Origin of the sequence: Hassallia byssoidea VB512170 (genome assembly GCF_000817785.2) — a bacterium.
Classification (GTDB): domain Bacteria; phylum Cyanobacteriota; class Cyanobacteriia; order Cyanobacteriales; family Nostocaceae; genus Hassallia; species Hassallia carrinoi.
On sequence record NZ_JTCM02000008.1, the window covers coordinates 57672 to 113743 of the forward strand.

Genomic DNA, 56072 nt, shown 5'->3' on the forward strand with positions numbered 1-56072 from the left:
CTATGAAACGTGAAACCCTAGCAGAATTAGTTGCTCGTACTGTAATTGAGTTTGAGAAACGCGAGGCACTGCTACAAAAACAACAAGAGTCGGTACAACAGCAACAACAGGACAAACCTAAACCCCGCAAGTCCAAAGCTGCCTAGCCTAATATAAATGCAGCAATTTGACCGCAGTAACTTTGTTGCCATCTACCGTTATTTTTTTTATGCACCCTTTAAGTAAAGCTTGTTTATCTTGCGGTTCTAAACTTTGCCAATACCTCTGATTTGAAAATGCGACAACAATCCGTTCTTTGGCAATTAGGTATTGTTTAGAAGTGTCGCTTGTGGTAGCGATCGCATCTGCAATCTGCTTTAAAATATCTTCCTTCGCTTTTTCAATCGCTGGATTTGATGGTAAAGCATCGAGGGTATTCAAAGATGCCCGCAGAATCTTAACTTCTGCGGGTTCTTCTGTCACTTGAACTTCTTGCTCTACTAGTGCTGCTAACCTTTCAGCTTCTCGTACCAGCCATTCGATAACTTGCTTTTCTAGTTCATCATTAGAAATCATCCGCTTGTTCTGGCAAGCTCCAGTCCGGTAAAAACTGCATTGGTAATGATGGCGAATTAGTCCGGTACGTTTTACCAACTTTTTTGATTGGCGACTGTAAGCAGCTCCACAATGAGCGCATTTAACTAGGTTAGCAAATACGTTGGTGTATTTTTGTTCGTTTGCCCAGCGATTATTGCGATTTTCTCGAATCATCGTTTTTACCCGCTCGTGTTCCTCACGGGTAATAATAATTTCATCGTGAGTTTCCCAGGCAACCTCCCACTCATCAAAGGGCTTGCGATGCCCTCCGCTGTACTGGACTGTATCATATGCCGTTCCCCCTGCATAGATGGGATTCACCAACTGCGATCGCAAACCAGAAACTGACCATTTCAATCCGGTGTGCGGATAACGCAGATTTAGTCCAGAACCACGAGTTTTATTAATATTTTCAATCGCTATTTCTTCTACTCCAAGTACATTATTTCTGTTATATTTTGATTTTGAAACTGCCTGAGCCTGAATTCCAAAAATATCATGCAATTGTCTGACTGTCTCTGACACTGTACCCACACTAAAAAAAATATCAAACACAAATCGCGCCAATTGCGAAACATTCATTTCTGACTTATTCGCAATTAAGCAAACGCACGGACGGTTATCTTTGACGTACTTCTGTCCATCTGTTATATACCCCAATGGTGCGTTCCAGTGCGGCTTTTTATTCACCTTGCGAGTTTCGCGTTCCTTTTTTACCCGCATCGCTAACATTTTCACCTCATACTTCGCTGCTGCTAACCGCACATCAATTGTTAGTTCTCCACCAATACTCGACATCTCAAACGGCTCATCAATTGCTGTCGGTTGAATACCCTTTTTCTTTAAAGCATCCATCAACCGATAAAACATTATTGATGACGACGTTAAACGGTCGATGCGGATAAATAACAACTTTGAGACTTTACCAAATGCGTTAGCGTCCACATCCGAAATCAACTGCAAAAGACCTTTGCGCTTATCACTAGTACGACTCTCGACATCGTAATATATTTTCGTGGCTCCAGCACTCCGCAAACGGCGCATCTGTTTAATTAACGCCCCTTCATCCTCCGCTTGTTCTTCAGTCGATACCCTCGCATAAGCCCAAACTTCCATATACCGCACCTCACAGCAATATATAGATTTTACCTGATAGTGAGCGCATTGGTTCTTTGCTGTTCACCGAACCCGTAGACTTGCTCATCGGTAACTCCTACGGTAAGTACCTGTGGCGCGATTGCAAAGTTCCCCTGGTTCGTATCGGCTATCCAATTATGGATCGTCACCACATGCACCGTTACGCCACCGTTGGTTATCAAGGCATCATCAACTTGCTCAACTGGGTTGTTAACACCGTGTTCGAGGACATCGATCACAACACCAACATTCCTTCCAAGACCGATATTTCTTACGACTTAATTCGTTAGAAATTTCATCTTCGCGTGCCACAAAAGGAAAAGGAGTAAGGTGACTGGGTAGTGGGTAGTGGGTAGTGGTTAGTAGTTAGTAGTTAGTGGTTATTAGTACTGTTTTCCAACTAACAACGCTCCAACTAACAACTCCCATTACCCAATCCCTAGTACCGATTTTTCCTTTTTCCTTTTAGCTGTTTCTTGAGGTTTCTATTATGAAATCTATAACTCCCGCTCACGAACACAATCACACTCACGCTCATCCCCACCCTAATTTACGTCCACCCAAATATAAGAAACCCGGCTCATTTGATATTCTATCTCCTTTGCGCCGGATGGTGGATAACGCTCAAATTAAAAATGCTCGCATCGCTCATCTAATCTGCACAATCATTCCTTGCTGTTGCCCATTTGAGCGAAGCATAAACTTATTTGGACGGACTTTACACATCCCCCCAATGTGCAAACTTAATCCTTTATACGATGAGTTTGTCGGATTGCGTTTCCGTGCCTTAGCTTATCTTACTGATGTATGTGGCGAAGATGTCACAAAATATATTTGTTAATAGTTAGTGGATAGTGGGAATTTGAAGAGGGGAAAGGGGAAAGGGGAAAGGCGAAGAATTATTACCAATGCCCAATGCCCAGTGCCCAATGCCCAGTGCCCAATGCCCACTAACAAACAACAACGCTCCACCCAACAATTAACTACTTACAACTTCCATCCAGCGCGAGGAATGAAATGAAAATTACCCAAGGCAAAATTAACGAGCTGCTCAGTGAAACCGGATGCGAACATAATAGCCAGAAACATGGAGAAAAGAAAAATAAATCTTGCACGCAACAAGCACAACCAGGAGCAGCTCAAGGGGGATGCGCTTTTGATGGTGCAATGATTGCCCTAGTGCCAATTACTGATGCTGCTCATTTAGTCCACGGTCCTATAGCCTGCGCTGGTAATTCTTGGGGAAGTCGTGGTAGTCTCTCTAGTGGTCCTCAGCTTTACAAAATGGGTTTCACCACCGATTTAAGCGAAAATGATGTTATCTTCGGTGGCGAAAAGAAGCTCTACAAAGCCATTTTGGAATTGCAACAACGCTACAACCCGACGGCGATATTTGTCTATACTACTTGTGTCCCCGCTTTAACCGGCGATGATATCGATGCAGTTTGCAAAGCTGCGGCTGAAAAAACAGGAAAGCCTGTTGTCCCCGTAGTTTCCCCAGGATTCATTGGTAGCAAAAATCTCGGTAATCGCTTTGGCGGAGAAGCTTTATTAGAATACGTTGTTGGTACTCGCGAACCTGAGTATACAACGCCACTAGACATTAATCTCATCGGTGAGTACAACATCGCTGGGGAAATGTGGCCTGTTCTGAAATTATTTGAAAAACTCGGCATCCGCGTTTTGTCGAAAATCACTGGTGATGCTCGTTACGAAGAAGTTTGTCACGCTCACCGCGCCAAGCTGAATGTGATGATTTGCTCGAAAGCGTTGCTCAACATGGCGAGAAAGATGGAGGAGCGCTACGGCATTCCTTACATTGAAGAGTCTTTCTACGGTGTAGATGACATGAACCGCTGTTTGCGGAATGTTGCCGAAAAGCTGGGAGATGAAGATTTAAAACAACGCACCGAAAAGCTGATCGCTGAAGAAACTGCCGCTCTAGATTTGGCACTAGCTCCTTACCGCGCTCGACTCAAAGGCAAGCGAGTTGTCCTTTATACCGGAGGCGTAAAGAGTTGGTCGATTATCTCCGCAGCGAAAGACTTGGGTATAGAAGTTGTTGCTACCAGTACTAGAAAGAGTACGGAAGAAGACAAAGCCCGAATCAGAAAGTTGATCGGTAACGATGGCATCATGATGGAAAAGGGCAACGCCAAAGAACTGCTGAAATTAGTTAAAGATACGAAAGCTGATATGTTGATTGCGGGTGGTCGCAATCAATACACCGCTCTGAAAGCGCGGATTCCTTTCTTAGATATTAACCAAGAACGCCATCATCCTTACGCAGCTTATGTGGGGATGGTAGAGATGGCAAGAGAACTGTATGAAGCTCTCTACAGCCCTGTGTGGGAGCAAATCCGCAAACCTGCACCGTGGGAAGTACAGGAGCAGGGGGCAGGGAGCAGGGGGCAGGGAGCAGGGGGACAAGGGGGACAAGGAGGACAAGGGGGAATTTCTTCTGCTTCCCCAGCTTGCCCAGCTTCCCCAGCTCCCCCATCCCCCCCCTCTTGTACAGACGCGATTAATCGCGTCTCTACTCCCCTCTCCCCCTCGGCTTCATTGGAGGATAGCTAATGGCGATCGTTACTGTTCCTAACAAATCACTGACAGTTAATCCTTTGAAGCAAAGCCAAGCTTTGGGTGCGTCTTTAGCCTTTTTGGGCTTAAAGGGGACGATACCTTTATTCCACGGTTCCCAAGGCTGTACTGCTTTCGCGAAAGTTGTTTTGGTGCGACATTTCCGGGAAGCGATTCCCCTTGCGACGACAGCGATGACGGAAGTTACCACTATTTTGGGTGGTGAGGAAAATGTCGAACAGGCAATTCTGACGCTGGTGGAGAAGTCAAAGCCAGAAATTATCGGTTTATGTACTACTGGTTTGACGGAAACTAGAGGTGATGACATGGAGGGTTTCTTGAAGGAAATCCGCAAACGTCATCCAGAATTGGATCGTTTGGCGATAATTTTTGCCCCGACTCCAGATTTTAAAGGTGCGCTACAAGACGGTTTTGCTGCCGCAGTTGAAAGTATAGTTAGAGAAGTTCCCCAAGAAGGTAAGACCAAACCAGACCAAATTACGATTTTGGCGGGTTCTGCTTTCACACCAGGAGATATACAGGAAGTAAAAGAGATCGTCACTGCCTTTGGACTAAAGCCTATCTTTGTACCCGATCTTTCCGCTTCATTAGATGGTCACTTAGATGATTCTTATAGTGCGATAACAGGTGGTGGTACGACTCTGGCAGAATTGCGAGAAATAGGTAGTTCGGCGTTTACTTTAGCGCTGGGTGAGAGTATGAGGGGTGCAGCAGAGATTTTACAACAACGGTTTGCTATACCCTACGAGTTGTTTAGTGAACTGACTGGTTTGGAAGCGATGGACGAGTTTCTGCAAGCTTTGTCAGACCTTAGTGGTGTTAGTGTACCAGAAAAATATCGCCGCCAACGCCGTCAGTTACAAGATGCAATGTTGGATACGCACTTTTATTTTGGTGCGAAGCGTGTTTCTTTGGCGTTGGAACCGGATTTACTTTGGTCTATAGTGCGTTTTCTGCAATCGATGGGGACGCAAGTACATGCTGCGGTGACGACAACGCGATCGCCTTTATTAGAAAAACTCCCGGTCAAAAATGTAACTATCGGTGATTTGGAGGATTTTGAGGAATTAGCGGTAGGTTCTGATTTGCTAATGGGTAACTCTAATGTAAAGGCGATCGCTAAACGTCTCGATATTCCTCTTTATCGTCTGGGTATTCCCATTTATGACCGCTTGGGTAATGGTCAGTTTACCAAAGTTGGTTATCGAGGCACTATGCAGCTTTTGTTTGATATTGGCAATTTGTTTTTGGAGCTGGAAGAATCAAGGGTTATTGGTCATTAGACAAGGTGCATAAATCTTATTTTCTCACGCAGAGGCGCAGAGGCGCAAAGAAGACAAAATGAAAATTGCTTTCACGACTAATGATAGGGTTCATATTAATGCTCACTTTGGTTCGACAAAAGAAATTGATGTTTATGAAATCTCTGATGAGGGATATCAATTTGTCGAAACTCTCACGTTTGCTGGTGAGTTGAAAGAGGATGGAAATGAGGATAAGTTAACACCAAAGCTTGAGGCTTTAGCTGATTGTACGATTGTTTATGTGACGGCGATTGGTGGGAGTGCGGCAGCTCGATTGATCAAAAAACATGTGACACCAATTAAAGCGCGATCGGAAGAAGAAGAGATTGCTGAGGTGTTAAATAAGTTGGTAACAACTCTCAAAGGAAATCCTCCACCTTGGCTGCGTAAAGCCTTACAACAAAAAACCTCTAATTTTGAAGATGGGTTGGAAGAGGAAGCAACTGTATGACCGTAGATAATAGTGTTAATGGAACCGCTCAAAGCGATATTTTAAACGCACCTTTCCTGAAGACATTAATCAGCCAAATCCGGGGTCAAGATAGCTATGGATTTTACCGTAGTTGGTCGGATGAGTTGATTCTGAAACCTTTTGTTGTCACTAAACAAAAGAAGCGTGAAATCTCTCTTGAGGGTGAAGTAGATCCGGCAACTCAAGCCCGGATTATGGTATTTTTTCGAGCTATAGCTGCCAGTATTGAAAAAGAAACAAATCTCATTTCTCAAGTTGTGGTTGATTTGAACCATGAAGGATTTGGCTGGGTGCTAGTATTTTCTGGTCGTCTTTTGTTAGTGAAAAGAACTTTGCGAGATGCTCACCGCTTTGGTTTTGACTCTTTAGAAAAGTTAGCAGAAGAAGGAGAAAATCTAGTAGCAAAAGGTCTGGAATTAGCGAAAACTTTTCCGGAAGCTAGCAAGCTGTAAGAAGTTAGGTAGAGACGTTCCGCCGGAACGTCTGTACAGGAGCAGATCATCATTCATAACTTTTGTATAAAGGGAGATGCTTATGGCGCAAGTGGAAGAAACAAGTGTTGAGGAGCTAAAAACTCAAATTAAACGCCTCAATAGTAAAGCAGGTCAAATGAAGATGGATCTGCACGATTTAGCTGAGGGTTTACCCACAGATTACAAAACACTTATGGATGTTGCTGCAAGTACTTATGAAATATATCGTCAGTTAGATGAACTGAAACAACAAGTAAAGAAATTGGAGCAGCAAAAATGAATACCAATCTTGAACAATTCAATAAAATTGTCGATGCAGAGGAGTATTTTGAATTTTTCCAACTCCCCTACGACCAAAAATTTGTAAATGTGAATCGTTTGCATATTTTAAAAAAGTTCTCTCAATACATGAAGGAAATTGATAGCAATTCTCCTGATTTAAGTGTAGAAGATAGACTCAAGCAATATTGTGAAGCTTTGCAAAAAGCTTATCAGGTATTTGAGGAATCAACACCCCAAGAACAAAAGTTGTTCAAGGTGTTTAACGATAAGCCGAAAAATGTAGTCACGCTGACAGAAATCACGTCTGATTAGGAGGTAAAAATTGGTTAACCTGACGCCTACCGAGTTAGAACGTTACAGCCGCCAAATGATGCTCCCTAATTTTGGCGAACTGGCTCAGAAGCGCCTTAAGTCAGCGACGGTTCTGGTTACAGGTGTGGGGGGATTGGGCGGTACGGCAGCGCTTTATTTAGCAGTAGCGGGTGTCGGACGGCTAATCCTAGTCCGGGGTGGCGATCTGCGACTTGATGATATGAATCGTCAAGTTCTCATGACGGATGATTGGGTAGGTAAGCCAAGGGTATTCAAAGCACAGGAGACTTTGCAAGCCATTAATCCTGATGTCCAGATAGAAGCAGTTCATGATTATATCACCCCAGAAAATGTGGATTCGCTGGTGCAATCGGCAGATATGGCTCTCGATTGCGCTCACAATTTTACGGAGCGCAATTTGCTAAATGAAGCTTGCGTGCGCTGGCGCAAACCGATGGTGGAAGCGGCTATGGACGGTATGGAGGCTTATCTGACAACGATTATTCCTGGTGTGACTCCTTGTTTGTCTTGTCTGTTTCCGGAAAAACCTGATTGGGATCGCCGTGGTTTTTCTGTTATCGGTGCTGTTTCTGGGACATTGGCTTGTCTGACAGCACTGGAAGCTGTCAAGTTGATCACTGGGTTTAGTCAGCCTTTGTTGTCGCAATTGCTGACTATAGATTTTACCAGGATGGAGTTTGCCAAGCGCCGTTCTCAGCGCGATCGCTCTTGTGCGGTGTGTGGTAACAACGCACCCTGGCGATATGTGCAGTCTCAAGATATGGAAACTACCAGTATGGGGACTAGGGATTAGGTAATGGGTAATGGGTAATGGGGATTTGAAGAGGGGAAAGGGACTCATGGGAAAAGCCGAATTACCAATGCCCAATGCCCAATTCCCAATTCCCAATTCCCAATTCCCAATTCCCAATTCCCAATCCTTCCGCACCAAAGACATTTTATCAGAACAATTAATCGCAACTTATCAGGAGATTTGATGACTGTTACTTTGACAGAAAAAGCAGAATTTCGCCTGCGGTCATTTCTGGTCGGTTCTACACCCAGTAATAATGCAGTGGCGACTAAAGGTGTCCGTCTTTCTGTTAAAGATGGCGGTTGCAGTGGCTATGAGTATGCAATTGAAATCACCAGCAAACCACAACCAGATGATTTAGTGATTCAGCAAGGGGAGGTGCTGCTTTACGTTGATGCGAAAAGTGCGCCTTTATTAGAAGGTATAGTAATCGATTTCATCGACGGTGTGATGGAAAGCGGCTTTAAGTTTACCAATCCCAATGCAACTGGTAACTGCAATTGTGGCAAGTCATTTAAAGCTGGTGACTGTACGCCTAATGGTGTACCTTGCAGCTAAAACAATTCAAAATTCATTCATGATAAAACCCACATCTGATAATAATTTTAGATTGGGTAGTTTGGATTTTGAATCTTAAACAACTACACAAGTAGAGAGTTTTTACATTCCACTTTTGTGGAGTCATCAAACCTAATTGTATTAAAGTCTGAGGAGAATCACGAAATGGCTAGCTACCAAGTTAGATTAATCAACAAAAAGCAAGACCTTGATACAACAATTGAAATTGACGAAGAGACTACCATTTTAGACGCCGCAGAAGAAAATGGTATTGAGTTACCTTTCTCTTGTCACGCAGGTGCTTGCTCTAGTTGTGTTGGCAAAGTTGTTGAAGGTGAAATAGATCAATCTGACCAATCTTTCTTGGATGATGAGCAGATGGAGAAAGGATTCGCTCTACTTTGTGTTACCTATCCACGTTCTGATTGCACGATTCGCACTCATCAAGAACCATATCTCGTCTAAAGTGTTGATTAATTTTTAATTTCGCCTAATGTTGAAGTCGTAGCTTTATTAAAGCTATGACTTCTTAATTATATATATTTTTATTTTTAAATAGTTCGACTTAATTTGTAGTGAGCGCTTCAGCGCTCATAATTACGAGCGCTGAAGCGCTCACTACGTAATGTAAATGTTTATATTGTTGCGGGAGGGAGAGCAAGGAATTGTCACTTTCTGTAATAATCAGGACGAAATTATTTTAAAAAAACTGATATCAATGGAAGTGGTGCCAGGAACTATCATCACTTTAGAAGAGAAACTCCCCTCTTTTGCCATCAAGGTAGGAAACAGGCGCTGGCAAATAGATAAGGAAGTCGCTTGTGCTATTTATGTGCGTGTTGCTAATAGTGGCTGATTATGATGTTGCCTTTTATTCGCCCTGACTCTGAAAGCCGCTGGTATGAACGCTCGTCCGCAGAACATCGCGGACTGAAGAAGTGCAAGAGGGGAGTTTTAGCTATTAGGAAATAGCGGATATTTTCCACAATTGAGGAATTCGTGAACTTATGAATGGGACGACGGCGCAACGCCACTATCAAAATGTTTTACAAGTTTTTCAAGATTACTATCAGCTAACAAAGCCCCGGATTATTCCGCTGCTGTTGATTACTACGGCTGCTAGTATGGCGATCGCCTCTGCTGGAAAACTAGACCCGTTATTGCTGCTACTAACCATGATTGGTGGTACTTGTGCGACTGCTAGCGCTCAGACAATCAATTGTATCTACGATAGTGATATTGATTATCAAATGGAACGCACGCGCCATAGACCGGTGCCTTCTGGTCGCGTACAGCCATTACATGCTCTCATATTTGCGATCGCTCTGGCTTGTATTTCTTTCGCGGTGCTTGCAGTATTTGTCAATCTGCTAAGTGCTTTGTTAGCGATGTCTGGCATCGCCTTCTACGTGGGCGTTTACACGCATTTGCTCAAACGCCATACTCCCTACAATATCGTCATTGGCGGCGCAGCGGGTGCAATTCCGGCGTTGGTGGGTTGGGCAGCGGTGACAAATACCTTAAGCTGGACAGCATGGTTGATTTTTGCGATTGTGTTCTTATGGACACCTCCTCATTTTTGGGCATTGGCTTTAATGATCCGCGATGAATATGCCAAGGTGGGTGTGCCTATGTTGCCGGTGGTTACTGATAATATTGCCACGGCGCGTCAGATTTGGCGATACACTTTGGTAGTTATCCCCAGTACGTTTTTATTAATTTATCCTCTTCACGCTTCGGGGGTAATTTATGGTGCGATCGCCTTTATTTTAGGGGCGATATTTCTCAAAAAAGCTTGGGTGCTGTTGCAGAATCCAAATGATAAACAACTAGCGCGATCGCTTTTTCTCTACTCGATTCTCTACATGATGTTGCTGTGCGCTGCAATGGTAGTTGATAGTCTACCCCTCACCCATCATTTGATAGAAACAATTTTAGCCCTAGCGAATATAATTCGCGGCTAAACGAACTCCACCTACGTGGACTAATAGAAAATTGTGGCTTTGAAACCCGCGTAGGCGGGTTTTGTCTGTGTAGATGCGAATTTTATTCGCCCTTTTCATAACCCAAGAAAGGAGTAATTATGACTCAACAAAACAGCTTTAATTTGAGTGCAACTACAAGTCAATGGATGATAGCTAACAACTACGATCCAAAGAATTTAAATCAACAAGGTGAAAATGGCGATACGGCTTTGATGAAAGCGACCAGAGAAGGCGTTTACGCAGTAGTTGAAGAACTAATTAACGCCGGGGCTGATATTAATGCCACAAATAATGATAATAACAATGCTTTGTGGTTTGCTTGTTTTGGCAATCACTACGACTTAATTCGTTTATTGCTTGCTGCCAAAATTAACATCAACAACCAAAATGATAATGGTGCAACTGTTTTGATGTACGCAGCATCAGCCGGAAAAACAGAAGTTGTGAAGCTGCTTTTGCAATATCACCCCAATCTAGAGTTGAAAAACTTAGACGACTATAAAGCTGTAGATTTCGCTAGCAACGTAGACGTTTTAAGGATTCTGAAAAATGCAAGTAAATAAGATAACCGGGAAAGCATATCATGATGCTACCAAGCATTCTTACCTATCGGTGCAAATCGATCCAAATTATGTAGATTCGTCAACTCAACCGTCTTCCTTTAAATTTTATCCAAAGTTTTATCGCCGAATAAGTCTAGACTTTCTCAACAATTCTATCCATTCTTTTCTCTGGTTAACGAGTGCGATTACTCTGGAAAAGACGTATAAAAATACTGTCGATAAATTGCGAGTGAATCCATCAGCAGGTGCTTTATATCCTACTGAGATTTACGTGCAGATTCGCGGAATACAAGGAATAGTCGATGGAATCTATCATATAGAAGTTGAGAATAATTGTCTAGTACTTATCTATGAATTAATTGATGATGGATTAGAGGGTTATATTTTACCGAATAATCGTATCATCGGATTCATTTTTTTAATTAGTTGTGTTTATTATAGGTCTAGTTGGAAATATAAAGACAGGAGCATCAGGTATTGCTGGCTAGATAGCGGACACCATTTGGGTGCGATCGCTGCTTCAGCTTTTCTTCACGATAGAGATATACAACTAGTTTTCGATTTTGATAAACTCGCTCTCAATGCAGATTTAGGATTTGAGAATAAAGAGTTTATTACTGCTTGCGCGATTTCCGGAAATGTTCAAGATAAGAAAGTTCGACGCTTAAGGCTGAAAGTCCCTTTTGTTTGTGGAACTGATTATTTTGAACAGAATCAATTCATTGAGGAAGCTTATAAAGAAACAGCTTTGCAAAAAAGTTGTCAGCAAGAAATCAAGCATCCTCAATTAAGCTTTGACAAGGACAGATTTTCTCAAGCTGTTTGGAACAGACGCTCAATTAGGCGTTTTGAAAAACAGTTTATTTCCCAGGAACTTTATTTTAGTATTTTCCAGGAAATTAGGCAAGCAATACCGACAGAAAGTTTTGAATCAATCGAAATTTACGCGGTTGTCCATCGAGTCGAAGGAATCAAAGCAGGGTTATACAAAGGAACGCATTTAGTCAAGGAAGGTAACTTCAGTGAGAAGACAGGTTACTTGTGCGTTAATCAAGCGATCGCTTCATATGGTGCTGTAACTTGGTTTTTTGTTTCCAACTATACAAATTATCAAACTGCTATGCAAATTGCCGGATTTTTAGGACAAAGGCTGTATCTAGCAAGTAATTATTGGGGAATTCATTGTAGTGGAATTGGTGCTTATTATGACGATGAAACTCAGGAATTTCTTGAGACAGATAAAGATGTCCTTTACGCAATGGCAATTGGCATATAACTGGAAAAAATAAAGAGGCACAACTATGACAAACTATTTCTGGCAGAATGAAGATTCACGTCCAATCCAACCGACATCGGCAGATATTATACTGCGCCAGCAACTAGAGTATTCTATTAGCAAGTACTTTTATGAAGATTGCGATCGCTGTATTCAAAAATTATTATCTAGTTGTCGCTGGTATGTCACAACCCACGCTAATGCTTTGACTTTAGTAATTGAATGTCCAGACCAAGTTACTAACTGGCGTGTTTTACAAAAAATTGTGCCAATGGCGACATTGCTACATAAAATTGTCAGCAGTGCTAAAATTCGCGTTTGTCCTCCAGAAAGCGAGGGAATGCCTTTTGAAATGAGGGTAGATGAATTATCAGTTTACAAAGATTGGGCTTAACTGGATTTTGGATTTTGGATTTTGGATTTTGGATTAGTAGTTTTTTACCATTACCTATTACCCATTACCCATTACCCAATCCTCGATAATTGTGGTTAGTTCTGACAAAACAAAATCAGCAGAATCTTTGACAGTAGGACTTAATTCTAGTCCGAAGCCAAGATTTTCCGCTTCAATTAGGTAAACTGTCACCAATAAAGGAAAGTCATCTTTAAAGATTTTCCTACCAGCAGCTAAAGCATTATCCCAACGAAAATCGTGCAAGTTATAACTGGGTTCCGGTAAAGTTTCCAATTCTTTTCCAGGAACTTTAAACACTGCACCGGGTTCGGAATTCGTTGAACTTGCATCAATAATTATTAATTGTTTGCTACCTCGTGCTTGAAACATCACTTCCATCCCAGCGGTGCCACAGTCTAAAGATCGCACATCAGGATGAGGATGTTTGGTAAGATATTGCTGTAGGCGTTGAGCAATTATTACACCTACAGCATCGTCACTGCGGTTGAGATTACCGCAACCAATGATTGTGAGCATGGGGTGAGATCGAAATCTATTTTTATTGTTCGTGATACAATCCTGTAAGCAAGCTTTTTTTAAAAAAATGTTAGAAAATTGGCAGGTAATTGGAAGTACAACCACTTATGAAGATGCTTGGTTGAAAGTTCAAAGCGATCGCTGCTTAACGAGAAGTGGTAAGCTTATCGAACCTTATCATGTACTTCAATATCCTAGCTGGGTAAATGTAGTTGCACTAACTTCTAATGCAGAAATCTTGCTGATACGTCAGTACCGTCATGGAGTTGCAAAAATTCTCATGGAGTTACCATCTGGGGCAGTGGAGCGAAGCGATCAAAATCCTGAAGCTGCAATACGGCGGGAAGTTATGGAGGAAACAGGATTCAGCGGAGGTGAATTTTTTCAACTCGGCTGCACCTACGCCAACCCAGCTAATCAGAATAATTTAGTTTGGTCATTCCTTGCTGTCGGCGTACAGCCAACTCATGAATTGAAATTAGATTTTAATGAAGAAATTGAAGTTGTACGGGAAGATTTCAAGGAATTTCTAAAGCTAGTTTGGCAAGGTAATATACAACTACAAGGGTTGCATGTCGCTGCGCTTCATTTTGCCGTTTCCTTCATTCTCCAAAATCAGATGCCAATTCTGGGAAAATTACGTCAGGGATTAACAGATCAGCTATTCAGTTCCTCATAATAATGGCGATCGCTTTTATGCAGGCTTTCCCGATCAACAAAAGTTTTCATAAAGTAATCCTTCGCAATGGTGGCAATACTAACACAAACGCTCCGCCTCGTCTAGCAGGAGGCGGAGCCTCTGGATCTGCGTTCCCAGGCTGAGACTGGGAACGAGGGATGAGGGATAATGAAGCGGTTTATTTTGACAATTCTACATCATATTTTTTGGCAATTTGAGATAGTTTCTCAAACTGCTGTTGTGATGCTTGAGTTAAAATTGCTTCCGCTTTTTCTTGTTCGCTACCTTCTTTAGGAATTAAATACCTAATATAAAGTGAAACAAAATCGACTATAGCCGCTGTACCTGACAAAGCATGTTTATCAGCTTGCTTTCCGGCGATCGCTCCTGCTAAACCAGTTCTAATTGGGTCTGGTTTAACTTTCATAAATTGATCCACAAGTTGATAAATATAGTCTCCTGTGGGTAATTTATCTAACTTACTTCTATCTGGAGTAAGCTTATATCCCGCTTCTTTTGCTTGCTCTAGGACACACCATTCTGTAAACTCTTGCAGTGCTTCTTCCGGAAGATGAGAGAGATGGTTGTGTAATGCTAATTCAGTCACAAAAATACCCGTGTAAATTTCAATGTTTTCTCGTTTTTTTGTTCTCAGTCAGAGACTGAGAACGATCGCCTAAGCAGTACGGAAACGCGCCAATTCTTCGCCTGTTTTCGCATCGTGAGCGTGAACGGTGCAAACTAAGCAAGAATCAAACGATCGCGCAACATGTCCCACTTCCACCGGATCGGTAGGATCGAAAATCGGTGTTCCTACCAAAGCTTCTTCAATCGGTCCCTTGATTCCTTCGCCGTCGCGGGGTCCAATATTCCAGGTGCTGGGAGCCATGATTTGATAATTCTTAATCTTGCCTCCTTCAATATCCACCCAGTGACACAGCGCTCCCCGCGAGGCTTCGGTTGCACCCCAGCCACGTCCGTCTTTTTCTTGGGGTTTGATATACCAAGGATCGTTTAACTTAAATTCGCGCAAACAGTGTTCGGCTTGGCGATATAACTTGACAATTTCGTGAACTCGTGCTAGCTGACGTAGATGGATGCTCGCACCGCCCATGTACTTGAATGCATCTAAAATGAATCCGTCATGGTGTTGCCAAGATTCGCCATGTTTGCCACCGGCGACTAACTGACGCGCTAGGGGTCCTGCTTCCAAACGTCCAAATTGTGCGTGGCTGACAGCACTAGACCAAGAATAAGCGTTGTCAAAGTCTTTGGTATTTTTTTGGCTTGGTTTGGTCGTGCGATCGAAGGGGTGAACGTCTGCCGTCCCTTCATCATACCAGGAACGAATTGTATTTTCGCGGGTAAAGCTTTGATCCATCAAAACATGAGTATCGGTGAAGCTGTTATACACACCACTCTTCATAATTGTGGCAGCATTTCGCCCTTCAATTGTCGGTTTTTGGTATCTATCTTCGTGAGGTAAATATCCCCAAGTAACATATTTACCAACACCAACACCATACTTATCCAAACCGATTTCTAAACCCATTCGCCAATAAAAACCTAAGTCAGAATTTGCATGATTTGGGTTTTCATCTAGCCACGCCATGAAGTCATCATAAGTCTTAATTTGTTCATAACGTTCTAAAGAACAACCTAACCAAACTGGTTCTAACCAATTAGTGCGGAAATATTCCAAAATTGACCAGGCGCGGGTAACATCTGTTAAGGTCGGGGCGCACATCACCCCACCAGGAACCATATAACTAGAATGGGGCCATTGTCCCCCAAATAAAGCATAAATTTCTACAGGTTTGCTAGAAATTGTGATGCCTATTTCATACGATTTACCTGTGAAAGCGGCAAAGCGTCTGCAAGCTTCTTCATAAAAGCGGCTGTTCTGATACTTTTTGTTAGTCAAATCGATAGCAAATAGACCATAAAAGTAACGCGGGATACTTTGAATTGTTTCGACAATTTGACCTAAATTTCTCGCTAAAATAGCATTGCGCGGAACTTCTGTTCCCCAAGCTGTATCTAATGCCCAAGCTGCGGAGGTAAGGTGAGAAGCACCGCAAATTCCACAAACGCGAGGTGTGACAATTAATCCGGCTTGGGGGTCTTTGCCGCGTAAAATAACTTCAAATCCTCGAAATAGTTCGGCATGAGTCCAGGCGTTTACTACCTGTCCATCATCGATTTCGACGCGCACATCTAAATCGCCTTCAACTCTCCCAATTGGGGAAATATCTAATGTTTTGATTGGCATTTTTTTCTCCTTTGTAGTAAGCACTTCAGTGCTTTTAAATGCTTATAAGCGCTGAAGCGCTGACTACGAACTAAACTGTAAAAAAGTCATCTTCTGCCCAAGCTGGGATTGAATCTTTTGCCACCATTGTTAATAAGGCGTAGTCTTTTTTATTGACTCCTGTAGGCAATTCTTTGGGAACTCCCATGACGGTTTGGGTTTTAAATACGGTTCCGGGTTTGAGGTCGTGGAAGGGAAATTCTGGTTCCGTACAACCTATACAAGGCATTCCAGCGCGGGTTTTGGATGAGACGCGATTCCATAAGATGCGGTTGCAGGAAGAATGTGTCATCGGACCGCGACAGCCTAAGTCGTAAAATAGGCATCCTTTGCGTTGACCAAATTCGGCGGTTGATGCTTTGTAAGCAAAATGAACGTTGCGAGTACAGCCTGTTTGGGTAAAACTCTTAAAGAAGGTTTCCGGACGATGCAGTTCATCTAAGCTGATGTCAGCGATTCTGCCTGTGGCGATCGCTACTAATATCTGCGTTATCCAGTCAGGGTGTGCGGGACATCCAGGTATGTTGATGACGGGTAATCCAGATAATGAATGAAAGTCTTTGCCTAAAAAGCCGCCTTTTTCACGTTTGAGAAATTGCAATCCTTGAGATTCGGTGGGGTTGGGTGACATTGCGGGTATTCCTCCCCAGGTGGCGCAGTCTCCCACGGCGACGACGAAGTTGGCGACTTTGGATAAATCGTTTAACCAGTCTTTCATCGGGCGATCGGCAAAACGATTCCATTCGCCGCTGCCGTTGGGGGCGTTGATTACTGTGCCTTCAAATACGAGAATATCTAGAGGAATTTTGCCGGAAATGCAATCCCACAGCATGTTCTGCAAGTTTGTGCCTAGTTCCAGCCCCAAGGATGGATGCCAAAGTATGTTGATGCCAAAGTCGGCAATTAAATCGCAAGCTGTGGGTTCCTCAGCGTTGAGAAATGACATGGTGTTGCCTGAACAAGCACCACCTTGCAGCCATAGTAAGTTAGTCATCAGTTATGTTGTCTATGTTGTTTACCATGCCTAATTCAGGCAACTAAAAAAGGAGAAAACATAAAAGATAAAGTATAAAAATTTTCCTGATTCATACTTCATGCTTTCGAGCAACTAAATTTGTCAGTCACCGCCTATTTGTAAACGTCTATTTTTCAATATTAGGTAGTTTTTGCCTCAGTTGTATGTGATTAAATAAGATTTTATTTTTTGTAATAGCCAAATACAATTCGATATTTTGAAAAAGTTCTCATTCAAACATATTTTTGAATTAAATAGTAATAAAATATAAAACGCATTCATCGCCTTAGTGACCATTTAAATACACCAAAATAGGGATGTAACCCATGCTATATAAGGTTAAGACTGAATAAAAATTAATTTGATGCCAATAAGAAATGTAATGCAGATATACCAAATTACTTTAAATTTATTAACTAATTTGCCAAAGCATATATAATCTTTGAGAAATACATAAATTAATATTTAATTTCTTTGACAATGAATAAAATAGAAAAATATTAAGATATACGGAAAATGTTTGAAAAGAACGTAAAAAATTGCAATTTTCCTCTATGCTTCTAACAATAGAGTGTTTTGTAGCTCCATAAAATTATCTAATTCAATGAAGGAGAATTGATTTTTTCTAAGTGTGAAAACAGTTGATAATTGAAATTGCGGCTTTTCCTCAGCCCAGAGAGAAAGTAACAGCCGTGGAAAAGGTGTAGATAAAGAGTGGTGAGGAGAGATCGGGAACAGCTTTGAATATCGGGGGAAAACACAAGGGTGCAATTTGTATAACCCTTGATTAGACGCGCAAGAACAAATGCGTCTCCATGTCTTGTGGGCGTTGAAAGATTCAATTCCCAAACCGAAGATAAAAGAGTGGTGATGACCCCTAATATTACAGATTCAGCTGTTAAAGCGGCGATTGCGGCGATCGCATCAGAATCAGCAACGACAGAAGAAAAAATCGAGATGCTGATTGAGATGGCGCAATCTTTTCAGAAACAGCCTAAAACAGCCCAAGATTTGCGGAATGCGGTTGGGTTGTATTATCGGGCGTATGAATTGTGCGCTGATGATTATCCTCTCCTCAAAGCCCGCGCTAAAGCGGGAATGGCACTTGGCTTACAGACAATTCCGGATGTAGGGTCACAATTGCTACTCCAAGCGAAAGCAGGTTATGAAGAAGCGCTGCCAATTTTGCAACAATTTGCCTCACCTGAGGAAGTAGCAGAAGTGCAGATGAATTTGGGGTTGGTGTTGCAGTCGTTGGTGCCATTTAATTTGGCGCGGACGACAGATAGCATCCAAGCTTATCACGAGGCTTTGCGGGTATTTACCTGGCAGGATTACCCACAAGAATATGCGATTTTATACAACAATATAGCGATCGCTTACCTTTCTATGCCCTTAGCATCAGAAAGAGAATACTTGCGTCAAGGCTTGGCTGTGCAGTCATTTGAGGTTGCATTGAAGCACATCAAGCTGATTGACCACCCCAGAGAATATGCGATGTTGCAGAATAACTTAGGCAACGCATTGCAATATTTAGCGAGTTCGCATCCACTAGAGAATATTTTACGAGCGATCGCTGCTTATGACGAGGCGTTAAAAGTGCGATCTGCTAAAGATACACCCTTAGAATACGCCAACACAATTTCTAACAAAGCTAATGCCCTATTCAACTTACCAGATGACCCAGAAAAAGCAGAAGCCGGGAATTATAAAAATCTGTTGCGAGTTCGTGATTACTATCAAGAAGCTAGGAAAATATTTCATCAGCACGAACAAATAGAACAAGCAGAAATTGTCACCCAAGCTTTGCAAGAAGTGGAAAGAGAAATAAATAGTTATGAGTCATGAGTTAGAAGTTATAAATTAATTTTTACTCATCACTTTATGAATGAGGAAGAAACAGAATGATAGATTTGTTGTCCAGCTTGGTGTCTGGTGATATTAACCTAATTACATCATTAATATGGCTAATAATAGCAGCCGGCTTATCTATAGTTGGGGGTGCGATCGGCGGCGTACTTTTAGCTGGCAAAGATTTAGGTTATGAATTAGCCGCGATGACTGGTGGACTATTAGGACCCGCTGGTGTGATTCCAGCCATATTTTTCGGATTAGTTGTACTGAATTTATTGAAAAATTAATCGGAGGCATAATGTTTGTACTAGGGTGGTATTCTATTAAGTTATTTTTTAAAGGAAAGCTAATACGCGATACAGCATATTTCATCAAGCAAACTTCAATAGGTTTAATTATCGGTTTGCTGTTATTGCTATCAACTGCACAATTGGAATTTCCTTTATGGCTATCAATAGTTACCTCTAGCTTATTTACTGGCGCAATCATGCCATTTTTACTGAAAGATTTTAAGATGAAGTGAGTTGTTAATTGTTGGTTGTTAGTTGTTAGTTGTTGGTTGTTGGTTGTTGGTTGTTGGTTATTGGTTATTGGTTGACGGTTAACAGCCAACAGTTATCGACTATCGACTAACCACTATCCACTAACCACTAACCACTAACCACTATCCACTATCTACTAACAACTATCCACCATCCACTATCCACTATCCACTATCCACTAAATAATGACCAAGCTTGAGGAATTAATTCAAGAAATTAACCGCTTTGAGGCAATTGTCGCTGAGTGGGATGAAAGCCAGCGCTGTGTAGTGGTGGGGCTGAAAAGGGCAATTGAAGCTTTACATAAAGTAGCTTTAATGCGGTTGATTAAAAGTTTAAAAAAAGAAGAATCAATTTCCGCTTTACGTGAGGCAGTAGATGATGAAGTGGTATACGGAGTGCTGCTGTATCACGAACTCGTAAAACCGCCAAAACCGCCTTTATCACAACGCATTCAAACAGCCATTGATGAAGTTCGTCCTAGCTTAAAAAGTCATAACGGTGATGTGGAATTAGTAGCAATTAAATTACCAGATACAGTTGAAGTCAGGTTCATCGGAACTTGCAGTCATTGTCCGTCTTCAACTTTGACTTTATCTCACGGAATTGAACAAGCTATTAAAAAATATTGTCCAGAAATTACCAAAGTTATCGCCGTCGAAAATAAACCTATTATTAATAGTGGTAATTCAGGTTTAACCAGTCCATTTTATCAAAATAGAAATCCTCCTTGGGTTAAGCTAACAACTGTTGATAAAGTTCCTGAATCTGGTGTATTGGCAGTTAATTTTGCAGGTAATTCGCTGATTTTACATCGTCAAGGTGTTAAGATAAGTTGTTACAAAAATGCTTGCGCTCACTTAGCTTTTCCTTTAGATAAGGGTACAATTGAAAATAATATTCTCACCTGTCCTTCTCACGGATTTCAGTACAGGTTAGATACAGGAGAATGTTTAACAGCACCCGATGTTTCTCTACAGTCGTATCCTGTAAAGATTAAAGGTGATAAAGTTTTTGTGCAACTACTATTGAAAATCTAAAATTGATGCATAGCCCAATTAAAATTACTCCCACATCAAAATTTAAGCGAGAAGCAACAGAAATTGCCCAAAGATTACCTCTCTGTTTTCATGGTGCAAAAGTAATTTTAGGTAATAGTATTGAATCAGAAACATTAGTGATACCTTTAGTACCTAGTGCTAAAGAAATGTTTGCGCCGCGTGGTGCATGTTTGCTATCTGAGACTGGTTCTTTGTGGGTGTCAGATACGGGACATCATCGCTTATTAGGATGGCGGAATTTACCCACCACAGATAATCAACCTGCTGATTGGGTAATTGGACAACCTGACTTTAATCATGAGGGACAAAATGCAAAAACTACACCAGGAAGGGCAACTTTAAGTGTCCCAACTGGGATTTGTGCTTGTGGGGAAGGTTTAGCAGTAGCGGATGCTTGGAATCACCGCGTTTTAATTTGGAAAAAGTTACCGGAAGATAATAATGTTCCGGCAGATTTGGTGTTAGGTCAAGCTAATTTTAACGACAACAAACCGAATCGGGGAAAGCAAGAAGCCGCCGCAAATACTTTAAACTGGTGTTATGGTGTTTGCTATTATCAAGGGAGATTGTTTGTTGCTGATACGGGAAATCGTCGGGTTTTAATTTGGAATGAATTACCGTCAGAAAATGGTCAACCAGCGGATTTAGTGTTGGGACAACCAGACATGCGATCGCGTAATGAAAATGGTGGCGCTAGTCCCTCAGCATCGAGTATGCGTTGGTGTCATGATATCACCATTTGGGGAGATAATTTAGTTATCACTGATGCGGGTAATAACCGGGTGATGATTTGGCAAGGAATTCCAACAGAAAATAATACTCCTTGTGCAGTTGTTTTGGGACAAAAAAGCTTTGATTTAGTCGAAATAAATCAGGGTGTTTATTTTCCTAATGCTAGTAGTTTAAGTATGCCTTATGGTGTGGCAGCTTGTGGTGATTGGTTGTTAGTTGCGGATACTGCTAATTCTCGGTTGTTGGGATGGAAAATGCCAGAATCAATTATATCTTTGCAAGGTGCTGTTGCTGATGCGATAGCTGGACAAATAGATTTTCAAAGTAAAGGTGAAAATCGCGATTTTGCATTGCCAAAACGAGATAGTTTAAATTGGTGTTATGGAATAAAAGTATGTGGCAATACTGCGGTAATAGCTGATTCGGGAAATAATAGAATTTTAATTTGGGAAATGGAAGTATAGATATTATCTCACGCAAAGGCGCAGAGGAGCCAGGGCGTTGCGCGGGTTCCCCGCGTTGTAGCAACTGGCGTCACGCAAAGAAGAAAAAGATTTATGTCTATTGAGGAAATCAGGGTTTATGGCACTGTTCAAGGGGTAGGATTTCGACCTACTGTGTATCGTTTGGCAAAAGCTTGCGGGTTACGCGGGGAAGTTTTTAATGATGGTCAAGGTGTGTTAATTCGGGTATCTGGTAGTGATGAATCTCTAACAGAATTTGTTCAAAGATTGCAGCAAGAATGTCCTCCTTTAGCAATAATTAATCAACTGACACGAACTCGTTATCAGGGTGAATTTAGCTTTAATGATTTTGTTATTTCTACGAGTGTTAGTAATGCGATAAAAACAGAAATTGCCGCTGATGCTGCTACTTGTCCGCAATGTCAAGAAGACATTTTTAATCCCCTTAGCCGTTGGTATCGTTACCCCTTTACTAACTGTACTCATTGCGGTCCGCGCCTAAGTATTATTCGCGCCATTCCTTACGACCGAAATAATACCAGCATGGCTGCTTTTGCCATGTGTTCAGAATGTGCGAAGGAATACAACGATGTCGAAAACCGTCGATTTCACGCTCAACCTATTGCTTGCCATATCTGCGGACCTCAAGTGACTTTAGAACGTGCAGATAATAAGCCGATTACCGCTTTCATGTTCTCGATGCTGGATGATATTGATGCTGTCTGTACCTTGTTGCAAAAAGGCGAGATTGTAGCAATTAAGGGGTTAGGTGGTATTCATCTTGCTTGCGATGCAACACAGGAAACAGCGGTGCAAAAATTGCGCGATCGCAAAAAACGTTACCATAAACCCTTTGCTTTAATGGCGCGAGATATAACGGTAATTGAAGAATATTGCACCCCCAGCGCCAAGGAAAAAGAATTATTAAAAAGTCCCGCAGCACCAATTGTTTTAATGCGAAAGAAGGGACTAGAAGACAGGGTGACAAGAGAAAAACTCTTAACTCCTAACTCCTCATTCCTAACTCCTAACTCTCTAGCACATTCCGTAGCACCTGGGCAAAATACTCTGGGTTTTATGCTACCTTATACGCCCTTGCATCATCTAATTCTCAAACGGATGAATCGCCCGATTGTTTTAACAAGTGGCAATATTTCTGATGAACCGCAATGTATTGATAATGAAGAAGCGCGGCAAAAGTTAGGAAAAATAGCCGATTATTTTTTACTACATAACCGTAAGATTGTTAACCGATTAGACGATTCTATAGTGCGGGTTGTCGGTGATAAAGTGCAAACAATTCGCCGCGCTAGAGGATACGCGCCAACACCTATCAATTTACCACCAGGATTTAACAACGTTCCTCATATATTAGCAATGGGTAGTGAGTTAAAAAATACCTTTTGTCTATTGCGAGATGGACAAGCAATTCTTTCTCAGCATTTAGGAGATTTAGAAAACGCTGCTGCTTTTAATGCTTATCAAAATACGCTAAATTTATACTTAAATCTATTTGAACATAAACCAGAAATTATATCTGTAGATTTACATCCTGAATATCTTTCAACAAAACTAGGTAAAGAACTAGCAAACGCTAATCAAATAAAAGTTTATAACATCCAGCATCATCACGCCCATATTGCCGCTTGCATGGCAGAAAATAATATTCCTCTAGATAGCAACCCTGTTTTAGGAATCGCTTTAGATGGACTAGGTTATGGCGAAGATGGCACACTCTGGGGCGGAGAATTTATGTTAGCAGATTATCACCAATTTAAGCGACTGGCAACATTTAAACCAGTAGCAATGATTGGAGGTAAACAAGCAATTTCTCAGCCTTGGCGTAACACTTATGTCCAATTGCTATCAGCGTTTACTTGGCAATATTTAAAACAAGAGTACGGTGAGTTAGAAATCTTACAATTTATCGAAAAAAAGCCGTTAAACCTTCTCAATCAGCTTATAGAAAAAGAGATTAACTCTCCTTTAACTTCATCAATCGGGCGTTTATTTGATGCAGTTGCTGCTGCTATCGGTATTTGTCGCGAAGAATGTAGCTATGAAGGACAAGCAGCGATCGCAATGGAAGCCTTAGTCGATGTCCATAGCTTAAATAATCATGAAGAAACTCAAATTTATCCTTTTAAACTTGACATTTCAGATAGTATTTATTGTATAGACCCGCGCCCAATGTGGCAAGCTTTACTCCACGACTTGCAACAGCAGATTTCTCAACCTGTCATAGCTGCTAAATTTCACAAAAGTTTAGCTAACGTCATTGTAGAAATGGTTAAACATCTGCGTACAGAAAATGTAATAAATAAAGTCATTCTTACCGGAGGAGTTTTTCAAAATAGTATTTTATTACAGCAAGTAAGTAACCGCTTACAAGCATTAGAAATAAAAGTACTAACTCATAGTTTAGTACCCTCAAACGATGGCGGCTTATCACTAGGGCAAGCTGTTATTGCTGCCGCTAAATTAATAAATCCATAAATTGCAAGATTTTAAATACTCTTTCTTTTCTTTCTCTGTGTTCTCTGTGCCTAGTAAGGTTCGTTTATCTTCAACAAGGATAACAAAACATGTGTTTGGGAATACCCGGTCAAATAACAGAAATAACTGACATAAATCAAAAACTAGCCCTTGTTAGCGTAGGTGGTGTAAAGCGTCAAGTTAATATTGCTTGCATCGTTAACGAACAGCATCCCGCCGAATCTTGTGTTGGAGATTGGGTATTGGTTCATGTAGGCTTTGCCATGAATCGAATTAACGAAAAAGAAGCGGCGGAAACATTAAAGTTATTGGAAGAGTTAGCAGAAGCGATAAGTTAAGAATAAGCGCTCTCTGCGCTTACTACGAGTAAATTCATCTAAAATACAAAGTTAATATGAAATACGTTGATGAATTCCGCGAACCACAAAAAGCTGAAGCATTACTTCACGAAATTGAAAGATTATGTCTAATATTAGGAAAGCCCATCAAATTAATGGAAGTATGCGGCGGTCATACCCATTCTATTTTTAAATATGGCATTGAAGAAGTTTTGCCCAACACAATAGAATTAATTCACGGTCCAGGTTGTCCGGTGTGCGTGATGCCAAAGGGGAGATTAGATGATGCGATCGCTATCTCCCAAAATCCCAACGTCATTTTCACCACCTTTGGCGATGCCATGCGGGTTCCCGGTTCCACAACCAGCTTACTGCAAGCCAAGGCACAAGGCGCAGATATTCGCATGGTTTACTCTCCCCTAGATAGCCTGCAAATTGCTAGAGAAAACCCCGACAAAGAAATCGTCTTTTTTGCCCTTGGGTTTGAAACAACTGCCCCCAGCACTGCTTTTACCATCCTACAAGCAGCATCCGCAAAAATTCACAACTTCAGCATGTTTTCCAATCACGTCCTCGTGATTCCTGCCTTGGAAGCACTGCTAGATAATCCCGATTTACAACTTGATGGATTTATCGGTCCGGGTCATGTCAGCATGGTAATTGGCACAGACCCTTATCAATTTATTTCTCAACAGTATCATAAGCCAATTGTTATCTCCGGATTTGAACCTTTAGATATTTTTCAATCAATTTGGATGCTATTACAGCAGCTAGTTGAAAATCGTTGTGAAGTTGAAAATCAATATAACCGAATCGTTGAAACACAGGGAAATATTGTTGCGATAGAAGCTATAAACGAAGTTTTTACAGTACGCGAAAACTTTGATTGGCGAGGTTTAGGTGACATTCCCAACTCTGGCTTAAAAATTCGGACAAAGTATGCCCAATTTGATGCCGAACTTAAATTTACCATTCCTAACCTCAAAGTTGCCGACCATAAAGCTTGTAAATGTGGGGAAATTCTCAAAGGAGTATTGAAGCCTTGGGAATGCAAAGTATTTGGTACAGCTTGCACCCCAGAAACACCGATTGGAACTTGCATGGTTTCTTCTGAAGGTGCTTGTGCAGCTTATTACAAATATGGTCGCCTTTCTAAAGTTGCTAAGAAAAATACACCGGAAAAATCACAGGTAACAATATCTCAAGAACCTCTCCCCGCTTGCGGTAAGTCTCGATAAAAAGGAGATTATATGCCATTTATCACAGTTCAAATTGCGAAAGGTCATTCTATTGAAAAAAAACGCGAATTAGTTAAAGCCCTCACTGATACACTCGTTGCTACTTTGGGTTCTAAGCCTGAGTGGATTACAATTCATATTGATGAATTTGAAAGGGAAAATTGGGCGGTAGGGGGTCAATTACATTCTGATAAGCATAGCGGTAGACATAAAGAGAAAGGTGTATAAAGCTATGATTGTAAAGTGCTGCCTTCTACAATTTATACGCCATTAATGTCAAGTATAAAAATACCAAGGACATACCGAATCAATAGTAATCGCTGTATTCTTAGATGCGTCTGTGAGCAAGATATTTCACATGTATTCTCAGCTACACGCTTCCAAGGATTTAACGATGGGATGCTTTGGGAACCACCACAATCCATTGAAGAACTTAACGAACCTTTTAAAAGAAGTCTTCAAGCCTGGGATTCTGGTTCAGCTTACACATTCACTATTGAATCTGCCAAAACTAGCGCATTTATTGGCAGAATTTCTATTAGAAAAGGCGAAACTGAAGGTGTTTGGAATCTTGGCTTCTGGACACACCCAGAACATCAACGTCAGGGTTACATGACAGAGGCTGCTAAAGTAATTATCGAGTTCGGTTTCACGGTTTTGGATGCCGATCGCATAGAAGCCTATCATGCTTTGTGGAATACGGGTAGTGAAAAAGTCTTAAAAAATGTGGGCATGAAGTTTGTTCGTTATATCCCGCAAGGCTTTCAGAAGCATGGTAAGTGGGTAGACGAGAATCTTTTGACAATTGAAAGAGAAGCTTTCCAAGCTTTAAAGGAAATTTAAATCTTATTTAATATGAAATTTTCCCCCAATAACTCAGCACAAAATCCCCTATTTCAAAAAGTCCCTCGCCGGGGTAAACTGCGAGATACTCATATTACTCTCGCGCATGGTAGCGGTGGCAAAGCAATGCGCGATTTAATTGACGATATCTTTATCAGTAATTTTGATAATTCAATTCTCTCGCAATTAGAAGACCAAGCAAGCTTTAACTTAGCAAGTTTCACACAACACGGAGATAGACTCGCTTTTACCACCGATTCTTATGTTGTAGATCCTTTATTTTTTCCTGGCGGTGATATAGGAGAATTAGCAATTTATGGTACTATTAATGATTTAGCGGTGAGTGGTGCTAAACCTTTATATCTTAGTTGTAGTGTAATTTTAGAAGAAGGATTATCTGTAGAAACATTACGGCGTGTCGCTACAAGCATGAAAATAGCCGCGCAGAAAACTGGTATACAAATTGTGACAGGTGACACGAAAGTTGTGCAGCGCGGTGCTGTAGATAAGTTGTTTATTAATACTGCCGGTATTGGTGTTATCCCAGCAAAAGTTGCGATTTCGGCACACAATATTCAACCGGGAGATGCGATAATTATTAATGGTGAATTGGGCAATCATGGCGCTGCTATTTTAATTGCCCGTGGTGAATTGGCATTAGATACTGATATTGAAAGTGACTGTCAGCCGTTACATGATTTAGTTGAAACTATCCTCAATGTTTGTCCCGGAGTTCATGCAATGCGGGATGCAACACGCGGCGGTTTGGCTACAGTATTAAATGAATTTGCTGTTAGTTCAAATGTCGGAATTCGCCTGGATGAAAAGTCTATCCCAGTGCGTGAAGAAGTAAAAGGTGTGTGCGAAATTCTCGGTTTAGATCCGTTGTATTTGGCGAATGAAGGTAAGTTGGTTGTAGTGGTGAAAGGTGATAATGCTGACACTGTTTTATCAGCTATGAAGTCTCACCCAGCAGGAAAAGATGCTTGTATTATCGGTGAAGTTATTTCTTCGCCTCCGGGAATTGTATTATTAAACACTATTTTCGGTGCTGAACGCATTGTTGATATGCTTGTGGGCGATCAGCTACCACGCATTTGTTAAGTTATGATGATGATTTCATAGAATTTATTAAGTTTTTATATAGATATTTGTAGTCAATCGGACTTTTTCACAAAAAGGCTATTGATAGGATTTGTGATAGATAAGCAATCAAAAGTTAGTTTTTTGGTGAATTAAGTAATTTTTTTATTAGTTATACAAGCTTAATGTATAATGCCTACCTAATTTTTTCGGGTGCGTTAACGCAGTGTAACGCACCCTACATCTGATATTAAAAAAGAGCGATCGCTTGAATTTTATGCACGAAATAGGAATTACTCAAAATGTTGTAGCAATTGTAGCTGAATACGCCAATGGTGCAAAAGTGCGACGAGTATTATTAGAAATTGGCAAGCTTTCAGCTATTATGCCTGATGCCGTATCTTTTTGTTTTGATGTTTGTTCTCAAAACACAGTTTTAGAAGGGGCAATATTAGAAATATTGCAAATTCCCGGTTTGGCAAGATGTCGTCAATGTGGTGCAGAAATTCCTTTAGAAAAGCCCTTTGGTGTCTGTAATTGTGGAAGTAAGCAACTAGATTTAATAGCTGGCGAAGAATTAAAAATTAAGGAAATAGAGGTAGATGAAGTATGTGTGTAACTTGCGGCTGTTCTGATGATGCTGAAGCTAAAGTTTCTAATTTGCAAACGGGTACAGTAATGACAATTCAGCCTGAAAGTGAAACCCATCACCATCATACTCATGTGTTACCTGATGGTAAGCTAATTACTCATTCTCACAGTCACGAACCTGTTACTGAAACCCACCACCATCATACTCATGTGTTACCTGATGGCAAGGTAGTTACCCACTCTCATAGTCACGATATTAATGAAGTTTCTCAAATTCATGCCAAAATACATGGCAGAACTATATCTTTAGAACATGAAATTTTATCAAAAAATAATCTTATAGCTGCCGAAAATCGCGGCTGGTTTAAAGGTAGAAATATTCTGGCATTAAATTTAGTCAGTTCTCCGGGTTCGGGAAAAACAACTCTCTTAACTCGCACTATCAATGATTTAAAACAGCAGTTATCTCTTAGTGTAATTGAAGGCGATCAAGAAACTACTAATGATGCGGAAAAAATCAAAGATACGGGCTGCAAAGTTGTTCAAGTAAATACGGGTAGTGGCTGTCATTTAGATGCAGCAATGGTAGAACAAGGTTTGCAACAACTCAATCCACCTTTTAACTCTATAGTGATGATTGAAAATGTTGGCAATCTTGTTTGTCCGGCTTTATTTGATTTAGGAGAACAGGCAAAAGTTGTAATTTTATCGGTGACAGAGGGAGAAGATAAACCGATAAAATATCCCTATATGTTCCGCGCTAGTGAGATAATGATTTTGACAAAAATTGATTTGCTGCCTTATGTCAAGTTCGATGTGCAACGCTGCATAGAATACGCCAAGCAAGTCAATCCGCAAATTCAGATTTTTCAGCTTTCAGCGCAGACTGGAATTGGTTTAGATAATTGGTATGATTGGCTGTCCAAAAAAGCCATTAGCCATTAGCAACATCGTAGAGACGTTCCGCCGGAACGTCTTTACAATATATGTAGCCGGACATAATATAACAGCGTTGTCTCAAAGCCAATCTCGATAAGCTGAGATTTCGTTGACGCTAATTTCAAACGCACCCCCTTTGCCAAATGGAGGATAAACGCGGATGTTAGCGTTACTAGAAAACCGTTCTAATCGATTGCCAAATTGAGGAATGTTGCTGACTATATGCCAGTAAGATACTATGTCAGGACTGTCAATTACCAAGGTCAAACTATCGGCATTTGTGGTGATGTACCAATGACAATTAGATAGTAATGTTCGGGTAATGCGATCGCACGCTTGATAAAAGCATCTGCCAGTAGATTGTTCTAGCTCTTGATGCAGCATTCTATCATGTTTTGTCACCTCTGTTGGCGGTAAATCATCCGCAGGCAGTGAGGGTGGTTTACACATAATTTTGCACCTCCTGGTTGTAGCGAGTCAAACTCTCTAGGTTTTTTTGCAAGTCAAAAGACGAGGGTTTGAGTGCCAGCGTGCCTATATTTAATTCATCCTGAAATTTTTTGATTTTGTCGCGACAAGTTGCCACATCACCAATAATCGAATTCTCAATCAAATAGTCTTCATCAAAACAAATGTTGTCGCGGTCAAATGGTTTGGCTTTTTGATTGAGGCTGCCTTGCATGAGTTGGGCAGAATTCGCTTTCATTTTCAGGCTGTATTTGCGGATAAAAGGCATCGCTTCATTCACCGCTTCATCGTATGTCTTAGCAGCAAAAAAGAAGCGTGCCAGCATAAGATTTTCAGCACCGCTGGAATTTAAGGCACGATATTTGCCAACAGTATTCTTCAATCTATTCAGTGAAAACGGCGGTCCCCCCATCAAACCAAAGGAATGTTTTGCGGCAAAGGCTACCCCGTCATCATCGCCAGTTGCTACAAACACGGGAATTTTCGGTTGCAATGGTTTCGGGTAAATTGTCAACTTTGCACATTGATAATATTGCCCGTTAAAGGTGACATCCCTTTCATATAACAACTGCTGAATCATCGCCATCGCTTCTAACATTTTCGGGCGAGATTCACTCGTTCCTGTAGCAAAATGCTTGTTTTGTTGCGGAAACGGTCCACCTTTGGCGATTCCAAATATTAACCGACCACTACATAAATTATCCAATGTAGCAATATCTTCCGCAACTCGAATCGGGTTATGAAACGCCAGCAACACCGCTCCAGTTCCTAATCGAATTGTGGAAGTAACGCCCGCTAAATGCGCCAGCAAGACTAACATTGATGAACTGATATTCAATTCATTGAAATGATGTTCGCTCACCCAGGCTTCGTTAAAGCCGAGGTATTCGGCATGTTTTACCAGCGCGACTTGTTCAAAAATCGCACGATGGGCATCCTGGCAAGGATTTTCATAATTACAAAACAATCCAGTTTTCATGGCGATCGCTATTATTTCTAAGTTGCGACCCAATGCAAATCTAACCACAAACGTGGATGTGCCTGCTTTAGTTTTGACATCGGATCGCGTAGCAGTCGTGAGGCATTCAAAAACACCACCTGAACTAACCCCATGTTGTCTGCTACTTCTCTAAGTACATCTTTTTTTGCTTGCACATAAGTCAATATTTCCGCAGAGCAATAAATCCCTATGTATTGCAAGCGTTTAGGAGGTCGTCCCCAATAACAGGTGATGACTTTCACATAACAGCCGTCTAACAATTCCCCTAATTGTGGGTAATAGTTTTCCACGACTCTTATGAATTCTTTGGCTAGGATATCTTCAGTAATCATTACAAAACATATTTTTGTAGCGCTCATCACACATGTTAATATAACATATTTAGTGTCAATAAAATTTGACAATAATCCCATTTTTTATTAATGTTTTATAATTACAATTAAACAATAGGAGGTATTGCTCAAAGCATACCTCCTATCAATTTGATATAGCACCCAAGCTTTTTTTAAACTTGCCTTTGACTGGAAAAATCATCAAATGTAGCGCCAATCCAGCCAAGGCAGTTAAATAATTTAAATTGATTGTTTTCGCAAAACATCAGAATTCCCATGTTAAAAATTTCTGATTCAAAGTTTTCACTCATAACAATCATTAATTGTGATTATCGAGCATTACGCTCTGACACCAAAACCTCTGCTACCAATTCTGGCAAATCCATGAGGTCAACATATCCATCTGAACCACGCATAGGAGAGATAAATGTATAGTTTGGGTCACACTCTCCATTGTCGTAAACTTGAATAAACCACCTATCAGGAAATCCGGCGATGCCAAGTTCTACAATGTACCAAGACTCGCCAATCAAACGAGAGTTAAAGATTGTAAACCACTCTCTATTTGGTTCGGAAATGTTCCAATCTGCCATCAGGAACTCTAACGCGATTTGTCCGGCATCTATTGAAGTCAATAGCATTTCTACTCCTTATTTGAAACTTCAGGATACAATCCTAATTCCTTCGCTAGCTCACGCGCAACAAAAAATAAAAACTCGGCACCATCTTGATTTCCTTCGTGAGCAAACATAGTTCCTACTTGCATCATTGTCTGCACCAAGCCACTATCAATTAATTCTGGCTCTTGCTGTAAAACTTCTGGTTCCTGACCGTTAGGACACTTAAGTAGCTTATCAATTAAATTAAAATACAGGTTTTGGCGTTGTTCTTGGGTTTGTTCAGTCATGGTTACTTTTATTGATGCGCGAATTGTTTATTGCTCGATGCTTTGCTGCCAAAGTCTTTCCAACATTTCTATCTGTTCTTGCAAAACCGCAGCTCGATATACAAGATACCTATCGTAGAAAAGAATTCCTAAGCCAACACAAATAGGGAAAAACAAGAAAAACCATTCCAACATAGTGGCAATTTTATATTGCTCAACAGTAGTTAGTATTTCTTGGGCAGGGTTGGGTTTTGTATCTTCTTCCTTAGTAGTTAATAACCTTTGTTGCAGTGCTTCGTCAGCAGTATCTGTACCAATTTGATTAACTGCATAAGTTGAATTCTTTATTTCTAATAATTCGATATGTCGTCCCCAAATTATGCCAAATACTACTACTCCTGGAGAAAGCACTGCTAAAGTTACTAAACAAACTGTGATAATATTTACAATTCGGGATCTCATCTTGACTCTTCGTTGCAAGGCAGTATCTACCCAGCGAGCAAATATTTTTTACGGGTTATACAAGCACTAAGCTTTGGCAAATAAAAGTCTGGCTGAAGCGTGCAAAATATAAATATCCGAAGTAAGAAAGCACTAATGACAGGAATGACGCACATCTTTCCCTTATCTACAACAGGGGGTTAAGAAGTCCCCCCTCGTTCTTTAGGTTTGCACCATCAGAATGTCGGGGGGTAGAGGGGAATCTCTGCGTAAATCCTATAAGTTTTATATCAGTCGTCTCTGCACACAACTATTTATCTGTGTGGATTAAGATTATTAAATTAATTAGATTTGTACTCAAAGCCTGCAATTCTTATCTGATAAGACTTACAAAAATTTTTTGGGGTATGGGTACTAGTATTTTTGGGTTGGGGTACTAGTATTTACCTTCTGGGGGTTCTAGCATTTTTGTACTCAACATCAAACCCTTCCAGGCTTTGATAAAAGACTGTTTTTGAGCTAATTTCACACAAGAGTTCTGTTGTACTCAAAGCAAATCATATTACTTGGTAAATATACACGCAATTAACTTAAAATGAATCAAGAAAACATTAATATAACATGAAATATTTGCGTTTTTTATCTAGAGAATTTGAAAAATCATCTAAACACTACAGAAATAACCTTTATTGATTTATAAAATACTTTGTTAGTAAGCCAGAGTTGTTAAAGCGACGAACAATTCACACTCGCATCACACAACTCAACAGCCAGATTCCCACTCAACCCTTGCCCACTCTAACCAGTCTCAAATATTTTAAGTTTTCTGGGTAAGTTAGAGTATATAATTTATATATGTTTATACATACACTTGCACGCCCAGAGTGCAACTTACATCAACAACTCATTCAAAGAAAGAAATTAGTAAATTCAAATCGTGGCACACATATAGACCACTAACTGTAAGAAAATAAAATGTGTGACACTTTACTAAGTTTAGAATTTTAGGAGTTAATTCGTGCGGATAGCTAAAGACGTAACAGAACTTATTGGACGGACTCCTTTAGTTGCTCTGAATAAGATCCCCCAAGCTGAAGGATGTGTAGCCCGAATCGTCGCGAAGCTGGAAGGAATGAACCCAGCGGCTTCAGTCAAAGACCGCATCGGCATCAGCATGGTGCAGCAGGCAGAAACAACAGGCTGGATTACGCCAGGAAAAACCATTTTAGTTGAGCCGACCTCTGGTAATACCGGGATTGCACTCGCAATGGTGGCAGCAGCGCGTGGCTACAGTTTGATTTTAACGATGCCAGAAACGATGAGTTTAGAAAGACGCGCCATGCTACGCGCTTATGGTGCTTCTTTGGAGTTAACTCCAGGGGCAGAAGGAATGCGAGGCGCAATTCGCAAAGCGGAGGAAATTGTCGCTAAAACTCCTAATGCTTTTATGCTGCAACAGTTCCGCAACCCAGCAAATCCAAAAATTCACCAAGAAACTACCGCCGAAGAAATTTGGGAAGATACAGACGGGGAAGTGGATATTCTCATTGCTGGGGTAGGTACTGGTGGGACAATAACTGGAGTTGCCGAAGTAATTAAAAAGCGCAAGCCAAGTTTTCAGGCGATCGCTGTTGAACCCAGCAATAGCCCCGTCCTCTCTGGTGGTGAACCAGGACCGCATAAAATTCAAGGCATTGGTGCCGGATTTGTCCCAACCATTCTCCGTACCGAACTGATTGACGAAGTGATTAAAGTCAGCGACGATCAGGCGATGGCTTATGGACGGCGTTTGGCGAAAGAAGAAGGATTGTTATCTGGTATATCCTCTGGTGCTGCTTTATATGCAGCAATTCAAGTCGCTAAACGCCCAGAAAACGCCGATCGCTTAATCGTCATGATTCAGCCTTCCTTTGGCGAACGCTACCTCAGCACCCCGATGTTCCAAAACTTGGAAGTCGAAGCTACGGCTGTGCGTTAGGGAGACAGGGGGGGAGGGGGGACAAGGGGGACAAGGGGGACAAGGGGGACAAGGGGACAAGGAGACAAGGGGACAAGGGGACAATTCTTTCTCCCCATCTCCTTGTCTCCCCATCCCCCACTCCCCCCCTCTTTCTAATGCTTGCACTTACCTTGCTGATGGTGTTCGCGATCGTGACCGTGGGCACAGCCTTGTAGGTCTTGGTTCATGAGTTTTTCGCTCATTTCTTGGAGGGATTCATCCGCAGCGGTTAAACCAATCCAAGCATTGATTTTTTCCACATCGAAACCGGCTTCACGGCGATCGCCTACTTGAATCAAGGGACGCCGAATTAACAGCGGATCGCGCAGCATCAATATTAAGGCAGTTTGTGCGTCTAATTTTTCTGGATCTACCTCACCGGATTTTACCGCTGGGGCGGCGCGGTTTATCCACTCAACCACAGGGCGATCGCCAAAAAATGAGCGCAAACGCTCAACTGTCCAAGGTTCAGTTAACAGATTATACGGCACAACTTCATGACCGGCGGCTGTCAGCAGAGTTTTTTGTTTAGTATTGTTTTTGCAGCCTGGTTTTTCATAGAAAATTACTCTTGCCATTGAATTATCTCCTTAATAATTAGATAGATTAGGACTTACGCATTCTCTTTTGGTCTGTTGATGTTCTTGGCAGTTCGTTCAAGCCATTATCAAAGAATGCATTACGTAAGTGATATGGATATAGCAATCCTATCTAATGAGTGAAAAAAGACTTTTGAGAAACGAACCGCAGAGGCACAGAGAGAACAGAGAAAGAGGAAGAGAGAGTTTTACGCTCTTATTTGGGATTGCTATATAAACAAAAATCAGTTTAATAGATAGTTACTACCCCAGTAAAATTTTAATTAATATAATTAAATATTTGTCAGAAATAGTTATTAATATATATTAATTAAAACTTTTTCGCAGTTTGACTACTTCTGTCAAACTCAAACCTTTCCTTGGGGTCAGTTTCGCCATAAATATTAAAAGTAACAGTTGGTTCATCACCTACCGCTTCTACACTATGAATTGCATCGGGAGTAAAGCTTATAATATCTCCTGGTTCTAAAGTTATGTCGCCTGTAGTTTCAATTTTATCTGGAAATTCTGCACTAGGACTGCGTTGCCAACAAGTAGTTTTTTCCTGTCCTTTTAATACCGCTACTACTCCCCAAGTTCCGTGGTTGTGAATTGATGATTTTATTCCTGGTAAAAATGTTACCACTTGCACTGTTAAAGGAAAACCTAACTCATCATACAGTAGTAAAACAGAAGTTCCAGTTTCTGGAGAAGGTTGTAATTTTTGACTTTGCACCCAATAGGAATTAGTAATCAATCGCCTTACCAGCATCCGAATTTCTGGAAGGCGACTCGATTCGTCGTCAACGTTATTAAGAACATCTTCTACCTCAGTTATAAACCGATACAGGCGATAATTATCTCTTAATAAATCCCATTCTCTAGCTGATTTACATGCTTGATATTTACCGTCTCCAGTTACAAGCCAATCTCTATTTTTCATAATTTTCAGTATTTGAAGATAGGTTGTGTTTTGTAGTAAGCGCTTTAGCGCTAAAGCGCTTACTACGAAGATAATTATTCTTCATCTTCTTCCGCTGGGCGTGTCAAAATATCAAGTATAAGTCCCCCACCAAATTCTTTTTTATCATCAACTTCTTTGACTCTGGCACTTATTTCTTTAGCTTGTTCTATCTCTCCCAGCTTTGCTAATACTAATCCAGAAGCGGCGTAAGCGGTTAAATATAGCCTAATTGAGGGGTTATCTTTGCGACTAACTAATATTGGCTTTAATTGTTGCCAATCATCAGGTAGATTTTCGTGATTATGAATTTTATTTATAACTTTGACTGCCATTTGCAGTGCTAGTAGATAATTATTTTTATAGTAAAAATATCTATATGCGGCGATTAACACATCTATATTATCTTGTGTTTTAGCTAAAGCTTGCTGCATATACTTTTCTGATTCGGCGGTATTTTCCCAGCTTTTAGCGGCTAATATCAATAAATTCTTGATATCTTCTGGAACTTGAAACCATGAGAATGTTTTTGAGTCAGCTTTCATAAAAATCTCCTTGATGGGGAATGGGGAGTAGGGAGTAGGGAATAGGGAATAAAGAAGTTTTGAATTTTCACCACTGCCCACTCCCCACTCCCTTCCCTTTATTTAAACAAGGTGAGAATGTACAGCAGGGAGAATAAAACAATCCAGATGATGTCTACGAAGTGCCAGTATATTTCTGCCATTTCAATACCAACGTGCTTGGTAGCAGAATAGTGACCGGGACGACGCGATCGCCACAATACACCTAAAATTAATAACAGTCCCACAAATACGTGCAAACCGTGGAATCCTGTCATTAAATAAAAACAGTTGGAAAATACGTTGGTCGTCATGCCGTATCCTAAAGTTAGATACTCAACAACCTGACCAAGTAAGAAAACTGCTCCCATAATTGCAGTGATGGTATACCACCGCTGCATTCCTTTGACATCATTCCTTTTAATTGCTGCGTCACCAAAATGAATGACGAAACTACTAGAAACGAGAATGATAGTGTTAATTGTCGGCAATAAAAGCTCTACTTCGGTGTTTTCTGGGGGCCAAACTGACGTTATTCCTCGAAAGAACAAATAAGCCGCAAAAAAGCCGCCAAACATTAAAGATTCAGAAGCAAGAAAGGTCAATAATCCTAATACTCGCAAATCTTGATGTTCGCTGTGTTCTGCGTGATGTTCTGCATTTGATGTTGCGATCGCCATATTGTTGCAGCTTGAATAAATGTCCAAAAAGAAATCGTAATAAGCGCTATAAGCGCTTACTACGAACTAACTAAGCACTAACTTCCGTCGCAGTAGATGGCGGCAGTTCAGCGCTATGATTATCGATGCCGTAGTCGTAGGGACCGTGAGTGACAACGGGCAATACTTCCCAGTTTTCAACTATTGGTGGTGAACTGGTTGTCCATTCTAAAGTCAAAGCTTGCCAAGGATTATCACCGGCTTTTGGTCCAGCAATCCAACTCCAAATGACGTTGATGGTGAAGGGAATCACTGAAGCTGCCAATACAAAAGCACCAACAGTACAAATCTGATTCAGGCTGATAAATTGCGGATCGTACATGGCAACTCTTCGAGGCATTCCTTGCAAACCCAACTCGTGCATCGGCAAAAATGTCAAATTAGTGCCAATGAAGGTGAGGACGAAGTGAATGCGACCCCAAGTTTCATTCATCATCCGTCCGGTCATTTTCGGGAACCAATGGTAAATGCCGGCGTAGATGCCAAATACGGAACCGCCAAACAATACATAGTGGAAGTGCGCCACTACATAATATGTGTCGTGGACGTGAACATCAAAGGGGGCTGTTCCCATCGTTACACCGCTTAAGCCACCCATGACAAACATGGATAGCAAGCCAATAGCAAATAGCATGGCGCTGGTGAAGCGAATTTTACCACCCCAAAGGGTAGCAACCCAACCGAAAATCTTCACGCCGGTGGGAACAGCCACAATGAGGGTGGAGATGGTGAAGAACATCCGCATCCAACCGGGTGTACCGCTGGTAAACATGTGGTGTACCCAGACGAACAAACCGACAACGCAGATGGCTACGCTGGAATAGGCGATCGCCTTATACCCAAAAATCGGTTTGCGAGCGTGTACGGGTATCACTTCGGACATAATGCCGAAAATTGGCAGAATCATCAAATAAACTGCCGGGTGCGAATAAAACCAGAACAAATGTTGGTAAATTACCACATTACCGCCAGCATCTGGTTTAAAGAAGGAAGTACCAAAGTTGATGTCAAACAACAACAGCACCAAACCAGCTGCTAACACGGGTGTCGAAAGAAGCGCCAAAATAGCAGTTGCTAAAGTCGCCCAGCAAAATAAGGGAACTTGATCCCATTTCATGCTAGGGACTTTCATTTTCAGGATGGTGATGACAAAGTTCACCGAACCCAAAATTGAGGAAGTTCCCACCAAGACGATCGCTAAAATCCACATCGATTGTGCGGTGTTAGCGGTAACTAAACTTAATGGTGGGTAAGCAGTCCAGCCAGATTGCGAACCGCCAAAAAAGAAACTACCAAGCAGTAATGCACCTGCTGGTGGATTCAACCAAAAGGCGATCGCATTCAACTTCGGGAAAGCCATATCTCTAGCACCAACCATCAACGGCACCAGATAATTACCAAATCCCCCAATTGCACTCGGTACAATCCACAGAAAAATCATGATTGTTCCATGATTCGTCATGAAAGCGTTGTACAAATTCGGGTCGAGGAGGTCTGCATCCGGTGTCGCTAATTCTGCACGCATAGCAACAGCCATCAGTCCCCCAATCAGATAGAAGACAAATGCTGTAACTAAATATTGGATGCCAATAACTTTATGGTCAACATTAAACGTGAAGTAGTCATACCATTTCCACGCTTGAGGATGGATCGTATGGGCACTCACCAATTGAGTTTTATTGTCTTCGTGTGGAGTATTCGGTGGAAATTCTACTTGCGTCATATTTTTTCCTTTGTCCAACCGCTTCGCGAAGTCACGCATTCCATAGTCCAAAGTCCACAGTCCACAGTCCAAGATGTTTTGACTCTTGACTCTTGACCATTGACTCTTGACTCTTGACTCTTGACCATTGACTCTTGACTCTTGACTAATGACTCATAGACTCTAGAGTTAGTGAACTAATCCCCATATCATGAGCGTAGGGAGCAAGAAACTCTGAAGTTGATAACTCAGCTGGCTTGACTGCAACAGCTTGATTGAGTTCTTGGTTTTGAGCAATTTTGTTTTCTGTCAGCCAGCTATCATACTCTTCTGGTGTTTCCACAATTACAGAAGATCGCATTGAACCGTGATAGCCACCGCATAATTCTGTACAAACTATCGGATATGTACCCGGTTTAGTAGCGACGAATCGCAATTGAGTAGGGATACCGGGAATTGCGTCTTGCTTCAATCTAAATTGCGGTACCCAGAATGAGTGGATAACATCTGTTGCGGACAAGTTGATTTGTACGTCGGCACCAACTGGAACGTGTAATTCTCCAGAATTAACGCCACTTTCGGGATAGTTAAATAACCAAGCAAACTGCATCCCGGTGACATCAACAACTAAGTCGGCAACTTTGCCTTGTTCAGCCGGAGTTCCACCAATGCCAATTTTCCGCGCACCTGCTGGGGGTACTGGTACTTCCAATTCCGTTGTTGAGGCGTCACTCAATGTAGCTGCGATCGCGCTTCCCGGCATCTGAGCAACATGAGATGGAGAATGGCTCATAGCCATCATATGTCCGGGTGCTTCAATTCCACCCATGCGCGTAAACACATCAACACTGTATATTCCCAAGCAAAGGACAATGATTGATGGAACTGCCGTCCAAAAAACTTCTAAAGGAAGATTGCCCTCAATATGGACACCATCGGTATCATCACCTTTACGGCGACGATATTTAACTGCAAAAATTAAGATGGTTCCTTCTACTACCAAAAAGAGAGCGATCGCAATGCTGAACATGATGTTGAAAAACCCGTCCACCAAAGGCGCTTGTGCTGAAGCTTGCACCGGCAGTAAACTATGGTTTTGACCAAGCCAGATGCTTAAAACTGTGACGAATGCCCCAGCAACTAAAGTTAATAATGAAACAGGAATTTCTTGCATACATACCTGCTGTGTACAACATCGTGTTTGTGTGATTTTCTTTCTTTTTACCCCAGGATTCATATCCTGTATTGATGTATATCCTAGGCAGGAAAGAAAATAGTTTTCTCGCTTGTGAGAGCATCACAACAAGCAGATTTTTTTGCTTTCACCTATATATTTTCTCTGTTTATTATAGAGAATCCGGGAAAAATCTCTATATTTCTTAATATATTTTGTCCGGCAAAGCTACAACTAAATTTTTGCTTATAGTTAACTATAAGCATTTACCAATCAAGTTTCATGATGAAGCATAAAAGAAAAAAAGCCAAAAGCATCACCACCGATCTAGGCTATATTAGCAGCAAGTTTAAATTTGTTAATAGCTGACATTTTTCGATTTCTAGATTGTTTTACTGGTAACTTTTTGCGTACCGATAAATATTCAGCATTCCCCTTTTGGGTTGGTCGAGTACTAGATAGGTGGTCGCTTGCCTTTCGGCAAGCGCATTTTCCGGCAATAGCGCTTGAAAAAAGCGCATAAACCTTAATTTACTAAGGCAACATGGGTGTAGCAATTCTTTGGACAAATTCTTGCACAAGCCTCACAACCAACACAGTTTTCTGGATTAGCCACTGTCATTATTTTCCGTTCGATTTCATCATCATCTTCATCTTCTACAAGTTCGCCTTCTTCGTTTAGCGCTGCCAAAGATAGTACATTATGCCCGCAAATTTTAAAGCATCTGCCACAGCCAATGCACTTTTCTTGATCGATATCTTGAGCAAATTTAGGTGTCCAAGTTTTACCGCCAAATGTCAAGCCTGTTAGTTGTGCCATGAATCTACCTCAGCAATTTTGCTTACTAATCTATCTGGACTCTTATTCTCATCCTAACTTAATCTTAATTAGCTGGCTTTATTATTCACAAATGATTATTTTCTCTATCAATTTTTGATGACTTTAACTTAATATTTTGAGTTTTTTAAGTTATTTGAAACTTTCTAATTGAAAGTTTTTACCAATAATTTAAATTAGACGTTGACTGATATCATGCTTATATCGCCTGATTCTGCTGATTTGGGGTGAGACGCAAGATTTATCAGAACAGTCGATTGCTGAAGACTGAAATTCCTTGTTTACTGACAAATAGAAAGAAATAACTGATGTTTAATTTGATAATTTTTGGTAAACTTTGTCTGACTGATGATAGTGTTTGTAGAGAAATATGCGTTACCAACTACAAATAATAAATAGTGTTTAGATATACATAATTGCTTTTTTATTAGCTTATGTATATCCGGAATCTATATTGGGCAAAGTAAATGATGTGAAATTTACTTTTTAAGCGATCGCCTACATAACTAAATACAAGCTCAATATCATATTTTTGATTATTTACCTCAATTCAACATATTGATTTTGTCATTAATAACTGTAAATTAGCTAACAAAATAATTACTAAATTTAATTATTAATAATATTAATAAGCACGGTACAACCTCTGGCTAAAAAGCTAAATGTTCGTTAATAACAATTATGAATTTTTATTATGTTCAACAAGTAAATGTTTATATATATCCGATAATGTAAGATATTAAAAAATATTTCTCAGATCCGAAGTGAACAACGTTATCTTAAGATTAGTGAAATATATATTTAATAAATAAGTAATATTAGGCTTTAGTTAAAAGCTTTTATAGCATTCAGTTGGATGCAAAGTACTTAATATGGATGTTCCTTGATTAATTTCGCAAGAAAATAATATTCTTGCAGTCGAAATATTGTGGTGGTGAGTATTAAAGAAAGTAAATACATCCATTCTGAGACTTGAGCCAGATATCGAGAGCGAGTAGAGTGGCAATTGCCGTATGCCTTATACAATTCCTAACAACAGTTGCGTTGGATGTGATAACTGCCGTCCTCAATGTCCTACAGGTGCGATCAAAATAGAGAACGATGAATATTGGATCGACCCTTGTCTTTGTAACAATTGCGAAGGTTATTACCCCGAACCGCAATGTGTAATCGCTTGTCCTACAAAATCACCGATTCCTTGGCAAGCGAAAAAGGGAAGATGCAAAGTTGAACCTAGAGATGCCACAAGTTCAGATTTATTTGCCAATGGGAAGAGTAATCCGTTTGCATCAGCGATCGTCATTTGGGAAGCTTGCAACGTGTTGGCACAGCGAACATCTTTACCTTGGCAAATCGATGAACAGGGTTTCTTATGTTATGGGAGACAAGTTAACCAAGGTAAGGGAGCGATCGCATTTCACATTACCGATCCATTTAAAGTAAGTGAAAAAGCAACAGAGTTACAGGCAATTGAAGCACTTGATATCAGAGCTGCTTGCATCCATTTAATTTTTGCTGCTTATGCTACAGCTTCCGAGCAACCTTGGGAGCAAGAGTTTGCGATCGACGATCGCCAAATCGAGAAATATTTAGGATTAGAGAAACGCAAAGACTTGAGTAAAAACGCCAAACTCGCTCTCATGAAAAATATTGTACTGCAAGCTTGCTCGCTGATAACCACCATTGACTGGCCCCAACAAGGTCGAATCAAAGGTTTTTCAGTTACAGGCAGTCGCTTGTGGCACATAGTAGACATTCAGCACTATTTTCAAGAAGATAATCTGGGGTGTAAATATCTAGTCGGGCTAACTTTTAAAGTCAAAGCTGGCATTTGGACGCGGTATTTCTTAAATAAACAAGGATGCAAAGAGCGAACTGCATTTTATCAATATCGCAGTCTGCCCAAATCTTTGTTAAGCACAATCATGAGCATTTGGCAACAACATGAAGGTGCAGCGCGATTAATGCTATGGCTGCTATTTAAAACTAAAATGGGCACTTCCCAACGCATCACCGTTCCCACCTTGGTGAAAGTTGCTTACGGTGAGGAAAAAGTCAACCACGCAACCAGACATCGAGAAGAACGCAAACGACTGCTGCGAACTTTTGAAAGTGATTTGGAAATTCTCCATCATTATGGAATCAAAGCAGTTTTCGACCCGATTACCTATCCACCAGAAATTCAACCTTTGTGGGCAAAGTTAATTGATATTCCCGAAGATCCAGAAGAAGCATTAGAATTTTGGACTACTGACGGTGGTGCTGACACTCGCTTGACAGACACAGGTCCGCGTGGTAAGTGGAATTTGCTGATGAACGCTCGAATTTTGTCGTTTGAACTACCTCCAGAATGGGAACAGCCAATCCCGAAATCTCAGAAAAATCAGCGACAAACTCGAAGCACCAGAAAAAAGATAAAAACCACTGGCGATTTGCTTGGGGAACAGATTTTACAAGCACGAAAAAATCTGAATCTCTCCCAAAGAGAATTAGCAAAGTTGACAGGTAAAAGCCAAAGCTGGATTCGAGATGTCGAAAATGGTCGCTTAAAAGCGAAGTCAGAAGACCAAGCGGTGTTAAGGAAAGTGTTGAATATGGGGTAATAGCAATGTAATTCATAATTAATAATTAATAATTCATAATTTCAATCAGTGTCAGCTTGAATCCACTTAAAAAGTTGACAATTGAATTTTTCATGAGCGTGTTCGCGCTTTACCCATTTTTTATGAATTATGAATTATGAATTAATAATTATATTGTCACCTTTAACCACCCAAAAATATCACCTACCGTCAACTGTAACCCCTGACAGAACTCTGGCACCGGCAAAACACCATCAACTTCTTCAAAAGGTAAAGGTTGTCGTCCCGCAGGATAAACAGCAATGAATCGCTCATCAGGGTCAATTAACCAACCCATTTGAGTTCCGTGGTTGAGAGCGTGTAAGATTTTTTTTGTAACTTTTGTATGGCTTTGTTCTGGGGAAAGAATTTCGATTATCCAGTCGGGTGCTACAGTAAATGTATTGGCAATATCACCATTTTCGTCTATAGGAAGCCTTGCCCAAGAGAATACAGCGACATCGGGAACTATAGAACGTCCTCCAAAAGTGCAACGTAATTCTGGAAAAGCCCAACCAATTTTTTGTACTTTTATAACAGAATTGATTGTGGGACAGAGTTCTCCTTGAATAGTGCTATGTTTTCCTTGAGGCATGGGTTTTTGAATGATTTGACCGTCGATGTATTCTAAGCTTGGCTTAGTTTCTGATAGTGCGAGAAATTCTTCTAGGGTCAATACTTTATTTGCTGCTTCTACCATTGTTATCCTAGCCTCAACTTCTGATAATTTTTTTACCTCCTTTTGCTCCAGCCAAGCAGGGACGTGAAGTTAGTGAAGAGAAATCCAGCTTTCTCTTTCAATGCCAAGGTTCCAGTCGTTCCTTTCTTTAAGGCAGAAATGCGATCGCCTAAATACTGTAATCGTTTCTTGCCCGATCGCATTACATCATCAGAACTTTTGCTCCTCTGAATAAGTTATCTGCTTGTAGACGAAACATTATTCAAGCGATCGCGAATTGCGGTTAATTGTTCAGTATTATTCACTGGCGATCGCGGTGCTGGTAATTCTGTATTGGGCCAATTAAGTAAATCATTACACGGACATAATTCAGGTGGCATTCCCAAGCTTCGCACGGGTACTGGCATGGTACAACGACTGCAATGGCTCATTTCCCAACTCGGTGTCAGCAGTTCGTCAATAGTTTCTTGCGTACCCTCTAAGTAACACTCACCTGTTTCTGGTGAGATAATTTGCTGCCATGTCGTTTCAAATTCGTCACTATAGCGATCGCCTTGAATTACTGGTTGCGGCAACAGACTTGCCGAACCATTATTTATCATCACCTTTTTGCCTAACTGAAACCAGTAGGCGAGGTATTGTTTTACTTCGTGTTTGGTTGCCATACCACAATATTAAGCTTGCGACATCAAATTTCTAATTTGGAATACTTAATTTTAAATTAAGATTTTGGTGGTAACGGGGAACCAAGAACACTGAGATTAAGAACATGACCACCAGTAACTAAATAAACAGCTTCGCAAACCGTAGCCAACTGGCGGATTAAAGAACCAAGGCGATCGCGAAAATTTCTCCCAACCGGATAAGCCGGCACTACACCCCAACCTGTTTCTTCCGCCACAAATATCATATCAGCCGCAACCAAATCCACCGTTTCTAACAATTCTGCAACCGTGTTTTCCCAGATTGCATCCTCCTGAGAGAGTAGATTAGCTACCCAAGTTCCCAAAGAATCTACCAACAGACAGATATTTGGTTGAGCATCCGCAAGAGTAGCGGATAATTCTATCGGTACTTCCAGCGTTACCCAATCTTCAAGACGGCGTTTTTGGTGTTGGGCAATGCGTTGATTCCACTCTGCGTCCGCTGAGTTTTGCGTGGCAGTGGCGATGTAAACAACTTGTTTCTCTGACTGCATTGCGAGAATTTCTGCCCATTCACTTTTACCAGATCGTGCAGGTCCGGTTACGAGGATGACTTTACCCAAAGCTTTTTCCTTAGTATCTTTAATTAATAGTGGTGGCAATTTCTTACTTTGAATTTTTTCACAACCAAAGTGGGATTTTTGGTACTAAATAACTTTTAAGAGATAAAATTAGCACCAGCATTATTTAATGCCACTCGTGGCGAAAAAAGAAAAATCCCATTGAGACACTTCTCAATCATTAGAACACCACTGGGGACAGGATAAGTTAGGTAATTTTTTATGAAAGCAGGCTTAAAACGCATTGAGGCAACTCTACACGATTTGGGAACTAACGGCACAGCCTCAGCCGAAGCTAGTTCTACAAAGCAGTCTTTCTCTTTTCGGATCAGCGTTGGAAGTAGCGAAGCTACAGCAGATGCTGTTTCATCAAAAGAAGGTCTTCGCGAAGCAGACGCACCTGAGTTTGGTACAGAATTTGAGAATCATTCTTATCATCATAACTCAGTGCAAACCTTTCCCACACAAGACAGCGATGGCAGATCGCCGGCACTACCCAAATTCAAAACTCCCAGCTTCACAAGCCATCGCAACGCAGCTAATCCCGCATTAGCACTTAATTTGTTGCAAGAAATTCAAGAAAGCGTTTCGCTTTGGCAAAAAGAATTGCAAAATATTGTCAAACAAATTCAAGATATTTACATAGAAGGTCCGATTGTCAATGGCTGGTTAGAGTCCCAGGCACGAGAAAGCGAACCTGGGGGAACCGCAACCCTGCGTCATGCGGAAGTCGATCGCCTGATGGATTATGTAGAAGAAATTTGCGCGGCTCAAGAAAACGTATCGTATCAATCAGCGCGTACAGGCTACCGTCTTTGCGGTTTAGATTCCTCCGGTCAAGTGTGGTCGCGTCCATGTCCACCCGATCAAGTGCCGATTGTCAGTATGGCGATCGCTCGTTACCAAAAGTTACGCCAACTCCTAGGACGCAAGCAATATCTAGAAACTAGGCTTAGTCAATTAGCGGAAACTCTGGTAGTTTTACACAGTCATATTCAACAAGCATGAACTTTTAACGATTATTTCCGAAAAAACTCGGTTGGTGAGTCAGGAATTTTTGGTATAGATTTAGCGATAAGGAGACAAGGGGACTCCTTGGAGACACGGGGACAAGGGGACAGGAAAAATCACTCTTGAATGCGTGACTTTTGACTCTTGACAAATCCAAAATCAACTTTATGCCAGATCCGCAAATCTCTGCCATTATCTGTACTCACAATCGAGACACCTATTTAGGTGCTGCTATAGATAGCCTTTTGGCGCAATTTGCCGCTGGCTTTGAGGTGGTGGTAGTCGATAATAACTCAAGCGATCGCACGCGCGAAGTTGTAGAACAAAGGTTATCCGATCCGCGTTTGAAGTACGTCTTTGAACCGGTGCTTGGTTTATCTGTCGCTCGCAACACTGGTGCAAAAGAATCTAGGGGGGAAATTCTCGCTTATTTGGATGACGATGCGGTTGCAAGCTCGCGCTGGTTGCAAATATTATATTCTGCCTATGAAAATAACTCTAAGATCGCGATCGCAGGTGGCAAAGTCACTTTATTATGGCCCCCAGGAATCCAACAACCACGTTGGCTATCTCCCGGACTAGCTGCCAATTTGGGAGCATACGACTTAGGGGACAGCATCGTTTACATCGAGCAGCCCGGTTTAACTCCCAGAGGCTTAAATTACTCGATACGCCGCAGCTTTCTCAACGAAATTGGCGGTTTTGACCCTAATCTCGGTCGAGTCGGCAAAAACTTATTATCTAATGAAGAACTGCAAATGACAGAACTTGCCCTTCAACGCGGTTGGCAAGTTGCTTATCTTCCCGATGCTCTAGTTGCTCACAATGTCGCTCCAGAACGCCTCAACCGCTCCTGGTTTTTAAACCGAGGCTGGTGGCAAGGTATCAGTGAGTGCTATCGAGAACAACTTGCCGGTAAAGCCGGTATCGGTCAATTGCAGCGCGGCAGCGAAAGGTTTTTACGCGGCTTGTATAAATCATTGCAACATTTAAGTGACCCAGCAGAACGCTTTGACAAACTTGTGTATGCCTACGGTCAGATTGGTTACTTAAATGCCGCTATTCAGGGTCTTTTATCATCAAATAACAAATAGAAATAACTACTTAATATGTCAGCAAAAATACCAGTTTCCGTATTAATTCCCGCAAAAAACGAACAAGCAAATTTACCAGCTTGCCTCGCTAGCGTCGCTGTTGCCGATGAAGTGTTTGTTGTAGACTCTCAAAGTACCGATAAAAGCGAGGAAATTATTAAAAGTTACGGTGCAAACCTCGTGCAGTTCCACTTTAATGGACGCTGGCCCAAAAAGAAAAATTGGTCTTTAGAAAATCTACCTTTCCGTAATGAATGGGTGCTAATTGTCGATTGCGATGAGCGCATCACCCCCGAACTTTGGGATGAAATTGCTCAAGCAATTCAAAATGATGAACACGATGGTTATTACCTCAACCGCCGCGTATTTTTCTTAGGTAAATGGATTCGCCACGGTGGTAAATATCCTGATTGGAACCTGCGTTTATTTAAACACGCCAAAGGTCGCTACGAAAATCTCAACACTGAGGATATTCCCAACACTGGCGATAATGAAGTTCACGAACACGTTATTTTACCGGGGAAAGTCGGCTATCTGAAAAACGATATGCTTCATGAAGACTTCCGCGACTTGTTCCACTGGTTAGAAAGACATAACCGCTATTCCAACTGGGAAGCGCGTGTTTATTTCAACATTCTCACAGGTAAAGATGACAGCGGCACTATTGGCGCAAATTTATTTGGTGATGCAGTGCAACGCAAGCGCTTTTTGAAAAAAGTTTGGGTACGTTTGCCATTTAAACCATTTTTGCGGTTTATTTTGTTCTACATTATTCAGCGCGGCTTTTTGGATGGCAAAGCTGGATATACCTACGCCCGCTTGCTGAGTCAATATGAATACCAAATTGGAGTGAAACTCTACGAGTTACGTAGTTGTGGCGGGCAACTAAATACTACCAGCACCCCCAAATCGGCAGCACCATCCCTCACGCAAGAAATTCAACAAACGGCAACGTAGAAGATGGGGAATGGGGAATGGGGAATGGGGAATGGGGAATGGGTAATGGGTAATGGACTTTTCTCATTCCCAATTCCCAATTTTCAATTCCCAATTCCCAATTTTCAATTCCCAATTCCCCATTACCCATTACCCATTACCAATTCCCAATTCAAAATTTGATGTCCCAGTTGAATGTGAGTAAACAACCGTCGGTAGTTGATGCAGAACCTTTTGTAGATTTACGCAAGTATGACCAATCCTGGTTCGATCGGGGTCGTCCGGGTTGGTATATTTTATTTTGGTGGTTTGTACAAGCGATCGCCTTTCCACTGACTCCTCAGCCCCTCAGTAATCTCCGTTGCGCTATACTCCGGCTGTTTGGGGCAAAAGTCGGCAAAGGTGTATTAATTCGCCCTACCGCCCGCTTCACTTACCCCTGGAAAATCAGTATTGGCGATTATAGCTGGATTGGTGATGATGTCGTTTTATACAGTCTTGATGAAATCCACATCGGCTCACACTGCGTAATTTCCCAGAAAAGTTATCTATGTACTGGTACTCATGACATCAAAGATCCAGCCTTTGGACTGAAAACAGCAATTATCACCATTGGTAATGGCGCATGGGTAACAACAGATTGTTTTGTTGCCCCAGGAGTGACAATTGGCGCTAACGCCGTAATCGGCGCTCGTAGCACTGTTTTAAGTGACATACCCGCAGGACAAGTAGCTTGGGGAAATCCCTGCCGTCCGAGGTATCCCAGGCAGAAGTGAGTAGATTTGAGAAGTTGAAGCCACTGCTCCAACTTCTTTCTACTAATTTACACATATTTGAGAAATCAAATTCCGTAACCATATGTGCCCTTGGTCGCGGTCATTTTTGTTATGCCACAGTATATCTACGGAAAAACCAGTCATTTCAAATGGTAGTGGGGAAGCATATAATTGCCAAACTTCCACAAATGTTTTGACTAGCTGTGCAGGCAGAGTTGCAATCAAATTTGTATTTACCAAAATAAACGGTACAATCAGAAAGTTGGGTACAGACATGGCAACATTTCGGCTTAGGTTTTGAAGAGCCAAAGCCTTATCTACCAAGCCCACCATATCTTCTTTGGGAGATACAAGCAGGTGAGAAGCTGCGATATACTCCTCTAGAGCGATCGCTTTCTGGAAAAGAAATTTTTCTGCAAACAAACAGACAAAATGCTCTTGGTAAAGTAATTGTCGAGTATGCCACGCTTGAAATTGTGGACAATGCCCGATCGCCAAATCAATTTCGTCAGCATCAAGTAGTTTAGGCGATCGCATCCAATTAGTTGAGCGTACCTGAATTTTCACCTTTGGAGCAAGTATTTCAAGTTGTTTCAATAATTTTGGTAAAAATACTAGCTCTGAGTAATCATCCATACCAAGTCTGAAGATGCGATCGCTCTGTTTGGGGATAAATTGCGACTCGCTGTAAATAGCTGTTTGGACTTGCAACAACACCTCATGGATAAATTCAGCTAACTCAATTGCCTTTGGTGTCGGTGTCATCCCCTTAGATGTCTTGATAAACAAATCATCTTTAAATAGTTTCCGCAGTCGAGAAAGGGCGTTGCTGGTTGCTGGTTGCGACAGCCCAATTTTTTCGGCAGCGCGGGTAAGGTGCTGGGAAGTCATCAACGCATCGAATACAACCAGCAAGTTGAGGTCTACCCCTGCAAGATTGAAATGATGAATGACACTCATATTATTAATAGATTGGACAAATAATTATAATCTTGCGAGTATGGATATAGGAAAGGTTGAGACATAAAAACAAACCTTTACCAATACATATTTTTTAGTAATTTCACAGATTAATATTTAAGGGAATGTAACCATGCTTACTAATGAAAAGCCAAGTGCGAATATTCCTGCTGCGCTGTTTGCTAGCTACATCCAGAAAGACGGCATCAAATTATCGGCAGAAGACAAACTCGAACTAATTGAAAAAACTCAATTATTCGAGCTTGCATTAGATTCACGTCATTTTGATGTCATTGAAGCGTTTGTCACAGACAATTTTATTTATGACCATGCCCTAGCATATCGTGAAGGTAAAAAAGCACACACAGAATTTTGGCAAGCAAACCAGGCAGTTTTGCTAAATGGTATCCGCCATCAACCAGTAAATATTATTGTCTATGGTGAAACAGATGAAACAGCAACCTCAGTTAGCTACTTAAATGTGTTGAAATTTGCTGATACCTCTGAATTACCAGTATCAGACAATCCTCAGCTAATTGCACACGGAATTCAAGTCATGAATTTCCGTAAAGAAAACGAATGGAAGCTTGCACGCTTAACCATTGACCAAATGGCTGTTTCCCAAGTTTTCCCGATTGATGATGCTACACGGCATTACTTCGCAGCCAAAGCGAGTGAGCGTAACCAAATCCGCCAACCACTTTTTTAAGCTGATGATTTGACGGCAATTTTACAGATAAGGAGTTTAGTAATGAAAATTGGCATCATCGGAGCAGGACAAATCGGTGGGACGCTTGCATTCATCTTGGGCACACGCTGGTCATCAAGTGATGGTCAGCAACTCCGGCAATCTCTCAAAACTAGAACCGTTAGTTGCTGAAATGGGTGTTAATGGCTCATCAGGTCAAGCGGATGAAGTTGTAGAGTTTGCAGACGTAATTTTGTTCTCTGTGCTTTGGAGAAAGATGGAACAAGTGCTCAACGGTCTGGGTTCACTCGAAGGCAAAATTGTAATTGATACTATGAATCCGCTCACAACGACTGAGACCATCGTCGGTACTGCACCAGGAGAACACATTTTTGAGATCCCACAAGCCGGCTCTACTTCCGAAGAGCTACAAAAACGATTGGTGGGTGCGCGGATTGTCAAAGCCTTTAATCATTTCCCTGCCGAGCTTTTGGTAAAGGCAACTCAGGAGTCTGACACAAACAAGCTAACTGTCTTTTTGTGCGGAGATGATAAACAAGCCAAGCATTTAGTCGTTCAACTGATTGAAGACAGCGGTTTTATTCCGGTAGATGCAGGTCGTCTATCGAGCGCACATTTGCTGGAAAATTTGGCGAGATTATGGCACGAAGTTATGGAAGCCAATGAACTTAAGGATTTTGCTTTTTCTATCACCCGCTTGAAGTAATTACTAGAAAAGGAAAAATATCACTATGGCTAAGGTAGTTAGTTTTCATCAACTTGGTGATGCAAATGTTCTCAAACTTGAAGATGTACAAGTACGAGAACCCGGTAAAGACGAAATTCGCATCAAAGTTGAAGCAATTGGGTTGAACCGTGCGGAAGTTTTGTTCCGCGAAGGTAATTATGTGGAAATGCCAAAATTGCCTTCAAGTCTCGGTTATGAAGCAGCGGGTATAGTTGAAGCAATTGGCGAAAATGTAACAAACTTAAAGGTAGGCGATAAAGTTAGTACCGGTCCATTTTTTTCGATGCGGGATTACGGTACTTACGGCGAACAAGTGATTGTCCCTGCTAATGCAGCCTTTCGTTATCCTGACAATCTTACTTCCACAGAAGCCGCAACAGCATGGCTGCAATATTTAACTGGATATTTTGCATTTGCAGATGTGGGTAAGTTACAACCAGGGCAATATGTTTTAATTACTGCTGCATCAAGCAGTACTGGATATTCCGCAATTCAACTGGCAAAAATGATGGGAGCGATTACAATTGCTACCACCAGAACCCAAGCAAAACGCCAAAATCTCGTTGATGCAGGGGCAGACTATGTTATTGTTACCAATGAAGAAGATTTGGCAGGTCGAGTCAAAGAAATTACAGGCGATCGCGGTGTAGAATTGGTTTATGACCCAGTTGCAGGTCCCACACTAGCGCAACTTGTGGAAGTGACTGCACCCAAAGGCACTATTATTATTTACGGTACCTTATCGTCAGAACCGACGATTTTTCCCTTGTTACCTGCGATTACGAAGTCAATTAAATTCCCCGTTTATGCTGTTTTTGAGTTTACAGGTAGCGATGCATTGAGTTTATCGCGTAACGAAGAAGCTGTGCAAAGAGGAGTCAAATTTATTTACGAAGGTTTGGCATCAGGACAACTTAAACCTGTAATTGATGAGCGCGTTTTCAAATTAGATGAAATTGTCGAAGCACATCGCTACATGGAATCGAATCAGCAGAACGGAAAAATTGTGGTGACGGTTTAATTGTTAAACCAGCAGTAATCTAGGTAATCAAAAAATACGTAGTCATTTAATTTGATAATTTGTAGAGACGTTCCACTCTTTACGTCTCTACGATGTTTCCATAATTGATAGAGCCTTCAAAAATAGCCTAGCAAAGCCTGCACCGATAGTATCGATCTACTTTCTTAGCTTACGCTAATCCCAGCCAAGAGAAGAGATTTTGCCACCAAGAACTACTTACCTGCCCCACAAGCTTCATTTTTTGGCGAATGTCTTGAATATTCCAGTTAGTTAATTTAGCAAGAGTTTGCGCTTCTTTTTCAAAACGCTTACCCAAAGACCGCTTATATTCTCTTCCCGCAGAACATGTAACTTCACCTGTAAACGGGTGTTGCAAAACGTAACGTCCCTGAAAAGATTCGCGGTTAGAGGTTTGCTGAAACATCAAGTCTTCCGGGAATTTGTCGCGGGTGTAGCGGACATGCAGACGAGAAATGAAAACGCTACTAGAAGGGCTTGGTGGACGAATGCGGCGGGGTGCGGGTGCGTTCACCCCAAAATCATTATCTAGCCAAAATACACCCGCTTGCTTGAGTTCCTGTTGGCTGAGAGGTTCGGCAGAACAAGGATCGCAATTACTCATATCCCAAGCATATTCTAAAAATGCCACTTTTCTATCTTCTTTGATGTAAGAAGTTTGAAACATGGATTTATAAAAGTCGCTAAATTCATCTTTGACAAATAAAGGAATATTATCACCTGAAGGAACTTTCACTGTCCGGTAATTCGTAATTTCTGCCTGTCCTTTGGGCGATAAAATGTAGACAATCAAATCTTGTTCGGTTGTGGCGTTAATCATGCCCAAACGAATTGGCAGCATGAATTTAGGTGAAGAGTAAGAAATTTGCAAAGGACGCAGAAACTGATAGCCAGATTCCTCAAATTTATCTAAGTTGACTTTAGCAACAAAGAATTTCATTGAGGAACGAATGTAAGGCTGAAGTAGCTGTTTTGCCCCTCTAGGAATTTTATAACCGTTGCGGTTCAACCAAGTTTCCAGTCCGCCAGATTCTTTCGCGCTAAGAATTACAATATCGTATTCGCCAACGTTGAAACGCGCTTCGACAGTCACACCTAAATTCTCAGCACTCCTAGCACTTCCTACCCGATTTCTTGGTGCTGCTGGTAATGGTACAGGCAATCTACTACTATTTTCGTAAACTGGCGCACAGGGGTCAGAGTCAAAATATTCTACCAATCGTGGTGCGCTAAAAGCATCTAGGCGCTCAATAATTTTCGGTTGGGCAACGCGCACTTGCTCTTTTTGTAATACTGTCGGTACAGGCACGACAATTGCAAAATCTTTTACTTCGCCCTGAAAGTCATTTGCCATCGTCAAGACAGTGCGATCGCCCGATCGCGCGATCGCCACCTGAGAAGCTTTGTTATACAGCTTTGCATCAGCTTTCGCAACATAAAATCCACAAAATGCCCAAGCCGCCGGCGTAAAACAAAACATAGCGACAAATGTTAGTAGTAAAGAAATTAACAATCGAAAAGGTTTCATGTTTGTTAGTTGATAGTTGATAGTTGTTAGTTGATAGTTGTTAGTTGATAGTTGTTAGTTGATAGTTGATAATTGATAGTGTCTCCCTATTCCCTATTCCCTATTCCCCATTCCCCATTCCCCATTCCCCATTCCCCATTCCCCATTCCCTATTCCCCACTCCCCAAGAAAATCTCGGTGCTTTCCAAAAGGTATCTAGCAAGATAGTCAAAGGGGCAAGGGCAAACAGTGCCCAGAAAACTGCTGTGGAAACAAAGAAATAATTCCGCAGAATAAAAGTTAATATGGCGATGCACATTGCCCAAACTACACGCGCAATTCGGGCGTTGGGAATTGACCGGGGGTCTGTTACCATAAACAGGGCAAATAGCAGCAATGATCCACTCATCAATCGATGCCAGTAAACATCCCAAGTCCAGCCCAGCATCATATTGCGAATTGCTTCCATAAAAGCGTATGTAAGCAAAAAAGCGGCTGTTGTATCCCAACGTCCGACTCGCTTGAGAATCATGCCACCTGTGCCGGCAAATAACAGCCCATACCACCAATCATCACCCCATTGTCCCGGTGAAACCCAAGCATCGGGAGTCAGTAATAAAGCACAAATGATACCAGCGTTGGCGGAATTGAAGAAATGTTTATCGCCGACTTTGAAGACAAATTTACTAGCGATCGCCACAAATCCAGCTAAAGCCATTGTCGTCCAATCATCAGCCCGTAAAAGCAAGCTGAGTCCCAACGCGGTAATTAGAGGACTCCGAAAGTTTGTTTTTTGTCCTTTGTCTGTTGCAAATGACTCTTGACTAATAACCTTTGACAAAAGCCATTGCGTTGATACACAGGTTGCGATCGCCACTGCAATCAACTCTGGTCGCAGCGTCCAATCTCTTGTACCTATTCCCAAAACTAGAAATAAGGAAAGAAATAAAATTTGATAATCTCGTATATCTTTAAGCAACATTGCTTTTTAACTCAGGGATTTCCCCTAAACTTAGGTGTGTCACCAATCTAAACGTGTAGATGCGAAAATCATGCTGCCGTTACAAATTTTGTTACAGTTAAGTTAGATATGGCTATTAATTAGATTAATTAGTTATTTATTTTACATAATACAATTGCGTAAATTTTCTTATAGTAAGCCTTACAAAATCTAAAATCCAAAATTGAAAGACTTAAGATGCAATTCGCTTCGCTATATCCGCTTGTTTACCGAATTCTCAAACCAACGTTTCCTAAGTGTCTTTGGTGTGGAAATCCAAATTCTAAAGCGATCGCACTCACGTTTGATGATGGTCCCCACCCACAATACACGCCGGAACTTTTAGCTGTTTTAGACCGCTATAATATTAAAGCTAGTTTTTTCTGGTTGGGTGTTTGCGTCAATCGAAATCCAGCGATCGCCAAAACAATATGCGATCGCGGTCACTGGATCGGATTGCATAGCTACGATCATCGCAATTTCCCCATGCTTTCCCCAACTGAACTTCAGCAAAGCTTAGAAAAAACCCAAGCTGCAATTCATAGTGCTTGCAATCTCCAACCGTCACAAGTACGTGATGTCCGACCCCCCAACGGCTTCTTTACACCGGAAACTTTA

General features: G+C 41.3%; 66 protein-coding genes and 2 pseudogenes (1 of these 68 only partly in view). 43 read left to right on the forward strand and 25 right to left on the reverse strand.

Annotated features, from left to right (window positions below; all coding sequences use genetic code 11):
- Nucleotides 1–2 precede the first annotated feature (2 nt).
- Nucleotides 3–146 carry a hypothetical protein gene (locus PI95_RS35065; RefSeq protein ID WP_200819356.1) on the forward strand — a complete coding sequence of 48 codons (144 nt, stop codon included), beginning with the start codon at nt 3–5 and terminating at the stop codon, nt 144–146.
- A 1-nt stretch (nt 147) separates the two neighbouring features.
- On the opposite strand, the gene xisF is transcribed toward PI95_RS35065, so the two are convergent.
- Nucleotides 148–1692, reverse strand: coding sequence for a fdxN element excision recombinase XisF (xisF, locus tag PI95_RS06220; RefSeq protein WP_039753378.1), 1545 nt, complete (start codon nt 1690–1692; stop codon nt 148–150).
- A 35-nt stretch (nt 1693–1727) separates the two neighbouring features.
- Between xisF and PI95_RS06225 the strand changes: the two are divergent.
- The 17 genes and pseudogenes from PI95_RS06225 to PI95_RS06305 all read left to right on the forward strand — a co-directional run.
- Nucleotides 1728–2003, forward strand: a pseudogene (locus PI95_RS06225) (nitrogenase component 1); the annotation flags it as partial.
- A gap of 200 nt (nt 2004–2203) precedes the next feature.
- On the forward strand, nt 2204–2554 hold the full coding sequence (locus tag PI95_RS06230; RefSeq protein WP_163518653.1) for a Mo-dependent nitrogenase C-terminal domain-containing protein: 351 nt from the start codon (nt 2204–2206) through the stop codon (nt 2552–2554).
- Nucleotides 2555–2730: 176 nt separating this feature from the next.
- Nucleotides 2731–4095, forward strand: a pseudogene (nifE, locus tag PI95_RS06235) (nitrogenase iron-molybdenum cofactor biosynthesis protein NifE); the annotation flags it as partial.
- 194 nt (nt 4096–4289) lie between these two features.
- On the forward strand, nt 4290–5597 hold the full coding sequence (gene nifN / locus PI95_RS06240) for a nitrogenase iron-molybdenum cofactor biosynthesis protein NifN (RefSeq protein ID WP_039753375.1): 1308 nt from the start codon (nt 4290–4292) through the stop codon (nt 5595–5597).
- Between the two features lie 58 nt (nt 5598–5655).
- A complete protein-coding gene (gene nifX / locus PI95_RS06245) occupies nt 5656–6069 on the forward strand; it encodes a nitrogen fixation protein NifX (RefSeq protein ID WP_039753374.1) in 414 nt (137 codons plus the stop codon).
- Nucleotides 6066–6542, forward strand: coding sequence for a NifX-associated nitrogen fixation protein (locus PI95_RS06250; protein ID WP_039753372.1), 477 nt, complete (start codon nt 6066–6068; stop codon nt 6540–6542). Before nifX ends, PI95_RS06250 begins: the two co-directional genes overlap by 4 nt.
- Before the next feature lie 82 nt (nt 6543–6624).
- Nucleotides 6625–6843: a CCE_0567 family metalloprotein gene (locus PI95_RS06255; protein WP_039753371.1), complete on the forward strand. Its 219-nt coding sequence runs from the start codon at nt 6625–6627 to the stop codon at nt 6841–6843.
- Nucleotides 6840–7157, forward strand: a complete 318-nt coding sequence (gene nifW, locus PI95_RS06260; protein ID WP_039753369.1) for a nitrogenase-stabilizing/protective protein NifW — start codon at nt 6840–6842, stop codon at nt 7155–7157. The genes PI95_RS06255 and nifW overlap by 4 nt, the downstream gene beginning before the upstream one ends.
- Nucleotides 7158–7167: 10 nt before the next feature.
- Nucleotides 7168–7971 carry a HesA/MoeB/ThiF family protein gene (locus PI95_RS06265; protein WP_039753366.1) on the forward strand — a complete coding sequence of 268 codons (804 nt, stop codon included), beginning with the start codon at nt 7168–7170 and terminating at the stop codon, nt 7969–7971.
- A 10-nt stretch (nt 7972–7981) separates the two neighbouring features.
- Nucleotides 7982–8155, forward strand: coding sequence for a hypothetical protein (locus tag PI95_RS06270; RefSeq protein ID WP_163518655.1), 174 nt, complete (start codon nt 7982–7984; stop codon nt 8153–8155).
- Complete coding sequence (locus PI95_RS06275) at nt 8155–8529, forward strand: HesB/IscA family protein (protein WP_039753364.1); 375 nt, start codon at nt 8155–8157, stop codon at nt 8527–8529. The genes PI95_RS06270 and PI95_RS06275 overlap by 1 nt, the downstream gene beginning before the upstream one ends.
- 165 nt (nt 8530–8694) lie before the next feature.
- Nucleotides 8695–8994, forward strand: a complete 300-nt coding sequence (locus PI95_RS06280) for a 2Fe-2S iron-sulfur cluster-binding protein (RefSeq protein WP_039753363.1) — start codon at nt 8695–8697, stop codon at nt 8992–8994.
- Between the two features lie 166 nt (nt 8995–9160).
- Nucleotides 9161–9385 carry a FeoA family protein gene (locus tag PI95_RS06285; RefSeq protein ID WP_039753361.1) on the forward strand — a complete coding sequence of 75 codons (225 nt, stop codon included), beginning with the start codon at nt 9161–9163 and terminating at the stop codon, nt 9383–9385.
- A gap of 151 nt (nt 9386–9536) precedes the next feature.
- Nucleotides 9537–10493, forward strand: coding sequence for a heme o synthase (locus PI95_RS06290; RefSeq protein WP_039753359.1), 957 nt, complete (start codon nt 9537–9539; stop codon nt 10491–10493).
- Between the two features lie 119 nt (nt 10494–10612).
- Complete coding sequence (locus PI95_RS06295) at nt 10613–11077, forward strand: ankyrin repeat domain-containing protein (protein ID WP_039753357.1); 465 nt, start codon at nt 10613–10615, stop codon at nt 11075–11077.
- Nucleotides 11064–12353: a nitroreductase family protein gene (locus PI95_RS06300; RefSeq protein ID WP_039753356.1), complete on the forward strand. Its 1290-nt coding sequence runs from the start codon at nt 11064–11066 to the stop codon at nt 12351–12353. Before PI95_RS06295 ends, PI95_RS06300 begins: the two co-directional genes overlap by 14 nt.
- Before the next feature lie 25 nt (nt 12354–12378).
- The gene (locus PI95_RS06305) at nt 12379–12747 is read left to right on the forward strand and encodes a hypothetical protein (protein ID WP_029637445.1); all 369 of its coding nucleotides are present in this window, start codon (nt 12379–12381) and stop codon (nt 12745–12747) included.
- A 57-nt stretch (nt 12748–12804) separates the two neighbouring features.
- Here PI95_RS06305 and PI95_RS06310 read toward each other — a convergent pair whose 3' ends face one another.
- Complete coding sequence (locus PI95_RS06310) at nt 12805–13284, reverse strand: hydrogenase maturation protease (RefSeq protein WP_039753354.1); 480 nt, start codon at nt 13282–13284, stop codon at nt 12805–12807.
- A 67-nt stretch (nt 13285–13351) separates the two neighbouring features.
- On the opposite strand from PI95_RS06310, the gene PI95_RS06315 reads away from it, so the two are divergent.
- The gene (locus PI95_RS06315; protein WP_052325830.1) at nt 13352–13963 is read left to right on the forward strand and encodes an NUDIX hydrolase; all 612 of its coding nucleotides are present in this window, start codon (nt 13352–13354) and stop codon (nt 13961–13963) included.
- A gap of 178 nt (nt 13964–14141) precedes the next feature.
- Here the strand turns inward: PI95_RS06315 and PI95_RS06320 are convergent, their stop codons facing one another.
- The 3 genes from PI95_RS06320 to PI95_RS06330 form a co-directional block, all read right to left on the reverse strand.
- Entirely contained in the window at nt 14142–14570 is a 429-nt protein-coding gene (locus PI95_RS06320) for a hypothetical protein (protein WP_039753351.1), read from the reverse strand.
- Nucleotides 14571–14639: 69 nt separating this feature from the next.
- Nucleotides 14640–16235: a nickel-dependent hydrogenase large subunit gene (locus tag PI95_RS06325; RefSeq protein ID WP_039753350.1), complete on the reverse strand. Its 1596-nt coding sequence runs from the start codon at nt 16233–16235 to the stop codon at nt 14640–14642.
- Nucleotides 16236–16305: 70 nt separating this feature from the next.
- Nucleotides 16306–17268, reverse strand: a complete 963-nt coding sequence (locus PI95_RS06330; RefSeq protein ID WP_039753348.1) for a hydrogenase small subunit — start codon at nt 17266–17268, stop codon at nt 16306–16308.
- Nucleotides 17269–18159: 891 nt separating this feature from the next.
- Between PI95_RS06330 and PI95_RS06335 the strand changes: the two genes are divergently transcribed.
- The 13 genes from PI95_RS06335 (at nt 18160) to hypB (ending at nt 29476) form a co-directional block, all read left to right on the forward strand.
- The gene (locus tag PI95_RS06335) at nt 18160–19137 is read left to right on the forward strand and encodes a hypothetical protein (protein ID WP_039753347.1); all 978 of its coding nucleotides are present in this window, start codon (nt 18160–18162) and stop codon (nt 19135–19137) included.
- Between the two features lie 56 nt (nt 19138–19193).
- The gene (locus PI95_RS06340) at nt 19194–19430 is read left to right on the forward strand and encodes an asr0689 family protein (RefSeq protein WP_039753346.1); all 237 of its coding nucleotides are present in this window, start codon (nt 19194–19196) and stop codon (nt 19428–19430) included.
- An 11-nt stretch (nt 19431–19441) separates the two neighbouring features.
- Nucleotides 19442–19666, forward strand: coding sequence for a hypothetical protein (locus PI95_RS35640; protein WP_039753344.1), 225 nt, complete (start codon nt 19442–19444; stop codon nt 19664–19666).
- 204 nt (nt 19667–19870) lie between these two features.
- Nucleotides 19871–20725 (forward strand): NifU family protein, encoded by an 855-nt coding sequence (locus PI95_RS06350; protein ID WP_039753343.1) that lies wholly within the window; start codon nt 19871–19873, stop codon nt 20723–20725.
- A 5-nt stretch (nt 20726–20730) separates the two neighbouring features.
- Nucleotides 20731–21942, forward strand: a complete 1212-nt coding sequence (locus PI95_RS06355; RefSeq protein WP_039753341.1) for an NHL repeat-containing protein — start codon at nt 20731–20733, stop codon at nt 21940–21942.
- A 93-nt stretch (nt 21943–22035) separates the two neighbouring features.
- The gene (hypF, locus tag PI95_RS06360; protein WP_039753340.1) at nt 22036–24438 is read left to right on the forward strand and encodes a carbamoyltransferase HypF; all 2403 of its coding nucleotides are present in this window, start codon (nt 22036–22038) and stop codon (nt 24436–24438) included.
- Between the two features lie 89 nt (nt 24439–24527).
- On the forward strand, nt 24528–24776 hold the full coding sequence (locus PI95_RS06365) for a HypC/HybG/HupF family hydrogenase formation chaperone (RefSeq protein WP_039753339.1): 249 nt from the start codon (nt 24528–24530) through the stop codon (nt 24774–24776).
- Between the two features lie 56 nt (nt 24777–24832).
- On the forward strand, nt 24833–26014 hold the full coding sequence (gene hypD, locus PI95_RS06370) for a hydrogenase formation protein HypD (RefSeq protein WP_039753338.1): 1182 nt from the start codon (nt 24833–24835) through the stop codon (nt 26012–26014).
- A 12-nt stretch (nt 26015–26026) separates the two neighbouring features.
- Entirely contained in the window at nt 26027–26242 is a 216-nt protein-coding gene (locus PI95_RS06375; RefSeq protein ID WP_039753336.1) for a tautomerase family protein, read from the forward strand.
- A gap of 45 nt (nt 26243–26287) precedes the next feature.
- Nucleotides 26288–26857, forward strand: coding sequence for a GNAT family N-acetyltransferase (locus PI95_RS06380; RefSeq protein ID WP_236116956.1), 570 nt, complete (start codon nt 26288–26290; stop codon nt 26855–26857).
- A 12-nt stretch (nt 26858–26869) separates the two neighbouring features.
- A complete protein-coding gene (gene hypE / locus PI95_RS06385) occupies nt 26870–27961 on the forward strand; it encodes a hydrogenase expression/formation protein HypE (RefSeq protein ID WP_039753334.1) in 1092 nt (363 codons plus the stop codon).
- Nucleotides 27962–28217: 256 nt separating this feature from the next.
- A complete protein-coding gene (gene hypA / locus PI95_RS06390; RefSeq protein ID WP_039753333.1) occupies nt 28218–28559 on the forward strand; it encodes a hydrogenase maturation nickel metallochaperone HypA in 342 nt (113 codons plus the stop codon).
- Entirely contained in the window at nt 28550–29476 is a 927-nt protein-coding gene (gene hypB, locus PI95_RS06395) for a hydrogenase nickel incorporation protein HypB (RefSeq protein ID WP_039753332.1), read from the forward strand. The genes hypA and hypB overlap by 10 nt, the downstream gene beginning before the upstream one ends.
- Before the next feature lie 72 nt (nt 29477–29548).
- Here the strand turns inward: hypB and PI95_RS06400 are convergent, their stop codons facing one another.
- The 6 genes from PI95_RS06400 to PI95_RS06425 form a co-directional block, all read right to left on the reverse strand.
- Nucleotides 29549–29920, reverse strand: a complete 372-nt coding sequence (locus tag PI95_RS06400) for a hypothetical protein (RefSeq protein WP_039753331.1) — start codon at nt 29918–29920, stop codon at nt 29549–29551.
- The gene (locus PI95_RS06405; protein WP_039753329.1) at nt 29913–30917 is read right to left on the reverse strand and encodes an LLM class flavin-dependent oxidoreductase; all 1005 of its coding nucleotides are present in this window, start codon (nt 30915–30917) and stop codon (nt 29913–29915) included. Before PI95_RS06405 ends, PI95_RS06400 begins: the two co-directional genes overlap by 8 nt.
- A 17-nt stretch (nt 30918–30934) precedes the next feature.
- Nucleotides 30935–31270 carry a hypothetical protein gene (locus tag PI95_RS06410; RefSeq protein WP_039754174.1) on the reverse strand — a complete coding sequence of 112 codons (336 nt, stop codon included), beginning with the start codon at nt 31268–31270 and terminating at the stop codon, nt 30935–30937.
- A gap of 329 nt (nt 31271–31599) precedes the next feature.
- The gene (locus PI95_RS06415) at nt 31600–31911 is read right to left on the reverse strand and encodes a hypothetical protein (RefSeq protein ID WP_039753328.1); all 312 of its coding nucleotides are present in this window, start codon (nt 31909–31911) and stop codon (nt 31600–31602) included.
- A 2-nt stretch (nt 31912–31913) separates the two neighbouring features.
- The gene (locus PI95_RS06420; RefSeq protein WP_039753326.1) at nt 31914–32177 is read right to left on the reverse strand and encodes a hypothetical protein; all 264 of its coding nucleotides are present in this window, start codon (nt 32175–32177) and stop codon (nt 31914–31916) included.
- 27 nt (nt 32178–32204) lie between these two features.
- Nucleotides 32205–32618, reverse strand: coding sequence for a hypothetical protein (locus PI95_RS06425; protein WP_039753325.1), 414 nt, complete (start codon nt 32616–32618; stop codon nt 32205–32207).
- A 997-nt stretch (nt 32619–33615) separates the two neighbouring features.
- Between PI95_RS06425 and cysK the strand changes: the two genes are divergently transcribed.
- A complete protein-coding gene (cysK, locus tag PI95_RS06430) occupies nt 33616–34575 on the forward strand; it encodes a cysteine synthase A (RefSeq protein WP_039753324.1) in 960 nt (319 codons plus the stop codon).
- Nucleotides 34576–34709: 134 nt separating this feature from the next.
- Here the strand turns inward: cysK and PI95_RS06435 are convergent, their stop codons facing one another.
- The 7 genes from PI95_RS06435 to fdxB all read right to left on the reverse strand — a co-directional run bounded on the left by PI95_RS06435 (nt 34710) and on the right by fdxB (nt 41113).
- Nucleotides 34710–35174: an ArsC/Spx/MgsR family protein gene (locus tag PI95_RS06435; RefSeq protein ID WP_039753322.1), complete on the reverse strand. Its 465-nt coding sequence runs from the start codon at nt 35172–35174 to the stop codon at nt 34710–34712.
- 331 nt (nt 35175–35505) lie between these two features.
- Nucleotides 35506–36117 (reverse strand): cysteine dioxygenase family protein, encoded by a 612-nt coding sequence (locus PI95_RS06440; RefSeq protein WP_039753321.1) that lies wholly within the window; start codon nt 36115–36117, stop codon nt 35506–35508.
- A gap of 74 nt (nt 36118–36191) precedes the next feature.
- Nucleotides 36192–36680 (reverse strand): hypothetical protein, encoded by a 489-nt coding sequence (locus PI95_RS06445; RefSeq protein ID WP_039754173.1) that lies wholly within the window; start codon nt 36678–36680, stop codon nt 36192–36194.
- Between the two features lie 98 nt (nt 36681–36778).
- Nucleotides 36779–37378: a cytochrome c oxidase subunit 3 gene (locus tag PI95_RS06450; protein WP_039753320.1), complete on the reverse strand. Its 600-nt coding sequence runs from the start codon at nt 37376–37378 to the stop codon at nt 36779–36781.
- 70 nt (nt 37379–37448) lie between these two features.
- Entirely contained in the window at nt 37449–39140 is a 1692-nt protein-coding gene (gene ctaD, locus PI95_RS06455; RefSeq protein ID WP_039754172.1) for a cytochrome c oxidase subunit I, read from the reverse strand.
- Nucleotides 39141–39285: 145 nt separating this feature from the next.
- The gene (locus PI95_RS06460; RefSeq protein ID WP_039753319.1) at nt 39286–40293 is read right to left on the reverse strand and encodes a cytochrome c oxidase subunit II; all 1008 of its coding nucleotides are present in this window, start codon (nt 40291–40293) and stop codon (nt 39286–39288) included.
- A 526-nt stretch (nt 40294–40819) separates the two neighbouring features.
- Nucleotides 40820–41113: a ferredoxin III, nif-specific gene (gene fdxB / locus PI95_RS06465; protein WP_039753317.1), complete on the reverse strand. Its 294-nt coding sequence runs from the start codon at nt 41111–41113 to the stop codon at nt 40820–40822.
- Nucleotides 41114–42144: 1031 nt separating this feature from the next.
- Here fdxB and PI95_RS06470 point away from each other — a divergent pair.
- Nucleotides 42145–43734 (forward strand): helix-turn-helix domain-containing protein, encoded by a 1590-nt coding sequence (locus tag PI95_RS06470; RefSeq protein ID WP_039753315.1) that lies wholly within the window; start codon nt 42145–42147, stop codon nt 43732–43734.
- 148 nt (nt 43735–43882) lie between these two features.
- On the opposite strand, the gene PI95_RS06475 is transcribed toward PI95_RS06470, so the two are convergent.
- The gene (locus PI95_RS06475) at nt 43883–44452 is read right to left on the reverse strand and encodes a Uma2 family endonuclease (RefSeq protein WP_039753313.1); all 570 of its coding nucleotides are present in this window, start codon (nt 44450–44452) and stop codon (nt 43883–43885) included.
- A gap of 72 nt (nt 44453–44524) precedes the next feature.
- On the opposite strand from PI95_RS06475, the gene PI95_RS06480 reads away from it, so the two are divergent.
- Nucleotides 44525–44662, forward strand: coding sequence for a hypothetical protein (locus PI95_RS06480; protein ID WP_163518657.1), 138 nt, complete (start codon nt 44525–44527; stop codon nt 44660–44662).
- A 5-nt stretch (nt 44663–44667) separates the two neighbouring features.
- Here the strand turns inward: PI95_RS06480 and PI95_RS06485 are convergent, their stop codons facing one another.
- Both PI95_RS06485 and cobU read right to left on the reverse strand, forming a co-directional pair.
- Nucleotides 44668–45096 (reverse strand): hypothetical protein, encoded by a 429-nt coding sequence (locus tag PI95_RS06485; protein ID WP_039753311.1) that lies wholly within the window; start codon nt 45094–45096, stop codon nt 44668–44670.
- A gap of 56 nt (nt 45097–45152) precedes the next feature.
- A complete protein-coding gene (cobU, locus tag PI95_RS06490) occupies nt 45153–45698 on the reverse strand; it encodes a bifunctional adenosylcobinamide kinase/adenosylcobinamide-phosphate guanylyltransferase (protein WP_039754170.1) in 546 nt (181 codons plus the stop codon).
- A 219-nt stretch (nt 45699–45917) separates the two neighbouring features.
- Between cobU and PI95_RS06495 the strand changes: the two genes are divergently transcribed.
- The 3 genes from PI95_RS06495 (at nt 45918) to PI95_RS06505 (ending at nt 48757) form a co-directional block, all read left to right on the forward strand.
- The gene (locus tag PI95_RS06495) at nt 45918–46703 is read left to right on the forward strand and encodes a hypothetical protein (RefSeq protein ID WP_039753309.1); all 786 of its coding nucleotides are present in this window, start codon (nt 45918–45920) and stop codon (nt 46701–46703) included.
- A 170-nt stretch (nt 46704–46873) separates the two neighbouring features.
- Nucleotides 46874–47800, forward strand: a complete 927-nt coding sequence (locus tag PI95_RS06500; protein ID WP_039753307.1) for a glycosyltransferase family 2 protein — start codon at nt 46874–46876, stop codon at nt 47798–47800.
- A 15-nt stretch (nt 47801–47815) separates the two neighbouring features.
- Complete coding sequence (locus PI95_RS06505) at nt 47816–48757, forward strand: glycosyltransferase family 2 protein (protein WP_039753305.1); 942 nt, start codon at nt 47816–47818, stop codon at nt 48755–48757.
- Here PI95_RS06505 and PI95_RS06510 read toward each other — a convergent pair.
- Nucleotides 48726–48887 carry a hypothetical protein gene (locus PI95_RS06510; protein WP_163518658.1) on the reverse strand — a complete coding sequence of 54 codons (162 nt, stop codon included), beginning with the start codon at nt 48885–48887 and terminating at the stop codon, nt 48726–48728. The genes PI95_RS06505 and PI95_RS06510 overlap by 32 nt on opposite strands.
- A gap of 31 nt (nt 48888–48918) precedes the next feature.
- On the opposite strand from PI95_RS06510, the gene hpsU reads away from it, so the two are divergent.
- Entirely contained in the window at nt 48919–49512 is a 594-nt protein-coding gene (gene hpsU, locus PI95_RS06515) for a hormogonium polysaccharide biosynthesis acetyltransferase HpsU (protein WP_039753303.1), read from the forward strand.
- A 42-nt stretch (nt 49513–49554) separates the two neighbouring features.
- On the opposite strand, the gene PI95_RS06520 is transcribed toward hpsU, so the two are convergent.
- A complete protein-coding gene (locus tag PI95_RS06520) occupies nt 49555–50472 on the reverse strand; it encodes a LysR family transcriptional regulator (RefSeq protein ID WP_039753300.1) in 918 nt (305 codons plus the stop codon).
- A gap of 133 nt (nt 50473–50605) precedes the next feature.
- Here PI95_RS06520 and PI95_RS06525 point away from each other — a divergent pair, with 133 nt between their 5' ends.
- Genes PI95_RS06525 through PI95_RS06535 form a run of 3 tightly spaced genes read left to right on the forward strand, consistent with a single transcriptional unit; the run spans nt 50606 to nt 52929 of the window.
- Nucleotides 50606–51181 carry a nuclear transport factor 2 family protein gene (locus PI95_RS06525; RefSeq protein WP_039753298.1) on the forward strand — a complete coding sequence of 192 codons (576 nt, stop codon included), beginning with the start codon at nt 50606–50608 and terminating at the stop codon, nt 51179–51181.
- A gap of 49 nt (nt 51182–51230) precedes the next feature.
- The gene (locus PI95_RS06530) at nt 51231–51887 is read left to right on the forward strand and encodes an NADPH-dependent F420 reductase (RefSeq protein ID WP_052325828.1); all 657 of its coding nucleotides are present in this window, start codon (nt 51231–51233) and stop codon (nt 51885–51887) included.
- A 25-nt stretch (nt 51888–51912) separates the two neighbouring features.
- Nucleotides 51913–52929 (forward strand): zinc-dependent alcohol dehydrogenase family protein, encoded by a 1017-nt coding sequence (locus PI95_RS06535; RefSeq protein WP_039753297.1) that lies wholly within the window; start codon nt 51913–51915, stop codon nt 52927–52929.
- A gap of 169 nt (nt 52930–53098) precedes the next feature.
- Here the strand turns inward: PI95_RS06535 and PI95_RS06540 are convergent, their stop codons facing one another.
- Both PI95_RS06540 and PI95_RS06545 read right to left on the reverse strand, forming a co-directional pair.
- The gene (locus PI95_RS06540; RefSeq protein WP_039753295.1) at nt 53099–54475 is read right to left on the reverse strand and encodes a DUF2330 domain-containing protein; all 1377 of its coding nucleotides are present in this window, start codon (nt 54473–54475) and stop codon (nt 53099–53101) included.
- A 100-nt stretch (nt 54476–54575) separates the two neighbouring features.
- Nucleotides 54576–55436: an RnfABCDGE type electron transport complex subunit D gene (locus tag PI95_RS06545; RefSeq protein ID WP_039753294.1), complete on the reverse strand. Its 861-nt coding sequence runs from the start codon at nt 55434–55436 to the stop codon at nt 54576–54578.
- Between the two features lie 216 nt (nt 55437–55652).
- On the opposite strand from PI95_RS06545, the gene PI95_RS06550 reads away from it, so the two are divergent.
- A protein-coding gene (locus PI95_RS06550) for a polysaccharide deacetylase family protein (RefSeq protein ID WP_039753293.1) crosses the window boundary here: on the forward strand, nt 55653–56072 show its 5' portion. The gene runs 258 nt beyond the window's last position; only the first 420 of its 678 coding nucleotides appear in the window; it begins with the start codon at nt 55653–55655; the stop codon falls past the right edge of the window.

Excerpts from the sequence above, each read along its gene's own strand:
- PI95_RS35065 (WP_200819356.1), top strand. The coding sequence starts at position 3 with ATGAAACGTGAAACCCTAGCAGAATTAGTTGCTCGTACTGTAATTGAG.
- xisF (WP_039753378.1), bottom strand. The coding sequence starts at position 1,692 with ATGGAAGTTTGGGCTTATGCGAGGGTATCGACTGAAGAACAAGCGGAG.
- PI95_RS06230 (WP_163518653.1), top strand. The coding sequence starts at position 2,204 with ATGAAATCTATAACTCCCGCTCACGAACACAATCACACTCACGCTCAT.
- nifN (WP_039753375.1), top strand. The coding sequence starts at position 4,290 with ATGGCGATCGTTACTGTTCCTAACAAATCACTGACAGTTAATCCTTTG.
- nifX (WP_039753374.1), top strand. The coding sequence starts at position 5,656 with ATGAAAATTGCTTTCACGACTAATGATAGGGTTCATATTAATGCTCAC.
- PI95_RS06250 (WP_039753372.1), top strand. The coding sequence starts at position 6,066 with ATGACCGTAGATAATAGTGTTAATGGAACCGCTCAAAGCGATATTTTA.
- PI95_RS06255 (WP_039753371.1), top strand. The coding sequence starts at position 6,625 with ATGGCGCAAGTGGAAGAAACAAGTGTTGAGGAGCTAAAAACTCAAATT.
- nifW (WP_039753369.1), top strand. The coding sequence starts at position 6,840 with ATGAATACCAATCTTGAACAATTCAATAAAATTGTCGATGCAGAGGAG.
- PI95_RS06270 (WP_163518655.1), top strand. The coding sequence starts at position 7,982 with ATGGGTAATGGGGATTTGAAGAGGGGAAAGGGACTCATGGGAAAAGCC.
- PI95_RS06275 (WP_039753364.1), top strand. The coding sequence starts at position 8,155 with ATGACTGTTACTTTGACAGAAAAAGCAGAATTTCGCCTGCGGTCATTT.
- PI95_RS06280 (WP_039753363.1), top strand. The coding sequence starts at position 8,695 with ATGGCTAGCTACCAAGTTAGATTAATCAACAAAAAGCAAGACCTTGAT.
- PI95_RS06285 (WP_039753361.1), top strand. The coding sequence starts at position 9,161 with ATGTTTATATTGTTGCGGGAGGGAGAGCAAGGAATTGTCACTTTCTGT.
- PI95_RS06290 (WP_039753359.1), top strand. The coding sequence starts at position 9,537 with ATGAATGGGACGACGGCGCAACGCCACTATCAAAATGTTTTACAAGTT.
- PI95_RS06295 (WP_039753357.1), top strand. The coding sequence starts at position 10,613 with ATGACTCAACAAAACAGCTTTAATTTGAGTGCAACTACAAGTCAATGG.
- PI95_RS06300 (WP_039753356.1), top strand. The coding sequence starts at position 11,064 with ATGCAAGTAAATAAGATAACCGGGAAAGCATATCATGATGCTACCAAG.
- PI95_RS06305 (WP_029637445.1), top strand. The coding sequence starts at position 12,379 with ATGACAAACTATTTCTGGCAGAATGAAGATTCACGTCCAATCCAACCG.
- PI95_RS06310 (WP_039753354.1), bottom strand. The coding sequence starts at position 13,284 with ATGCTCACAATCATTGGTTGCGGTAATCTCAACCGCAGTGACGATGCT.
- PI95_RS06315 (WP_052325830.1), top strand. The coding sequence starts at position 13,352 with ATGTTAGAAAATTGGCAGGTAATTGGAAGTACAACCACTTATGAAGAT.
- PI95_RS06325 (WP_039753350.1), bottom strand. The coding sequence starts at position 16,235 with ATGCCAATCAAAACATTAGATATTTCCCCAATTGGGAGAGTTGAAGGC.
- PI95_RS06330 (WP_039753348.1), bottom strand. The coding sequence starts at position 17,268 with ATGACTAACTTACTATGGCTGCAAGGTGGTGCTTGTTCAGGCAACACC.
- PI95_RS06335 (WP_039753347.1), top strand. The coding sequence starts at position 18,160 with ATGACCCCTAATATTACAGATTCAGCTGTTAAAGCGGCGATTGCGGCG.
- PI95_RS06340 (WP_039753346.1), top strand. The coding sequence starts at position 19,194 with ATGATAGATTTGTTGTCCAGCTTGGTGTCTGGTGATATTAACCTAATT.
- PI95_RS35640 (WP_039753344.1), top strand. The coding sequence starts at position 19,442 with ATGTTTGTACTAGGGTGGTATTCTATTAAGTTATTTTTTAAAGGAAAG.
- PI95_RS06350 (WP_039753343.1), top strand. The coding sequence starts at position 19,871 with ATGACCAAGCTTGAGGAATTAATTCAAGAAATTAACCGCTTTGAGGCA.
- PI95_RS06355 (WP_039753341.1), top strand. The coding sequence starts at position 20,731 with ATGCATAGCCCAATTAAAATTACTCCCACATCAAAATTTAAGCGAGAA.
- hypF (WP_039753340.1), top strand. The coding sequence starts at position 22,036 with ATGTCTATTGAGGAAATCAGGGTTTATGGCACTGTTCAAGGGGTAGGA.
- PI95_RS06365 (WP_039753339.1), top strand. The coding sequence starts at position 24,528 with ATGTGTTTGGGAATACCCGGTCAAATAACAGAAATAACTGACATAAAT.
- hypD (WP_039753338.1), top strand. The coding sequence starts at position 24,833 with ATGAAATACGTTGATGAATTCCGCGAACCACAAAAAGCTGAAGCATTA.
- PI95_RS06375 (WP_039753336.1), top strand. The coding sequence starts at position 26,027 with ATGCCATTTATCACAGTTCAAATTGCGAAAGGTCATTCTATTGAAAAA.
- PI95_RS06380 (WP_236116956.1), top strand. The coding sequence starts at position 26,288 with ATGTCAAGTATAAAAATACCAAGGACATACCGAATCAATAGTAATCGC.
- hypE (WP_039753334.1), top strand. The coding sequence starts at position 26,870 with ATGAAATTTTCCCCCAATAACTCAGCACAAAATCCCCTATTTCAAAAA.
- hypA (WP_039753333.1), top strand. The coding sequence starts at position 28,218 with ATGCACGAAATAGGAATTACTCAAAATGTTGTAGCAATTGTAGCTGAA.
- hypB (WP_039753332.1), top strand. The coding sequence starts at position 28,550 with ATGTGTGTAACTTGCGGCTGTTCTGATGATGCTGAAGCTAAAGTTTCT.
- PI95_RS06400 (WP_039753331.1), bottom strand. The coding sequence starts at position 29,920 with ATGTGTAAACCACCCTCACTGCCTGCGGATGATTTACCGCCAACAGAG.
- PI95_RS06405 (WP_039753329.1), bottom strand. The coding sequence starts at position 30,917 with ATGAAAACTGGATTGTTTTGTAATTATGAAAATCCTTGCCAGGATGCC.
- PI95_RS06410 (WP_039754174.1), bottom strand. The coding sequence starts at position 31,270 with ATGATTACTGAAGATATCCTAGCCAAAGAATTCATAAGAGTCGTGGAA.
- PI95_RS06415 (WP_039753328.1), bottom strand. The coding sequence starts at position 31,911 with ATGCTATTGACTTCAATAGATGCCGGACAAATCGCGTTAGAGTTCCTG.
- PI95_RS06420 (WP_039753326.1), bottom strand. The coding sequence starts at position 32,177 with ATGACTGAACAAACCCAAGAACAACGCCAAAACCTGTATTTTAATTTA.
- PI95_RS06425 (WP_039753325.1), bottom strand. The coding sequence starts at position 32,618 with ATGAGATCCCGAATTGTAAATATTATCACAGTTTGTTTAGTAACTTTA.
- PI95_RS06435 (WP_039753322.1), bottom strand. The coding sequence starts at position 35,174 with ATGGCAAGAGTAATTTTCTATGAAAAACCAGGCTGCAAAAACAATACT.
- PI95_RS06440 (WP_039753321.1), bottom strand. The coding sequence starts at position 36,117 with ATGAAAAATAGAGATTGGCTTGTAACTGGAGACGGTAAATATCAAGCA.
- PI95_RS06445 (WP_039754173.1), bottom strand. The coding sequence starts at position 36,680 with ATGAAAGCTGACTCAAAAACATTCTCATGGTTTCAAGTTCCAGAAGAT.
- PI95_RS06450 (WP_039753320.1), bottom strand. The coding sequence starts at position 37,378 with ATGGCGATCGCAACATCAAATGCAGAACATCACGCAGAACACAGCGAA.
- ctaD (WP_039754172.1), bottom strand. The coding sequence starts at position 39,140 with ATGACGCAAGTAGAATTTCCACCGAATACTCCACACGAAGACAATAAA.
- PI95_RS06460 (WP_039753319.1), bottom strand. The coding sequence starts at position 40,293 with ATGCAAGAAATTCCTGTTTCATTATTAACTTTAGTTGCTGGGGCATTC.
- fdxB (WP_039753317.1), bottom strand. The coding sequence starts at position 41,113 with ATGGCACAACTAACAGGCTTGACATTTGGCGGTAAAACTTGGACACCT.
- PI95_RS06470 (WP_039753315.1), top strand. The coding sequence starts at position 42,145 with ATGCCTTATACAATTCCTAACAACAGTTGCGTTGGATGTGATAACTGC.
- PI95_RS06475 (WP_039753313.1), bottom strand. The coding sequence starts at position 44,452 with ATGGTAGAAGCAGCAAATAAAGTATTGACCCTAGAAGAATTTCTCGCA.
- PI95_RS06485 (WP_039753311.1), bottom strand. The coding sequence starts at position 45,096 with ATGGCAACCAAACACGAAGTAAAACAATACCTCGCCTACTGGTTTCAG.
- PI95_RS06495 (WP_039753309.1), top strand. The coding sequence starts at position 45,918 with ATGAAAGCAGGCTTAAAACGCATTGAGGCAACTCTACACGATTTGGGA.
- PI95_RS06500 (WP_039753307.1), top strand. The coding sequence starts at position 46,874 with ATGCCAGATCCGCAAATCTCTGCCATTATCTGTACTCACAATCGAGAC.
- PI95_RS06505 (WP_039753305.1), top strand. The coding sequence starts at position 47,816 with ATGTCAGCAAAAATACCAGTTTCCGTATTAATTCCCGCAAAAAACGAA.
- PI95_RS06510 (WP_163518658.1), bottom strand. The coding sequence starts at position 48,887 with ATGGGTAATGGGGAATTGGGAATTGAAAATTGGGAATTGGGAATTGAA.
- hpsU (WP_039753303.1), top strand. The coding sequence starts at position 48,919 with ATGTCCCAGTTGAATGTGAGTAAACAACCGTCGGTAGTTGATGCAGAA.
- PI95_RS06520 (WP_039753300.1), bottom strand. The coding sequence starts at position 50,472 with ATGAGTGTCATTCATCATTTCAATCTTGCAGGGGTAGACCTCAACTTG.
- PI95_RS06525 (WP_039753298.1), top strand. The coding sequence starts at position 50,606 with ATGCTTACTAATGAAAAGCCAAGTGCGAATATTCCTGCTGCGCTGTTT.
- PI95_RS06535 (WP_039753297.1), top strand. The coding sequence starts at position 51,913 with ATGGCTAAGGTAGTTAGTTTTCATCAACTTGGTGATGCAAATGTTCTC.
- PI95_RS06540 (WP_039753295.1), bottom strand. The coding sequence starts at position 54,475 with ATGAAACCTTTTCGATTGTTAATTTCTTTACTACTAACATTTGTCGCT.
- PI95_RS06545 (WP_039753294.1), bottom strand. The coding sequence starts at position 55,436 with ATGTTGCTTAAAGATATACGAGATTATCAAATTTTATTTCTTTCCTTA.